We start from the raw sequence: 57,030 nt of genomic DNA, 5'->3' as shown, positions 1-57,030 counted from the left end.
GCGATCTCGGAGGGGTGGACTTCGTGGGCGAAGCGGACGCCGTTGTCGTCGAAGACGTCCAGGATGGGGTTCCAGCGGTCGGCGAAGTCCTGGTAGCCGGCGTCGATGACTTTTTCCGGGACGGGCGGGAACATGGCGACGTATTGCCAGATGGAGGAGCCGGTGAACCCGACGACGGTGTCGACGCCCAGTGCGCGGGCGAGCCGGGCGGTGTGCTTGAGTTCCTCGGCGGCGCGCTGGCGGACGCCTTCGGGGTCCCCGTCGCCCCAGACCTTCGAGCCGACGATGGCTTCGTGGCGGAAGTCGATGGGGTCATCGCAGACGGCCTGGCCCTTGAGGTGGTTGGAGATGGCCCAGACTTTGAGGTTGTATTTGTCCAGGAGTTCGAGCTTGGACTCGACGTAGCCGGGTTCGTCCACGCGCCAGGCGTCCAGATGGTCTCCGGAGACGGCGATTTCCAGGCCGTCGTAGCCCCAGCCTGAGGCAAGCCTGGCGACTTCCTCGAGGGGAAGGTCGGCCCACTGGCCGGTGAACAGGGTAAACGGGCGGGGCATGGTCAGGCTCCTTCAGAAACGAGGGACTTGTCTTCGACAGCGGTAATGGTGCTCTTGTTCCTGGCTGAGGCTTCCACAGCATCGAGGACACGTTGGACCTGCAGTCCGTCTTCAAACGACGGCGACGGCGACTCATCGGCCGCAATTGCGGTGAGGAAGTCTCGGATCTGGTGGGTGAAAGTGTGTTCCCAACCGATGATGTGACCCTGCGGCCACCACGCTCCGAGGTAGGGGTGTTCGGGTTCATTGACCAGGATCCGGCGGAAACCCTGCTCACGAACAGGCACGGTGGCGTCCAGGAAATTCAGCTCGTTCAGCGCTTCCAGGTCAAATGTCAGCGACCCTGAGGTGCCGTAGATTTCGAGCTTGAGGGAGTTTTTCTGGCCGGTCGCGACGCGGGATGCTTCGACGGAGGCGCCCATTTCGCCGGTGAGCCAAAACGTTGCCCAGGCGGCGTCGTCTACAGTGACGTCTTCTAAACCGCCCGGACCGGGACGCTGAGTCACGAACGTTTTCAGCACCCCCGATGCCTCGAGGATGGTCTGTCCGGTCAGGTACTGGATTTGGTCGATGGCGTGCGAGGCGATGTCGCCGAGCGCGCCGGAGCCGGCGGTTTCCTTGCGGAGCCGCCAGGTCATGGGCGATTGGTCGTCGGCGAGCCAGTCCTGGAGGTAGGCGGCGCGGACGTGGCGGATGGTGCCTAACCGTCCTTCGGCGATGAGTTCCTTGGCCAGGGCGAGGGCGGGAACGCGGCGGTAGTTGAAGCCGATCATCGATCGAACCCCGCGGGTACGCGCTTCAACGGCTGCGGCCACCATCAGTTCGGCCTCACACAGGGTGTTGGCCAGCGGCTTCTCCACCAACACGTGTTTGCCGGCGGCCAGTGCGGCGATGGCGATTTCGGCGTGCATCCAACCGGGCGCGCAGATATCAACGATGTGGATGTCGTCCCGCTCAATCACGGAACGCCAATCTGTGGCCGACTCGGCCCAACCGTACTTGGCTGCGGCCTCCGCTACCTGGGTGGCGTCCCGGCCCACGAGCACTTTCTGCTCGAAGGCCGGGACATCGAAGAAACTGGCCACGTTCCGCCACGCATTCGAATGGGACTTCCCCATGAAGGCGTAGCCGATGGCAGCAACCCCCAATGGGCTTGCGTGTTGATTTCCTGGAGGTTCTGTCTTCATGAATTTCCTTCCTTTGCAGCATTCGGCTGGCAACGTCGTTCCGTCCCGTACGACCAGCACCGCAGATGGCACCTTCGATCGGCTGCCGACCAACTGTGGCTGGATTCAGACGACAAGGAGGACCGGACAAATCGCGTTAAGAGGGGCCCTGCCGGGATGGCTCCAAGGCATTCCGGGGGTCTTTGCTGAGAGCTGGTTGTTAGCTCGTGGTTGTGAGGATGCGGACCCTCACGGCTGTGATGTGCTTGTCAGAAAGGATCTCAAGGCGTTCGTCCCCGTTGAGGAATCGCCCTTCCTGAAACCCGGCATTGGTCACCACCAGCTCCCTGACTGAATCCAGTTCAACGTCACAGCCGGGCTTGTGGAAGTCCACTTGTGCTCCTTGGCCCACCACGATGAACTCGGTGGGACTGATGGCCAGAACCATTCCAAAGGGACGGGCGTCTCCTGGGGTAGGGCCGTGGGTAGCGGCAACCGTTTCTTCCAGGAGTTCGGGCGCCGGGGGAACACGAACGCCTGCATCCAGAAGCATTCCTTCGAGGAGCTTCCTGGAATTTCGAACCGTTATTGAAGTACCCGCCAGTTCTGTGCTGATGGATTCCTCCTCCGGGTCAAGGGCGAAGCCAAAAATACGGCCGTAGCGCTGCGCATCCACTATCTCTGGAGTAAGGGAAGTGATGATGGAGCAGGCGGCGCTGAACTGGTTGCCTTCCCGGCCTTCTTCCACCCCGAAGACGTTGTAGCCCAGACCACCAAATCCCCCAATGGCCAAGAACGCATCTCCGGCCCGGAAACGTGCTTCGGGGATGAAAAGGGGATTGGAATCGGAGGCGTATTGACGCATGACCTCCTCTGCATTGGGCACGTAGATATCCGGTGCCAGGAAGTCGATGGCCGGCGCCGCGGCACGCCATACTGGGATCATCCGGGCCGTCGGTCCGCCGCTTGGGTACTGGCCGGGCAGGTCCTGTCCCCGTTGAGGGCCGATCCAGGCGTTTGCGTAAGTGGGCAGGGGCAGGACTTCCTTTCCGGCTGCCGCCAAACCTCCCACAAAGGATGCAAATCCCCAGGCCATAAAGGTCTCTTCGGCAAGGGGGTTGTCATCTCCGAAGTGGTCCGCCCAGCTTCTGCTGCTAGCCGGGCGCACGCCAAGGGCCTGCACAAACTCCTGGTCAAAGGATTCCGGAGCTTGAGAAACCGCAGCAATCAAATGCCCAGGGAGCGGTGCATTCCAGACGGCGTCGGCCAGTGCGCTGTGGTCTCTTCCTGCACCCAGCAGTCCAACCTCGTTTTCCACCTGAACCATGATGACTGTATGGTCCGGATCGATCATGGACAGATGCGCTAACAGGGCAGTGTAGGCGGTTCGGTCCGCTTCAAAGAGATTGTCAGAGAAGACGGACAAGCTTGGCCGCGGCATGGATCCGGGATACGAAAAGGGGGTCTTGAACGGTTTGACGCCCCTGTCCGCGCGCGGGAAACGTTCACGGTCAGCGCGAACCCAGCCGGGGGCATAGGTGGAGAAAGCGTTCTTGAACGCCCCGAACCAGATCAGTACCAGACGGACGCCGGTGGACCGTGCGTCTTCCACCAGCCCGTCGACGATCGAAAAATCGAGTTGTCCTTCAACCGGTTCTGTTTGTTCCCAGGACACAGGAGCGATCACCGTGTTGACCCCCGCCTTTGCCAGTTTCTCCCAGATGGGCGACATATAGCTCCTGTCAGATGCACTGGAATTATGCAGTTCGCCTCCGATGCAGAGAAACGGCTTCTCCTCAACAATCAGCCTGACGTGGCTGCCCGTCCGCTCGAGTCGGGGAAGGTTCTGGTGTGGCATGGGGATCGGTCCTTACTACTTGGTGGGCGGAATACTTGGTGGCTGGGCTACTTGGCTTACTGGTTTCAGGGGGAACTGGGAGTGACCCACAGGCTGAATTCCCGGGAGGTCAAGCCGCTGCCAATCCCCACCCGGAACTCGCCTGGCTCCACGATGTATCCGGCACGGTAATCGTTGGTCCAGAATCCCAGATCATCCCAGCCGATGGTCAGCGATACCCGCCGTTCCTCTCCGGCAGGTACGAATACTCGCCTGAAGCCCCGCAACTGCTTGACGGGCCGGGTCACTGTGGCCAGCAGATCGGAAATATACAACTGGACCACTTCGTCGCCATCCTTTGTTCCGGTATTGCGAACGATCGTGGTGAAAGAGATCCTGGATCCAGCTCTCAGCTCGTCCAAGGTGACCGAAAGTGCTTGGTCCGGCGATGATTCCAACTCAAAGAGCGTGTAGCTAAGCCCGTATCCGAAACCGAATTGCGGACCCAGCTCCAAGTCCAGGTACTTCGACTTGTAATAGTCATCAGTGTTGTTGGGTCCGGTCAGCCCAACGTCCGGCCTTTTGTCAGCAAGAGAGCCTCCTGTGCGGGCAGGCCTCCCCGTTGACTCATGGTTGTAGTAGATGGGGACTTGACCCACAGCGCGCGGGAAAGACATGGGAAGCTTGCCGCCCGGGTTGACCGTGCCGGTGAGGACATCCGAAATTGCTTTTCCTGCCTCGGTGCCGAGATGCCATGCCACCAGAAGGGCAGGACATTGATCAATCCAATCGCTGACCACCAGTGGGCGGCCGGTCATCAGGACCACGGCAAAGGGGGTGCCCGAGCCGGCAATGGCATGGATCAATTTCTCCTGGTCTCCGGGCAGGTCCAATGAACTCCGCGAGCTCGCCTCCCCGGAAAGGTCACTGGGTTCCCCGACGGCGACGATCACCAGGTCCGCCTCAGCGGCGGCAGCAGCTGCTTCAGCCTGAAGGCCGGGATCGGAGCCAAAGAAGGTGGCGCCGGGCAAGGTGGTCACTACGGACTCCGGCAGGGCTTCTGCCAGCGATTCGGCAATGGATGTGGTGGTGGGGGAGGCGAAGTACTGTACCCAGGCTCCAAGGTGGTCCTTGCTGTCAGCGTAAGGACCCACCACAAGGACTCGTTGCCGCCAGGGCTTCACCGGCAACACGCCGTCGTCGTTCTTCAGCAGGACCGCGCAGCGCGCGGCAGTATCCCTCGCCGCTGAGAGCGAGGCATCATCTGGGTCTGTTGCTGCTGTGGATTCGTCCACATACGGGTTCTCGAACAGGCCCAGCGCTTGCTTCAGCCGGAGTACCCGGAGTACGGCGTCGTCCAAGCGCTCAGAGTCCAGTAGCTCCTCGCGGACAATGGGCTCACCGTCGCTCAGCAAAGAGCCGCCCATTTCAACATCGAGACCTGCTGAAAGTGCCAGGCGCCCGGCGTCGGAAGTGTCGGCCGCGATGCCATGGTCCACAAGCTCGCCCACGCCATCGGCGTCTGCCACCACGATCCCGTCATGTCCCCACTCGTTCTTCAGGACATAGGTGAGCAGCTCCCGGTTGGCGTGCATGGGTACGCCTGAGACTGCGTTGAAGCTTGCCATGACACTGGCGACTCGTGCTGCGACCGCCGCCCTGAAGGGTTCCAGATACACATTGTGGAGCCGCTGGACCGAGATGTCCGTGGTGTTGTAGTCGCGTCCTCCTTCGGCGGCACTGTAGCCAACAAAGTGCTTTGCGCAGGCGGCAATGGATGCGTTGGAGGAAAGATTATCGCCCTGGTAGCCGCGGATCTTGGCCTCCCCGAAGACGGCGTTGAGGTAGGGGTCCTCGCCAAATCCTTCCACTACGCGCCCCCATCGGGGGTCCCGTGACACATCGATCATGGGCGAAAAGGTCCAGTTCACTCCATTGGACCGGGCTTCCTTGGCAGAGAGCCGGGCGTCGGCCCTTGCCACCTCCGGATCGAAGCTGGCCGCTTGTGCCAGAGGAGTGGGAAAGATCGTGAACTGGCCGTGGACCACGTCAAGGCCGATCAGGAGGGGGACGCCGTGCGGGCCTTCTTCGACGGCGATCCGCTGAAGCGCGTTGGTGGCCTGGGCCGAGGCGGGCCAGAACAATGCCCCCGCACCGTTTCGGGCAAGGCTTCCCGCTTCCGCAGAGTCCGGCCTCCAGACGATCTGAAGCTGTGCCAGTTTCTGCGCATAGGTCATGGAGGCCAGTATCTGCTCCGGCTGTACTTTAGCTTTCACGGTGAAGATCCTCCTGGGAAGGTTTGTGGACCTGGTGCCTTATGAGGTCCAGTTTGCGCATGATGGCCAGAGAGTCGCCCAAGGGCATCACGGAACTCTGCGGGCTACCGGATTCGAGCAGCGCGTGGAATTCGAGAATTTCGTACCTGAGTCCGCCGCCAACAATGGGCGCCTGAATGATGTGGGACTGCTGAAGTCCCGGCCCCGAGGGGTTGTAGCGTGAAACAGTCAGCTCGTTGGGGCAATGGTGCGGGGCCGGCAGTTCAATGAGGCCTTCGGTTCCCAGTATCCGTGCGTTGTTGGGAAGCACTGTGGACATTGATGAGCTGATGTATCCGGTTGCGCCGTCACCAAAGGAAAGAAGCGCCGTCGTGTCCAGGTCCACCCCGCTTGTGCTGCTGCGGCCGAATGCGGCGACGGCCGGTTCATCGCCCAGAAGCCAGTGCGACAGTTGTACAGGGTAAACGCCCATCTCCAGGAGGCTTCCGCCGCCCAAGGCGGGATCGTACAACTGCGGCCGCGCCCTCGGCCCAGCCTCCGGAATCGGGAAACCGAAGGACGCTTCAACCTTCCGCACCTCTCCAATTGCACCATCGTCCACCAGCCGCTTCAGCTCAACGTAGGCAGGCAGGAACCGGGACCACATGGCCTCCATCAGCACTGTCCCGGCTCGCTTGGCGGTTCGGGCCAGATCGAGGGCCTCGGCGTGGGTGGCGGTAAAGGGCTTTTCCACCAGGACGTGTTTACCCGCCTCCAGGAATTGCCTGGCATGCTCATGATGCAATCCGGCAGGGGTGGAAACGTAAACCGCGTCAATGGTGGGGTCATGGGCAAGATCCTGAAAGGACGAGTGCTGGGTTGGGATGCCGAAATCGGAACAGAACTTGCCTGAGGCCGCCACGGTCCGGGACGCTGCAGCAGCGAGGAAGGCAGAGGGGACTTCGGCAATGGTCTGCGCGAATTCACGGGCAATGGTTCCCGTACCGGCGAGCCCCCATCTCACAGTGGTTTTGCCGCGCACGTTAATCCTTTCCTTGCAGAGCCAGGTCGGCAGAGCCGTCCAGGGCGGCAGAGTCGGCAGAGTCATCTGCAGGGACCGCGGCATCATCGGAAAGGCGGCCATCGGGCAGCAGCAACGCTGCAATGAAACCCAGGGTGTAGACGCCGGCCAGGGCAAGAAAAACGGGAGAAAAGACGTCGTGGTAGATCGCTGCGATCTCGGCTTGCATCGCGGGGTCGGCGGCGTGGACCAAGGCAGGCGTCAGGGTTTGGGAATCGAGCCCGGTTGGCAAGAGCGATGCGACGCCGAACCCCACCACGCCGCCTACTACCGCTGATCCTACGGTGGATCCGATCTGCCCGCTGAGTCCCGCGGTTGCGGTTGCGGCGCCGAGTTCACTGCGTGGTGCAGCACCTTGCACGATCGCAATGGCGAGGCTCATGAACGCTCCCGTGCCGAGGCCCACGAACGCCATGATCAGCGCCGGGACCCACAGCGGCGCGCCCCGCGGGAGCAGGAACATGGCTCCGAGTCCGAGTGCTCCCATCACTGTTCCGACTATGGGAAACGCGCGGTAGCGGCCCGTTCGCGACGCAAGCCAGCCCGTCACGAGATTGCCTACCAACATTCCCAGCACAGTGGCGATGGGAACCAGTCCTGAGATGGTGGCGCTGACTCCATAGGCCATCTGGAAATACGTTGGCAGGTACGCCGTGGCTGAGATAAGCCCCGCACCCATGACTGCTGAGAGTCCCACGCCTGCACTGAAGGTGCGGTTGCGGAACAAGTGAACCGGGATGATGGGGTTCTGTTGACCGCGCTCGACGACGACGAGCCCGCCTAGCGCTGCTACGCCTGCTCCAAGGGCGATCCACGCTGCGGAGTTTCCGGAGCTGAACCACGCAACTGCCAGCACCACCGCCACAAGGACAGCGGTGAGCAGCACCGCTCCAACGACGTCGAACCGTTTCTTGCCCGCCGGTTCGATGTGTGGAACGGCCACGACCGCCAGGAGAAGTGCGGCAAGCCCCACCGGGACGTTGATCCAAAACACCCAGGGCCATCCCCAATGGTCCGTGATCAGGCCCCCGAGGAGCGGCCCGATCAGAATTGCCACCGGGAAGGCTGCGCCGATCAGTGAGAGGTACGCAGGACGTTGCCTTGGCGTGGTGACCTCGGCAACGATCGTCTGCGACATCAGCTGAAGACCCGCGGCGCTCATGCCCTGGAGGACCCGGGCGACGACGAGCTGGGTCATGTCATGCGCGAGGCCACACACGAAGGACGCTGCAGCAAAGCCGATCAGCGCATTGAGGAAGACCATCCGCGGACCGACCCGATCGCCCAGCCCTCCGAGTACCGGGAGCAGGACAGTACTGGCGAGCGTGTATCCCACTACCACCCAGCTCATGTGCTGGAGGGCTCCGAGTTCGCCGGCGACAGTGGCCAAGGACGTCGAAACGATGGTGTGATCGAGGGCTCCAAGAAATGACACCGCCAGGAGCGCTGCCATGAGGAGCCGGAGCCGGGTGGGAGAGATCCGGCCTGTGTTGCTGTTGCTGCGGCTGTGGTTGCGTACTTGGGTCACGGCGTCCCGGCGATCTCGGCCTCCAGGCTGTGCAGAAGCGCATGCTGCCGGCGGACCTGCTCAATGGATCGGTAAGGCAGCCGATCGCCTTCGTATTCACTGGACAGGTAACCGGACCATCCGTTCTCCTTCAGGGTCTGAAGGATCTCGCGCCAAGGAATCTGGCCGTCAACCAGGTCATCGTCGATGTCGAAGAATTTCGCCTGAATGAACGACACGTAGGGGAGAACATCCGCCAGGTCCGACATGGGAACGGCAAGGGGTTTACGCCATCCTTCTTCCTGGGCTTCTTCGCTGAGGCCGTCATGCTTGGCGGTGGTGATCGCCCTTTGGAAGATACCGGTGTCGATGAGCAGGCGGAAGTTCTTCGATCCGGTTCGCTCGATGAACGCGATGTACTCGTCCACCACCGGGTGCTTGATGGGAGTGGGCGCATGGATTTCCGGGCAAATAATGAGGTTCAGTTCGGCCGCGAGATCGAGGTTGCGCTCAATCACTTCCTCCCAGATCGGGTGGGGGCGCAGGTCCATGGACACTACACCGATCTTGGGGCGGATTGAGGTGAATCCAAGACGATGGGCCAGCCGAAGATCGCGGGCCAGCATTACAGCGCCCTCATCTGCGGTGAGGTCGCGGTCACGCCACATGCTCGAGTCGATCCACGACCCGTAATTGGTAGGCTCCAGCTGGTATTTTTCGAGCAGCCCGAACCATTGGTCAATCCACGCGGCGGACGGTTCCGGGTAGTTGGGCACGTGACCTTCGCCCAGGATCTCAATCCCGGTGGCGCCGATGTCAGCTATGTGTGCCATGGCGTCTTCGAGGGTGAGGACGGTGTTGATATCACCGGTGTAGCTGTAGAGGGAGACGCCGTACTTGAGGTTGCTCATGCGAGGACCGTGACCTTTCGCTGGGACGTGAAAATTGACGGTTGGAATTCAGCCGGAATGTAGGGTGCGTGCAGCGCAATATCAACGCGGACATCGTGGACACCTACCGCCAGGCCGCCTGGGAGCGGCACCATGACGGTGGCCACTTCATCGAGCTGCCAGCGGACATCGGTGGACTGGCGCAGTTCCTGGATGCTGAAAGTGCGTCCCTGGAGCGTCCAGCGCGGTACTTCCCGGCTCCATGCCTGACCATCTACGGTGACAGCGACCCCGTCGATGAGGCTTGCCCAGACACCTCGGTAGTTCGGCATGCGCAGGGCTATCTCGAAGCCGACAGTTTCGGTTCCCTCGTGGACGTTGCGAAAGCCCCGGCTTTGGATCAGTTCTCGTTCGAGGACCATGTTTTCCTCACTTCTCTGTGGACGTGGAGTTGATTGATTCGGCGATCTGGCGGGCCCCGGCGACGGCCAGGGCCACCCCGGTCAACGTGGGGTTGCAGGCTGTAGGGGTAGGGATGACACCGTTGCCGGCAACGAACAACCCCCTGACGTCCCACACCTGTCCGGCGGGATCACATACAGCGGTTCCGTCATTGGATGTCCCCATCCGAAGGGTGCCTTGGTAGTGGAGTGAGGCGCCGGCAGGGAAAGTGAGCGGTTGATCGCCCAGTGGCTCGCCCAAGGACCGGGCGGCGGCAACCACCGATTGGCGTGCTGCGGACAGTGTCTGCTCGTCGCGTTCGGTGAAGGTGTAGTGGATATTCATGGCTGGCAACCCGTAGGCGTCCGTGGTGTTTTCGGAGAAGACAACGCGGTCTGAGGCTTGGAGGTCCTTGGCGCAGAACCACCCCAGGCCCACGATCGAACCAGGGATGACATCCCCTGAGATGGGCACCGGTGATGCGTCCAGTTGCATGACCTGCCCATGAAAAGGCTGCTCATCGGTGAAGGGCACCCAGCTGACCCCGCTTTGGGCGGTGATGGTGGTGTCGCTTGATGAGGCAGCGGGAACATCATCCATGGCACCGGTCAACCGGACAGCGTGGACAATCTGAGGCTGGTCGTTTAGGTACCGGCCGAGTGCTTCGGGGCGGATACCGGATGCGAACAGCAGCTGCGGACCGCGGAGGGCATCGGCGGCAACTACGACGTACCTGGCCGCAATTTCATGCTCGTCTCCTGACTTGGCGTCGCGCACCCGCACACCGCTGACCTCGTCTCCGTCGGTCAGTACCCGCACAACCACGCTTTCGTCGAACAGGCGGGCCCGGGGGTTGTTCCGCGTCTCGTCACCGAACACCACGTCAGCTCCAGACCAGATGAAGCGACCGTCGTCAGTGCGGCGGACCGCCAGCGGCATGGGCTGAACACGCCGGTCATGTGCGCGTCCGTCGTCGAGCGCCGCCGACAAACGCGAGCGGACGAGGTCGGCCAGGGGAGCACCAGCCAAGGCCTCTGAGCTGACCGAGAGGAGGCGTTCGGCCTCGCTCAGAAGCTCGTCCATGTTCGGAAGGAACGCAATACGTTCGCTTCCGCCAGGACGCGGGCACGCGCCGGTCCAGTGCGCAGCCATACCGCCAACATTGCTGGAGAATGCAAGGCCCGGCAGTCCGGTCTCGCCGGGCTGCTGCCAACCGTCGTCGAGGAGGAAGGTCCCGGGCCGCACCGGGCGTGCGACGTCGCGTGCGTACTCTGCGAGGTTCCCGCCGCTTGGCACGGCGCTTACTTTTCCCTCGGAACGGCGCTGGGCAACTTCGCGGTCCTGCACGCTTGCGATGTTCTTCACGTGGGATCCGGGGGGATCACTGATGGTCGGTCCGGCCTCGAAGATGGCAATGCTGGCCTGGGGGCTGAGCTCTGAAAGTATCCGGGCATAGGTGGCTCCGGCAGGGCCGCTGCCGATGATTGCGACGTCAACGACAGCTGGATAAGGGCGCGCTGAAGGTACTGCTGTGGTGATCATGCTGTTCTCCGGGAGTCTGTAGAAGGAGGGCTTCACGCCCTGATGGTTTGCTCAGCGGGCAGCTGTGGACAGTGCGGCTTGAGCGTCAAGGAAAAGTCGTCGTTCCCGGCGCCGGTTGGCCTGCCGGGCCGGGTTGGCGATAGGTGAGGCCAGGAGGAGGGCCTTCGTGTATGCATGTTGCGGCTCGGCGATAACCCGCTCCGTGATGCCTGTCTCCACGATTTCTCCCCGCCGCATCACTGCGACGCGCTCGCTGATGTGCCGCACCACATCCAGATCGTGAGTGACAAAAAGGAGCGAAACCCCGGTCTGCTCTTGAATGTCGGAGAAAAGTTGAAGAACCCGTGCCTGGGTGGACAAGTCCAATGCACTGACGGGCTCATCACACACTATGAGCTTGGGATTCCGGCACAACGAACGGGCGATTGCGATGCGTTGCCGTTGGCCACCGGAGAACTCGCGAGGATAGCGGGTGCTGGCGTTGGAGGGCAGGTTCACAACATCCAGAAGCTCCCGGACCCGTCGTTGTGCATCAACCTTGGACGTCCCGGAAACCTGCATCGGCTCGGACAAAATGTCGCTGATGGTCATTGAAGGATTCAGGGAGGTGTAGGGATCTTGAAAAACCACCTGAACGTCGCTGCTGAGTGCCCGGCGTTCCTTCTTGCTGAGCCTGGTGATTGACCTGCCGTCGAAACGGATGTCGCCGCCGGTCACCGGGGCAAGACCCAGCACGGCTCGGCCAATGGTTGACTTACCGGAACCGGACTCACCCACAAGCCCCAGGGTTTCCCCGGGTTTGATATCCAGGCTCACGCCTTGCAACGCCCGGAATGTCCGTTTTCTGCCGAATCCGCCAATCCTGTAATCAACGGTCAGGTCGGTGATCCGCAGGAGGGGTTCTGCTTCCGGCAAGGCGGTCTGGTTGACGGAAGTCATCGTGCACCTTCTGTCTCGGTGGTCATGTCGGCCTCGACAGGGTGGTCGGCCGGCGTTTTCGAGGTCGAATCGAGGGCAGAGTCCAAGAGGAGCCGTGTGTACTCTTCCCGGGGGTTGGTGAACAACTCAGTGACCTCAGCTACTTCCACAATTTCTCCGTTGCGCATCACGGCCACTTGATCGCACAGATCCGCGACGACGCCGAAGTTGTGGGTCACCAGGACCACACCCATGCCGCGTTCCGCCTGAAGGCTGCGAATGAGATCCAGCACGTCGGCCTGAACCGTGACGTCCAGAGCGGTGGTGGGTTCGTCGGCAATGAGCAGTTCCGGATTGCAGGAAACGGCTCCGGCAATGAGTACGCGCTGCGCCATTCCGCCTGAGACCTGATGCGGGTAGGACTTGAAGACCCGCTCCGGATCAGGAATGCCTACGCGGGCGAGGAGTTTGAGGGCTTCCTCTTTTGCGGTCTTTGCCGAGATTCCCAAGTGGTGTCGCATTGGCTCCGTGAGTTGGGACCCGATGCGGAAGGCGGGATCGAGGTTACTCATGGGCTCCTGGGGGATATAACCGATCCGGGCGCCTCGTAGTCCATTTCGCTCTTTGGGAGTCATCCCGAGCAGATCCACTCCGGCGAAACTCAAGGTTCCCGCAGTCATGTGGGCTTGCCCGGGCAAGAGTCCCAGGACCGAGAAGGCGGTCTGTGACTTACCCGAGCCTGATTCTCCCACCAGGCCAACGATCTGGCCGCGCTCCACCCTCAAGGAAATGCCTTTGACGACGTCGGACTTCTCACCGTTGGGGCGGGGGTAGGAAACCCGGAGATCGTCGATGACCAGAAGTGCGTCTCCTGGATCCACAGGCGCCTTCTTCATAGGCCGTGCAGGTTCAGGAGTTGAACTGGCGTGCTCGGCAGCTTTTACTTTCCTGGCGGGGCCGGCAGATGATCCGTAGTTCGCCAGGGCGTCGCGGAAGCCGTTTCCCACCAAGGTGCAGGCCATGACCGTCAACACCAGTGCAGCGCTTGGCCAGATGAGCAGCCCGGGCGCGTTGAAGATGTTTTGCGATGCGTCATTGAGCATCAGGCCCCAGCTGGCTTTGTCGGAAGAACCAAGACCGAGGAAGGCGATGCCTGCCTCGATTCCAATGCCGGCACCTGCCAGCAGTGCGGCTTGAATGATGGTGGGCGTGATGACTACAGGAAGGATGTGGCGGACCATGATGCGGATATCGCTCAAGCCGGAGACCCGGGCTGCGTCCACGTACAACTCTTCCCGCACCGCCCGGACCGAGCCGCGGATGAGCAGGAACACCGAGGGGGCGATCAATATGCCGAAGACCACCAGTGCAAGTGAGGTGCTGCGTCCTACACGGGCCAAAACCACAAGGAGCACAACTATTGCCGGCAGTGACAGCAGGGCGCCGCTGATCCACATGCTGACGCCGTCGATCCAGCCCTGGCGGTAACCCGCCAGGAGCCCGGTCGGTACTCCAATCAGCAGGCTCACCGCAATGACAATCGCGGCACTGGAAAGGCTGGTTTGGGCGCCGTAGACGAGGTTCGCCAGCACGTCGCGGCCCACTCCATCTGCGCCCAGCGGATGTTCAGCCGTGAAAGGCGGTGCGAGGACATCGGCGAGGCGGGTGGCAGTGGGGTCGTAAGAGGAGATCAAGGGTGCGAGGACCCCCACCACAACGAGCAACGCGAGGAACACGAGCGAGATCACTGCCGCCGGTTCACGAAGGAACTTCTTGATCAGTTTGTCGCCTTGGGGTGCGGAGCTAACCACTTCAAGCGACTTGCGGGTGCCGGTGACAAGGTTATCGGTCATGAGACACGAACTTTCGGATTGATCCAGCCTTGCGCCAGATCGACGAGGAGATTCACGACGACGACGAGCACCACCGTGACAAGGACGATTCCGAGCACCACGGGCAGGTCGCCACGGCCGGCTGAGGTATTGGCCTGGGTGCCGATTCCGGGGATATTGAAGACTTTCTCAACGATCACTGAGCTGGAGATGGCCACGATGAACATCAGGGATACCGTTGTGAGGCTTGGTCCGGCGGCGCTGCGCAAGGCATGCTTCACCACGACGCTTCGCTCGGGGAGGCCACGGCTGCGCAGTGTTCGAACAAAGTCCTGCTGCATCACATCGATCATGGACCCCCGGACCTGCAAAGCGATGGAGGCCAGGGAGCCTAATGCCAACGCAATGACCGGGAGTGAGATGGATGCGAGCCACTTGCCGGGAGAAGCCGCGAAAGCAGTGAATCCGGTAGCCGGAAACATGCGCAGTTGGACTGCGAAAACCAAAGCCAGGACCAGGGCTACCAGGAAGCCGGGAATTGCCTGGACCAGGGTGGATACCACCTGCAGGCCGCGGTCGAGTCGTCCTCGCCGCAAGGCAGCTGTCACACCGATCAAGGTTCCAAAACAGGCAGCGAGGATCAGTGATCCGATCACCATGGAAAGGGTGGGCGGAAGGGTTTGGGAGAGTAGTTCTCCTACTGGCTGGTTGGTGAACCAGGACCGGCCCAAATCTCCACGAACGGCTGATCCGAGCCACTGGAAGTATTGGGTGATCAACGGTTCATCAAGGCCCAGTTGTTGGCGCTTGGTTTCCACCTGTTCGGCTGAGGCTACGGGACCCAGAACCTGACGGACGGGGTCTTGCCCCGTGAGGTTCAGGAGGAAGAACGTCGCAGTGGAGATAACGAACATGAGCACCAGTCCTGAGGCCAGGCGGCGAAGGATAAACATCAACATGGCAGCTCCTTGGGCTTCGGGAAGATGACGGATGCGTAGGGGAGGCCGGCCCTGGGATGGACCGGCCGCCCATCTACTTCTGCGCGGGAGCCAGGCCCCAGAGAGGCGGCAGAGTGGAGTAGCGCTGCGGAGTAACAGTGATGTCGGCGCTGCTGGCGAAGACGTTGTCAGACTGGATGTAGGGAGCGAACCAGGCTTGATCCACCAGATAGGTGTTCAGCTGACGGAACGTTTCGGTTTGGGCCTCACCGGTTTCGCCTTGGGCCTTGTTGATCAGGTCAACCACAGTGGGGTCGGAGACGTGGAACGGGTTCCAGAGTGATTCGGGAGTGAGCGCGATCTGGGCGAAATCCCAGGGGCGCGGGCTGTTGAGTCCGAAAATCGCTGCGGGATACTTTCCTGCCAACAGATCCGAGATGAAGGTCTGGCCGTTCACCGGCTGGTACTGCGGTGTAATGCCGATAGCCGTCAGGGCTTCAGTCACGGCCGCTTGCTGGTCCGGATAGATGGGTGATACATCCGGCATGGGCAGGATGAAGCCGTTTGCATAACCGGCGTCGGAGAGAAGCTTCTTCGCGCCGTCCACATCGAAGGGGTACTTCTTGTCCAACTCAGGGATGTAGGCGTCGCTGGTGGAACTGAAGACCTGGCTGGTGGCCTTACCCTTACCGCCGAAGACTTGCGCGTGGATGGCATCGCGATCCAATGCCATGTTGATTGCCTGGCGTACCTTGGGCTCGGCGAGCGCAGGAACCAGGGAACCCTTGCGGTCGAACAAGTAGAGGCCGCTGGTGGTGTAGGCGGGGTTGGACTGGATGTTCAGGCCTGCGGACTTGAGGCTGTTTGAATCCTTGTCGGTGACCACTGCGAAGTCTGTTTCACCGGCCCGCAATGCGTTGAGGATTGCGTTGTTGTCGTTGAAGACCGTGACTTCGACGGTGTCGAACGGGAAGTCTTTGGCGTTCCAGTAGTCCGGATTTCTGGTGTAGGCGTACTTGATGCCGGTCTGGGACTTTGCGGCATCAAGGATATAGGGGCCGGAACCTACGGGAGTGGTGTCCAGTTCCGGGGTTCCCAAGGCCTTCGGGCTGGCAAGGACGCCGGCGGTTCCCCCCAAGTTCGGCACAAGGGACGGGTCCGGAGCGGAGAGCGTTACCGTGAGATTGGTGGCGTCGGTGACAGCTACCTCTGTGATGAAGCGCAGTTGCCCGCCGGCTTCACCAGTACCCTTGCGGGCGGAATCAAGATTGGCTTTCACCGCGGCGGCATCCAGGGGCGTCCCATCGGTAAATTTGACGCCATCCCTGATCGTGAGCGAAAGCTTGGTCCGGGCGTCGTCGTAAGACCATTTGGTCACGATATTCTCGGCGGGTTCGCCCTCGTTGGTGTTCCGGAAGAGGGAATCGTAGACCGGCTGAAGGAACTGGGTGGTGGGGCCGGTACCGAAATTGCCGGGTGCGAAAGACTCAGGTGTTCCGATAGCTGCGATATCCAATTCCGTGGAGGCGGCGGAACCGCCAGGGGAGGATCCGTTGCAGGCGGTAAGCGCCATGACGGCTGTGACGGCGGCGATGCCGACTAATTTGCGCATGTTTCTCCTAGACAAGGCGTCGAATGCTCAGCTTCGAGTGATCCGACTGTTCTCCGGCGACAACGCTACGGAGATGGATAAGTACTGCGATGAATGGTGGCTTACATGCCTTTGAAAGGCGCCTGGCTTCACAGGAAATCCTTTGGATTCCTTGAATGCATTACTGGCGCAGGGCCGCGGGATGCAGGTGGTGTGCTCCATCTCGGTCTCCCTCGCCATTGAGGTTTATGGTGCTGGTTGAGCGTTTTGTGGCGCCTGTTACAACGATAATCCGGTGACCGGAAGAAGTCAACAACTTCTTCCGGTCTTCGGAATATCAGGCCGAAACACCTTCTTTGGTTTGACTCAGGGGTTGCATCAGCCGCTCCAGGAGCCCGGGCAGGTTGTCTTTGGAGAAGAGCTCGCCCAGAACAAGCTGGGCGGCACCGACGACGCCGCCTACCTGCTCGTCAAGGGCAGATAACTCCACGAGCAGGTCCGGTGCGCCCGTGGAGGGCAGCCGTTCAAGGACGGCTTGCTGTATGGGCTTGAGCACGATGTCTTTGGCACGGGCAATGCCACCGCCGACTACCAGCATGTGAGGAGCGAAGAAACTGACCAAGGTTGCCAGGCTGCTTCCAAGGAGTGCCGCTGTTCGGTGGAGCAGCTCCTTTGCGGCGGCGTCTTGGTGCTCAGCGGCCAGTGTCACGTCGTAGGCGCGAACACGTCCGGTCTCCTTGAGGACTTGTGCGAGGTAGGGGCTGCGTCCCGTTTCAGCCAACATCAAGCCGTCCCGCTCAATCGCCCATCCACTGGTGACCGCCTCAAGGCAGCCTGTGCGCCCGCACCTGCAGGCAACCACTCCGGCCTCCGGGACGGCCACATGGCCAATGGAACCCGCCAGGCCATGGGAGCCCCGGTAGAGCCTGCCATCGGCGATGAGGGCAGCTCCAACCCCGGCGCCGGCCCCGAAATAGAGCAAGTGCTTTGCCTTGGCAGCCCGCGGATTGCTCTCTATTTCAGCGAGCGCCAGAAGATTAACGCGATTGTCCACCCATGCCGGAACCGGCCAGCGAGCCGCGAACTCTTCCCGTACGGGGTAGTCCTCCCAACCCGGCATGACCGGTACGCCAACGGGAGTGCCGGTATCGAAATTGACCGGACCGGAGAGCCCCACGCCGATCCCCAGCAGGTTGTTGCCCCCTTGCTCCCTGATGACGTCATCGACGATCCCATTGACCTGGCCCAGGATCCGCTCGGGCCCTTCGCTGATCTCGCACAGCTCCCGGTGGCGGGTGCCCAGCAGGGAGCCGGCCAGATCGGAAGCACTGACCACCATTTCATTGGACGCAATGTCCACGCCTATGACGTAGCCGGCCTGGGCGTTGAGGGACAGCAGCTTGGCGGTCCGCCCGCCCGTAGAGGGAGCGCGGCCGGGGGAATGGATAAGCCCGATTTGTTCGAGTTCTGCAACCCGCTCGGCAACAACACTGCGCCCCAGCCCTACGTGATCGGTCAGGCTGGCCTGCGTAATGCCGTCCTGCCAACGGATTGTTTCCAGTACGGACGCGAGTCCGGTATACCGCTCTATGGCCATTGAATCTCTTCCTGGGTGCTCGCGCCCACTGCGTCAGCGCTGTGGTGATGGATCCTGTCCGTTTTGTGGAACCATCCGGGCACTCACAGGTGCCATCATGCTCCAACTCCACGTCACCAAACAAGAAAAGTCTAGCAACTTTTGCCGGTCATCGGATAAACTCTTCCAAATTCCCACCTAGCAAGGAGATTTTATGCGACGGCCCACGAGCACGAATGACGACGGCGTCCAGTACCGCGACCTGAACGGCAACGGAGTGATGGACCCCTACGAAGATCCGCGCCTGGACTCCGCGAGCCGCGCGAAGGATCTGCTCGAACGCTTGTCGATAGAAGAAAAAGTCGGGCTGCTATTCAACACGGTGATGGTTGTTGGCGAGCCGGGTGACCACGATACTGCGAGTCCGTTCGGGCCGGAGACTCCTCGCGACTTTGTAGTAGGCCAGTCTATTAACCACTTCAATATTGGCCGCTTCCCTTCGGCAGAGCACATGGCGCGTTGGCAGAACTGCATGCAGGAACTCGCCGAGCTTGCTCCCCACGGGATTCCCATCACCTTTGCCACCGATCCCCGCCATGGTTTCGCGCAGAACGATGGCATGGTCTTCGCAACCGGCTCGTTCTCACAGTGGCCCGAGCCCATGGGCCTCGCAGCCATCGGCGATCCTGCGTTAGTGAGTGAATTCGCCGAGACCGCAAGGAGCGAGTATGTCGCCGTCGGACTTCGTGCAGCTATTCACCCGCAGATCGACTTGGCCTCTGATCCGCGCTGGGCGCGTCAATTGCAGAGCTTCAGTTCAAACTCAGCGGTGACGTCAGAGTACGGGTCGCTGTTGATCGAAGGTCTACAGGGCCAGAAGCTGTCATCCACGAGCGTCGCCTGCACGGCAAAGCACTTCCCGGGAGGCGGGGCGCAAGAAGACGGGGAGGATCCCCACTTCCCACAAGGCAAAGCTCAGGTTTATCCAGGGGGCAACTTCGAAGAGCACCTGGCACCGTTCCGAGCAGCTATCGCCGCCGGAACCAGCGCGATCATGCCTTACTACTCACTGGCGAAAGACCTGCTCATTGACGGCGTAGCCGTGGAGGAAGTGGGCTTCGCCTACAACAAATACCTGATCTCGACACTCCTACGCGAAGATCTTGGGTTCACTGGGGTTGTACTTACTGACTGGCAGCTCGTCACAGACCTTGAAGTCTTTGGCTTGCCGTTCCCTGCCAAGGCGTGGGGTGTGGAGCACCTCAGCCGCATTGAGCGTGTTGAGAAGCTCTTCGACGCCGGCGCAGATCAATTCGGGGGCGAGTCCTGCACGGATTTGGTCCTTGAGTTGCTGGCCAGCGGACGGCTCTCCCAGAAGCGCGTGGACGCGTCAGCGCTGAAAGTCTTGCAGGTCAAGTTCGAACTCGGCCTGTTCGACAATCCGTACGTCGACGAGAACGCGGTTGCAACCATTGTGGGTTCCGAGTCTTTCCGGGCTGCTGGGCACCGCGCCCAAGCGGAGGCCGTCACCGTTCTGAAAAACACTGGTGTATTGCCGCTGCGAGCGGACACCCGGGTATACGTCGAAGGCGTCAACCCGGAAGTCGTCGATGATCGGGTCACCCTTGTGGATGACAAGAAGGACGCCGACGTAGCTCTTGTGCGCCTCACTGTCCCCTACGAGCCGCGCAACGAGTATTTCCTGGACGCTATGACGCATCAGGGTAGCCTCGACTTCCCGGACGAGGAGGTCGCACGGGTGCGAGCACTTGCAGCAGAACTCCCCGTGATCCTCGACGTCTACCTTGAACGAGCAGGGATCCTGACCCCGTTCGATGAGCTCGCAGAGGCCGTCACCGTGAACTTCGGCGCTTCTGACGCTGCCTTGCTCGACGCGTTAACAGGAACTATTCCTCCCCGAGGTCGCCTGCCGATCGAGCTGCCTCGCTCCATGGCCGCCGTCGAAGCATCACATCCTGACGTCCCCAACGACACCAAAGATCCGCTCTACCGCTACGGCGCCGGCCTCAGCCTGCCGTCAACTTCGCGGAGGGAATCCAGGATGCTGACGTGACCGGGATGGACAGGAAATCGAGCGAAGTTCTCTGGAGTGAGTTCGTTGATCCACCGGATTCGGCACGGCCGCGTGCGTGGTGGCACTGGATGGACGGCAACGTGCACCTCGAGGGCATTCGGGCGGATCTTCGTTGGCTCCACTCTGTGGGCGTCCGAGGAGTTCAGGCCTTCGACGGTGCGTTAGCTAATCCGCTTGTAGTGGAGGAAGCTGTGATTCCCGGCAGCGAGCAGTGGCGCGAAGCTATTGCCATTGCTGTCGCGACGGCCCGCGACCTCGGCTTGGACTTCACTGTTGCCACTTCTGCGGGGTGGAGCGCCTCGGGAGCACCGTGGGTTGAAAAGGCCGATGCCATGCGCAAGCTGGTGTGGTCGCAGACTGTGGTCGAAGGTGGCGAACTGACCCAGCTCAACAAGCTCCCTAACGTCGCAGGACCCTATCAAGACATCCCCACATGGGGTGTCGAGCCGCGGGAAGGCTCAGGCGATGTCAAAGACCTCGTCGCACTGGCCATCCCTTTCCACGGCACTCACGATGCTTTGGAGCCCGCGTTGGTCCGGTCCAGTTCACCGATGTAGCCGATATGGCGCGCGTCAAAATCAATGGCGGGGACGCTGGAGTTCTCTGGAAAGCTCCCTACCGGGTGTCCACCAGCGCACTGAGGTCAGGAACGAACCGGATCGAAGTAAGCGTCACCAGTCCGTGGCGCAATCGACTGATTGCTGAGGCCCGCAGCAGCACCGGGACGCTCTACTCGCCAATGACGGGTGTCTTCACCGACGATGCCGAAATCCTGCCTGCAGGTCTACTTGGGCCAATGAGCCTGGTCTACAACCACCGTCCCTGATCTCCGCTAACGAAAGACATGATGCATGAGAAATCAGATAACGCCTCCGGCTGTGAGCCTGGAAGGCCAACGCCGTGCCGACCTCGGCAATGGAACCTACCTGAACCCGGTGTTCGCCGGGGACCACCCGGACCCGGCAATCCTCCGCGACGGGGATGACTACTACCTGACCTTTTCGTCCTTTGAGTCCACGCCCGGCCTCATTATCTGGCACTCGCGTGACCTGTTGAATTGGCAACCGCTGGGGCCCGCCCTTTCCACACCCATCGGCTGCGTGTTTGCCGTCGACATGTGCAAAGTGGACGACCGGTACTTTATCTACATACCGATCATTCCCACCGCCATCTCGCCGGACCCAACGGCGCCTGTGCTGACCTATGTCATCCACGCCGAGAGCATGGCGGGACCCTGGAGTGAGCCCATCAACCTGGGCATCGAAGGGCATATCGATCCCGGGCACGTGGTGGGAGAGGACGGCAGCCGCTACCTGTTTCTCAGCGGAGTCAGCCGTGTTCGGCTCACCGACGACGGACTGGCTACGAACGGTCCAGTGGAGCACGTCTACGACGGCTGGCGCTATCCCGAGGACTGGGTGGTTGAAGCCTACGCACTGGAAGGGCCCAAGCTGACACGCCGTGGTGAGTGGTTCTACCTCACGACGGCGGTTGGCGGCACGTCTGGTCCGCCCACCGGTCACATGGTCACGGTCGCCCGCTCCCGCTCCGTCAATGGCCCGTGGGAGGACTGTCCCCGCAATCCCATCATCAGGACATGGAGTGCCGACGAGCCTTGGTGGAGCAAGGGCCATGCCACTTTGTTCGAGGGCCCCAACGGCCAGTGGTGGAGCATCTACCACGGCTACGAAAACGGGTTCGCCACCCTTGGCCGGCAAACGCTTTTGGAACCGATCGAGTGGGACGAGGACGGATGGCCCCGGGCAGTCGGGGGGACCCTTTCTGCGGCACTGCCCGCGCCACTGCCAACTGTGTCTGCAACCGGCGAACAACCCCACGGATCGCCGTTGTCCGATAATTTCTCCACCGAACGCTTTGGGACACAATGGTCATTTCATGCCCCGTCAAATGACGAGTATCTTCGGGCATTCTTTGACGGCGGCCTGGTTCTGCAAGCCCAGGGATCAGGCCCGTCAGACAGCTCGGCGCTGACGTGTATCGTCGGCGACCGGCGATACGAGATCACGGTGGAGATGGAAATCGGCGACGGCGCCCAAGGCGGGTTGCTGCTGTACTACAGCGACCGCCTGTTCTGCGGCATGGGCCACGACGGCGGCAGCATGACCAGCTACCGCGCGGGCAGGGCGATTCCGTACTGGCGTGAACCTGCGCCAGCGGCCCGGACCATGCACCTTCGAATAGTCAACGACAACCACATCGTCACGCAGTACTACAGCCTGAACGGAACGGACTGGACCAGGCATGGATTGCGTTTCAACGTGGAGGGTTACAACACAAATACGGCCGACGAACTCCTCAGCCTGCGCCCGGCATTGTTCGCAGTCGGGACAGGGGAAGTGCGGTTCACGAACTTCACTTACCGTGCCTTCTAGGCTGGGCTACAACAAGGCCAGTAGCGCTGGTGGCTCTCCGAACTTCAGGCGAGCGTCCGAACAGCAGGCCGACTGGCAGCGGTGCCGGGCCGGAAGTTCTCCACCACGATGTCAGCGGTGGCGGCGAGCCTATTGACCGCTTCCAGTCCTTGCGCGGTTTTCAGGTCAACGGCGAAGGATCCTGCTGGGATCCGGCACCACGAGTTCTTTAAGGGGCCCTTCTGCCGCTGCCGTGGACGGGTCGGAGCCGGGTTCCGCTGTTGGTGGATGGGGTTGGGTGAGAGTCATGCCTGCGTCGCCATTTCTTTGCTGCCCCTTGAGGCTTCCGTCGCGGAGTTGCGCACGAGGGTGTCAATGTGGAACTTTTTCGGTTTGCTGTTGCTGAGGAACACCCCGCAGTGGTGATTGAGTTCGAGGATGACGACCGGGCTCTGGATGCAGTCGTAGAACGGTTCGTCCTCGCTGTATCCACCGATCCATGAGAACCAGGTGTCCTGGTAGTGGGCGCTGATCTCCCCGCGACGCGCCGCTGCCGGTCCGGCGGGGAGGTATTCGATGAAATCGGCGATGATGACCAGGACGGTGTTGGCGCCATAGGAGCCAACCTCCCGAAGCGGCACGGCCAAGGGGTAGCGTGTGCCCTAGCCGACGAAGGAGTCACGATGAGCTACAAATATCGAACTGTTCGGGTTCGCGGTACCGAGCTAGTTGGAACAATTGCCAGGAAGCACGGGAGTGCGGCTGAAATTTACGAAACCTCCAAAGACCTGAGCACATCAGTCATTCCGGTGTTCTTCGAAGCAACGGGCGAGATCCGTTTCTTCGACAGGTCAGTGCTGGAGGACGTTGTGGCACCCACCACTTAATCCGCCGAGGCATGCCATATGCCAGGGCGACCACGGCGGCCGGCGTGTGGGACCTATTCCACGGCAAATGAGGGTGTGGACACTGTCCGCACTTTCGCCTTCGAAGCGGATCGCATATCGGTTGGACCGGCTCGTATTCCGCATGCTCCCGAGAGTTCCCAGCGTTGGCAAGGCCCGGAAGACAGTTCTAGTCCCACCTCGGGCACAGTTTTTCCCCTGTTCAGGGGCCTGTTGGCCTCCGAGTGTGCACAAACTGTTCACTTATGGGCCCCTTCGGGGCCTATTTTGTTGGTGGTCGTCGCCTCCTCCTGGGTTTGGGCAGCGGTGTCGCTGGTTATCTGTTCATGGCGGGGAGGGTCTTGAACTGCATGACCTTATGCTGGCTGGGCGAACGGAGTCGCCTTGGCTCGCTTGCACTGATTCCGGTCACGACTGTTAAAGGCAAGATTTCCCGATAAGTACATGACTGTCTTCGTCGTAGCGGGTTCCGTTGAGAGTTGGCAGATGCGCATCGAACGGTTTCTTGCCTGTTGGTGTCAAATATTTCTGGCCCTGCCCGGGAAGCTGAAACTGGCTCCACGCTGTGACAATGGTGAGCGACGAAAACCGTGCCACGGCGTCCGGACCGCACACCCATCTTCAGCCGTATGATCCGAATTGACCCAGCTGTGGCGGCCATTGGTGACGTTCCGCCTGCCCACAACCACGTTGTTCAGCAGTCTCCTAGCGGCGGCGGTCCAGGTGAAGCCGGTTCCCCAATTCGGGACCAGCGACGTCGATGCCTCCCTAGACTGGGGCATCATCCCCAGCCGTCGCAGGTTCCATCTTTCTGAAGCCAACTCAATGTAATGGCTCCGCCCCGGCGCTCAGCCGCAGCTCAGCCGGTGCTATCGAGGATCAGGCGCGCCGCTTCGGTTGGTTGGTCCCAGTGCGGGAAGTGACCGCAGTTTTCGAACCAGTGGAGCGTTGCATCCGGGAACAGTTCCGTGGCCCGCGCCGCCTCACTGGGAGCGGTGACCTTGTCCTTCCGCCCCCATCCAATGACCATTTTGCCCTTGAGTGAACCGGCCGGTGCGCCTTCCTGGCGGGGTCCGTGAATCAGCGCGTTGAGGGCCGGGTCCAGACTGGTCGATGTCTTGAACCCGCGAAGCTCATGCAGCACCAGATCCTGCGGCAGCTTCCATGGGTGGGCGGAGAACTGAGCCAACAGGGCCGTGCGGCCCACCGGGTTGCCCGTGAGGAAGGGGAGCGCCGGTTGGATGCGTCGCACCAGTGCGACGGATGCCTTGATGCTTGCACCAAAGATCGCTGCCTGGCGGTCATTCCAGAATCCACCAGGGTCCAGTGCGATCGTGGTGCCAGTGTGCCCTCGCCGTGCCATTTCCATTGCCATCCGGGCGCCCATGGAGTTGCCTACCACATCAATGTCACCCAGTTCCCGGTCGCGGATAAAGGCTTCGACAGCATCGGTCAGTGTGGCAATGGTGGTTTCGCCGGTCAGGGGCGCGGATTCGCCGCAACCGGGGAGGTCGACGGCGATGACATCGCGTTCAGCGGCCAGCGCCGGGATTACCGGGTTCCAGTTACCAATACTGGAACCGAGCCCATGGATCAGGAGGAGTGGCTTACCGGAGCCTTGCCGGGTTGAGTGCAGCATGACTTCACTGTAAGGGGCGGTGCAACATATCTGGCCAGAGTCATCTGGCGAAAGGCTCGACGGCACAGCGATACGCGGTTAGGCAGCGCATCCAACACGCCTCAGGTCGAACACATCTCAGGCAGGGGCGAGGAGTTCATGCGCCACGTTGTCGGGGCCCTGAATTCCAGGATGTAACCGGCGCCGATGCCTTTGACTTCCCCATGCGCAATGCCAAGCTCGTTAGGGTTGACCGATCAGGGATGCACCCGACATGCTCGCGCACGTCATCCAGCAGTTGCGGGATCGCCGCGACCGCGCGGTCGCCCTCGCGGCGCTGACCGCCGTGCTAGAAACAGCAGGGACCACCGTGGTTGAGAGCACCGGATCCGACGGCGACAGTGAGAACGTCCGGGTTTCCTCGGGCCGAACCCGCGTAGGTCGTTTTCTGTCCAGTCCGCGCCGGAGCGGATTTCCAGAATGTGGGCCGCCCCGTAGTGCTGTGCTTGTTCGAAGCCGGTCCGGTTCCGGAGGCCTACTCTTCAAATCGGAGCGAAATCGCGTTCAAGCCACAACTGCACCCGCGGACTGCCGCTTTGGCAGCCTGGTTGCGCCAAAGTGGTCACCAGTGAGGGTGTGCACAATGTGCACACCCTGGACTTCGGAACGGGTCGTACCGGTGCCGGTCTGGGCCGGATTGCGGAGGTTTGCGGGGGAGTGGCGGATATTCAATTGCTGGAACCCGGTTCGAGTCCCACCTCGGGCACAGCATATTCCCTCGTCAGAGGGTTTTTTGCTTTAACGTGTGGACAAAGCTTGTGCTGAAGCGCTTCTGACGCTGTGGGTGCGGGCTTTGGCCTGGCTGCCGCGGAACCTATGGAGGTGTGTGGGGTGGCAGGGTCAGTGCCCTGGCTGGTGGGCACTCCGCTTGCTGAGCTGGGGTGATGTGCTTCCTCGTTCCGGTTCCGTCAGATGGGCCTTTGATGGCCTACACCTCTTCATGTGCCGGGGGAGCGGGGACTACATGACTAACCCGTTTTCGGTGATCGGCTATCTGCGTGAGCAGATTGAGGGCGACCCGGGAGCGCCGAGCCGGCGATTGTCCTGCCAAAGAGGGTGCGGACATTGTCCACACTTACGTCTGCTTTTATCGGGCGCCAGCAGCGGGCATTCGAGCGTCAGGTTGGGATTTGCCGCACGTGGGGACCGGCCTGCGGTTGCGATCACCGCAGGCCGGTGCCAGCGGGACTGACATCCCTTCCCCTCTGCTCACGGAATCAGTGTGCACGGCGCCTCAAGTGTGCAGGTCAGTGGTCCGCAACGGAGGGGCCGGCGAGCATCACCGCCATGCCTGGACGCGGAACAGCACCTGGGCAGCTCGGCGTGCGATGGCGTCCACGCCGGCCCGGTCATGTGTTCCGTGCCACATTGGCACCCATCCGGGGCTGGTGACCGCTGCGAAGTACCTCCTGTCATTTGCTTGGAAACAACCCATCACTTGCATGAGGAGATTTTTCCGATGAATAAGGCACTTCGCTTCCTCGCAGTTCCCACGCTCGCTCTCGGGGCTTTGGCCCTCTCCGGGGTCCCGGCCATGGCCCACGACGGTTCCGACCATTACCAGTCGACCCTGGGTCAGCTGAACGGCAGTAGCGCCTCCGGCTCTGTCACGGTTGACGTCACCGGCAACCAGGCCCACGCCGTGCTGAAGGTCTCGGGCCTGCCCGCGACGTTCATGGATGCCCCGTATCCGCACGTGCAGCACATCCACGGCGGCGCCCAGGGCGTGTGCCCGGCGCCGTCGGCGGACAAGGACGGTGACCAGGTTGTTTCCACCACAGAGGGTGCCCCGTCCTACGGGGCGATTGTCACCACCCTCTCGACCAGCGGGGATACCAGCCCTGCTGCGGGTCTTGACCTGAAGGTCGCCGGACAGGGCGCGGCCTACACTGTGGACAGGACCTTCGAACTGAACGCCGAGACCAAGGCCGCCCTCGAGGCCGGCACGGCCGTCGTCGTCGTTCACGGCCTGGACCCAGCCACCTTGAGCGCCGCCGGTCAGGCGGCCAAGAGCGATCTGGTGCCAAGCCTGCCACTGGCCGCGACATCACCTGCGCTGTGCGGAACGTTGAAGGCCGGGCAGATGCAGATGCCCACCGGCGGCGCTGACACCGGCATCACCCAGGACACCGGCACCGACGCCACCGCCCTGGCCATCGGCGGCGGCCTGACTCTCGTAGCCCTCGCCGGCGGCGCCTACGCAATCCGCCGCCGCACCGCGGCCTAAGAGTCAGGCACTCCGATCCTGACGCACAGCAGGTATTCCGGTCACCGTGGAGGTCTTGGGGCCCCCACGGCGGCCGGGCTCCTGCTCGCCCTAACCCTCACCGGCTGCGGACCTAGCCCCAGCCCCGACACGGGCGCAGCCGTCCCGTCACCGTCAGCCACATCCGACACCGCATCGCCGGCGGTCCCGCAGTCCGGGGCGGCTACGGCTACCGCGCCGGCCGGGCCGCCCGCTGCACCCGCGGCGGCGCTTCCCCAGGTCATGGGCTCCTCGGATCCTGTGACGCTGAGCATTCCCTCGATCGGGGTGCGGACAGACCTGCTGCACCTTGGCTTGCGAACCAACGGCGCCCTGGAAGTCCCCCAGGACACCGGGCACGGCGCACCCGCCAGCTGGTACAACGGCTCACCAACCCCGGGAGCGCGCGGCCCGGCCGTGATCCTGGGTCACGTCAACGCCCTCGGCGGCGCCACCGGGGTCTTCGCCGGCCTGCGCGACCTCGAGCCAGGCAGCGAGATCAGCATCAGCCGCGCTGACGGCAGCACCGCAGAGTTCACCGTTGACCGCGGCGCCCTGTATTCCAAGAACGACTTCCCGACCCTGGAGGTCTACGGCAACACCGACGCCGCCGAACTCAGGCTCATCACCTGCGACGGATACGACCCCGCCACGGGCCTGTTTGACGATAACTACGTCATCTACGCCACCCTCACACCCTGACAACGCACCGCCACGCACCGCGGCGGTAGAGACGGAGACGAGCCATGAAACACCACGCCACACCGTCGCTCACCCTCCTGACCCTGACCGCCCTGCTGCTTTCCGGCTGCGCCGCCACCAGCGCAGCAGCACCGGCCCCCGCGCCCTCGTCGTCGCAGACGCAGTCCGGGCCGGCCACGGGTCACCACGGCGGCGGGACGGCCTCGGCACACAAGTCGGTCAAGGACGGGCCCAGCGCCGCAGCCCTCATGGTCTGCGGTGACCAGCCCAAGAACGCCCTCACATCGATCCTCGACCTTGACCCGGCACCCGACACCGACAACACCTGGGCGAACAACACCTTCACCTGCACCTACCATCTGAACGACGGAGACCTCGTCGTCTCCGTCCAGGAAGCAGATGACCAGGCGGCCGCCCTGACCTACTTCAACGCCATGCAGGCCCTCGCCGAGAAGGCCACGCCTATCACCGGGCTCGCCAGCCTCGGGTTCCCCGCCTACGAGACGGCCGACGGGTCGGCAGTCTTCCAGAAGGACAACTTCATCCTCCACGTCAACGCCAGCGCCCTGACGGCCACGCTCGGGCCGGACAACATCACCCGCAACGCCCTGGCCTACCAACTCTCCACCACCATCCTCGAATGCTGGATCAAACACCCGTAGGCCGTGGCCCGGGGCCAGAGCGACTCGGGCTGGGGAAGGGAAGCAGCCCAGAGAGTTGTGCCCTTCGCTTGTCGGATCAACCACCGTGCAGGTCCGCCGTCTGGGTGCCGCGACAACTGAACAATCATGCTGACCAGCGGGTTAAGGTGGGTCGGCGGCAGCTGGGGTAGGTCCCGGTCTCCACCCGGCACCCACGCCGCCGACCCGGACATCACGCTACGGTCCCGGGCACGTGTCCGGCGCGAGTAGCCGTTACCTGTTTCCCCACACCCTTGCCGCGCCGCAAGGACCGTGAACACGGCCGACTACCGAACACCGACCAGAATCCAGCCGGACACCTCTCCCAGGCACATGAAGCACTCTGCTGTGCCGGGAAGCGCACCCCAGGCCCCTCTGACGCTGTGGGTGCGGGCTTTGGCCTGGCTGCCGCGTGGGCCTATGCAGGTGTGTGGGGTGGCGGGGTCAGTGTCCTGGCTGGTGGGCACTCTGATTGCTGAGCTGGGGTGATGTGGTTCCTCGTTCCGGTTTTGTCGGGTTGGCCGTTGTTGTCCAACACCTATTCATGCGCCGGTCGAGCGGGAACAACATGATGATCCCGGTTTTAGTATCGCGTTGGTTTTTGGAAGGCCATCATGACTGCGATCAGGGCGCTGACAAACCAGCCGTGGTGGGGCAGCCAGCGGAGAAGGGTTGCGCCGGCAACAGCATGGACAGCGTGGTGCGGGCCCCATGCGAGTTGCCTGCGTTCAGGCCAGCGGCGCCATATCTCGGGGCAGGTTTGGGTAACGGCACGGCGCCAGACGGTGCCGACGAGGACGAAAGTGACCATTGCGGCCGCGACGAGGGCCCCACCGCTGGCGAGGATGCGCGTGATCCAGGCTAGCGGCAGCGGGGCCCTCTTTCGCATGGCGCGTTCGACGTTCAACCATCGGAAGATCGAGCCGCACCTAGGACGAGGGCGAGCATAAGGAGGAGAACCGCGATGGTTCTGCGTAACTCCCGGGCGAGGGGGTCAGCCATCAAGACTTCGACGGGCTACACCTGCCGCGCGCAGTGCCAAGGAGGTGCGGATCCAGGCAAGGAAAGTGCGTTCGTTGGCCAGCGTGAACCGCGGATCCGGTTCTGTTCCGCAGCCCAGAATCTGGTTTGATAGGCGGTTTCGTCCGCCATCTTGTGAGCCCGTAGCTTTCACATAGGAGTCCCTTGTTGCCGATGGCTGTTCAAACCAGCGCGATGGTCCGAAAGCCCAGGTTGCCGGAGGACGATTCGGGTGTGTTGGAAGTGCGTGCGGCAACGCGGTAGCGGTTGCAGTATGACTCGTGGCAAAGGTAGGAGCCGCCCCGCATCACACGCCCGGCTCCGATCGTGGGTCCTTGAGGATTCTCCGCAGGGGATGCGCGGTAGTACTTGGGTAAGAACCAGTCTGCACACCATTCCCAGACGTTGCCTGCCATGTCGTAAAGTCCGTAGCCGTTGGCCGGGTAACTGGCCACCGGGGCTGTGCCGATATAGCCGTCGTCGGCGGTGTTCTGTGTTGGAAAGGTGCCTTGCCAGATGTTGCAGTGGTGGTGTGTGGCGGGAACGAGCTCGTTGCCCCACGAGTACCTTTTCCCTTCGAGGCCGCCGCGAGCGGCGTATTCCCATTCGGCTTCGGAAGGGAGCCGCCGTCCCGCCCAATCGCAGTATGCTCGGGCATCGTTGTGGGAAACCTGGACAACGGGGTGGTCTGGGTACTCGCTCCAGTGCGATTTTGGGCCTGCAGGGTGGGCCCAATCGGCTCCTCGAACGTTGAGCCACCAAGGTGAGCCCGTGGCAGCACCGAGAATGTCCGGGCCGGCGGCTTTGACCAGGAGGTGGAAGACGGCTGATGTGCCATATTTTTCCGCTTCAGTGCGATAGGCAGTGGCATTCACAAAGCCTGCAAACTGTCTGTTGGTCACGGCTGTGACGTCGATGGTAAAGGAAGGCAACGTAACGGTGTGGACGGGTTCTTCCCCGTCGGATGCGTATCCCTCTCCGAAATGATCGCCCATCTGAAAGTTTCCGCCCGGGAGCCTCACTTCATCGTGTGGCCGCAGCTGGCGCTCGGAGGAAACCGGTAAGTTGGTTTTGCTTCGTACGGTGGTCATTGTTCTTGACGGCGTGCAGCAGGTCTTCGCGGTCGGATGCTTGACGTGGGCCGAATCTCCGGAGTTCATGCCCGGCACTCTGAAGTGGGGATGGGTGAACTGCCGAATGCTTTGTCGCCGATGGCCGTGTACTCGCCACCGTTGATATTGGTTGAAGGCTGGTACGTCACGGCGGGTGGTGGGCCGGCGCTATCGATGCCACCTCTTACATTTTGCTCTGTCAACAGGGCCATCGAATGTCTCCTGTGGTCACGGGAGTCCCGCTGTCTATGCTCCGGTTAGCGGCTTCGATGAGGGCCACGATGCTGAGGACTTCGTCTGCTGGCAGGTTTGGTTTGTCAGCGCGGATGGACTCGACGATGTTGGTTAGGAGGCCTGTCAGCATCTCAGGGCAGGCCTCGATAGAAAAGCTTTTCGTCCTTTCATTTGTCTTGATAGTCCCGCTTGTTAGGGGGCTCCAGGCTGACTCGCCCCGGAACGTCGCCTCGCGTCCGTCCTCCCAACTGATCGTTACGTCCGTTGTGCCGGCAGGGTTGGCGGTTTTGTGGGAGTGGACGGTGACTGTACCTGACGGTCCGGCCGCGGGTCCGAGGGAAGCAACTGCCAGGTCAATGAGGTGGACACCGTACCAGGCCAGGCCTGGGTGTCCGGGTTGAGTCGGCATGGGACCGGTGAGCGATATTTGTCGGGCGGGGCCGCGGGACTGTACGGCCCGGAACTCTGGTGTGAAGCGTTTGGGGGATCCTGTCAGAACGAGGCTGCCGGAGGCGCCGGCCAGTTCAAGCATGCGCTTGGCGTCGGCAAGTGACAACGCAAAACGGGTGTCCACATATATGGGCTTGCCGAACTCCACCACCCGTCTGAAGTACTCCGGGTGGGTGCGGGTGTCGGCGGCAACGATCAGCAGGGCATCGCAGGCTTCGGCCACAGCCTCCGGCGAATCGCACAGCGTAACCCCAAGCGCGGCCACTTGGGCGGCAAAGTCGTCATTGCGGTCGCGGCTCAACGGAAAGTCCGACGCCGGCACCCCCTTCCAGGCGTGTGTCACCGTTCCGCCGGGGACCACGCCGTCGAACCCGTTCCCGAAGAGGCGCGTGAACGACGGCGCATGTGGCGAATCCACGCCGATCAGGCCGAACCGGATCGGTGCAGCAGAATCAGTGCTCATCCCTTGACTCCGCTGTGGGTGATGCTCGCGACGATGTGCTTTTGCAGGAGGGCAAAAATCACCAGGCAGGGGATGAAGCTGACCAAGGTGGCGGCCATGACGTTGGACGTGGACGCGGTTTCGGTGTTGAGGGTGGCCAGGCCCACGGTCAAGGTGCGGGCGGTGTCCGATTGGCCCACGACGAGTGGCCACAGGAGGTCATTCCAATGCCAGAGAAACACGAAGATTGCGAGGGTTGCCAGAACCGGCCGGATCAAGGGCAGCACTATCTGGGCGAAGGTCCGCCATTCCCCGGCTCCGTCGATGCGGGCGGCGTCGAAGAGTTCCTCGGGCATGTCTTTCACGAATTGCCGGATCAGGAAGATGGCTTGTGCGTTGGCCAGCGTGGGCAGGATGAGGCCCCAGAGCGTGTTAACTCCGCCCATCTTGGAGATGAGGATGAACGTGGGAATAAGTGTGGCCTGCACCGGAACCATCAGGGTGGCGATGATCGCCCACAGCAGGGCGTTGCGTCCCGGGAATCGTTTACGGGCCAGGGCGTAGGCGGCCATGGAAGCGGTGAGCAGGACAACCACTACGGACACTGCGGAGTACGCGAAGGAGTTCCAGAACCAGAGCGGGAATTCGCCCACGTTGAAGATCCGGACGATGTTGTCGAAGGTCAACGACGACGGCACAGCGTACGGAATGGTTGGGGCATCGGCGGGGGAGAGCGCCAGGACGACGACGGCGAGCAAGGGCGCCACGGTGAAGAGGGAGATCACCGCGAGGACCCAGGTGAGGGTCCTTTGCCGGCGCTTCTCGGTGCTGCGCCGTTTGGAGCCCGGAGGGGCGGGTGGGGAGATGACGGCTGTCACTTGGAGTCCTTTCCTTCGAAGAAGCGTTGCTGGACCAGGGACAGCACCAGCACAATCAGGAACAGCACCACACCCACGGCCGAGGCATAGCCGAAGTCGAAGAATTTGAAGCCTTCGTCGAACAGGAAGTAGATGAGGCTGTGGCTGGCCCGGGCGGGTCCGCCGCCGGTCATGACGTAGATAGTGTCGAAGCCCTGAAAGCCGACGATCGTCTCAATGATCAGGACGAAGAACACCACGGGTTTCAGGAGCGGCAACGTCACGTACCAGAACGACTTCCAGGCTCCTGCGCCGTCGATCCGGGCGGCCTCGTGGACTTCGGCTGGCTGCGCCTTAAGCCCGGCGAGGAAGATCAGCATGGAGTAGCCGAAGCCTTTCCACACCGACACCACTGCCAGGGACAGCAGCACCAGGAGTTGCGGGCCGGACGTGAACGGCACCGGACCCAGGCCCATCCCACCGAGTGCCGCGTTCAGGGGACCGTCGGTGGAGAATATCCAGGTCCAGATGATGCCTGCCATGACGAACGAGCTCAGGTAGGGGATGAACAGGAGTGCCCGGAACGTACCGGTGAAACGGACCAGTTTGTCCAGCAGGACGGCCCCGGCCAGGGAGACGGCGATGATGAACGGAACGAAGATCGCCACGTAGATGAACGTGACGCGCAGGCTTTGCCAGAAATTCGGGTCGGCCGCGAGGCGCGTGTAGTTGTCGGCGCCCAGAAACTCGAAATCACCGTTCAGGCTGTACTGGGTCAGGCTCATGGCCCCCGCCCCGAAGATGGGCAGGAATTTGAAGAGCCCGAAGATCATCAGCGTGGGTAGGACGAAGAGGATGCCGGCCAGGGCCTCCCGGTTGCGGACCTTCTTCAGCGGAGCAGGTGGCGGTGCGGCCGCGCTGGCGGTGGAGCGGGGCTGGGTTTGGATGGACATGGGAAACCTATCTGCTGGATCGGATCAGCGGGCCGCGCGCTGCAGGATGCCGCGGGCTTCCGTGGCGGCCTTGGCCAGGGCTTCCTTGGGTGTGAGGTCGCCGCGGAGGGCGGCCTGGATGTTCGGTGCGAGGGCACCCATCACCTGGCGGGCTACCGGTGAGGATTCGCCGGGGTTCGCGGCCTTGAGTGCGGCTGCCATGGCTTTGGAATCCGCATCGTCACCGAGGACGGCAGCGTCCTCGCGGGTAGGCAGGTTGCCTGCGGCGGCGTTGAGGGCTTTCTGCGAGGCGGCCGAGCTCAGGTAGTCCATCACCGTGTAAGCGGCTTGCCGGTTTTCCTTCTTGTTGATGGAGGTCAGCGCCAGGAGGCCGGGGTTCCCATACGTTGCCTGGTCCTTGCCCGTCAGGGGTTCTCCGAGGGCAACGTTCTCTGCTCCCAGGGCGGCCCGCATCTGCTTGAGCTCAGGCAGGGAGGTAGTGGCCCGCATGGCAGCCTTGCCGGTGGCGATCGGAGCGCCCTCCACCTTGGGGCCATCCGTGGCGGCGTCGATGGGCAGGCCTCCGGCCTTCTTGAGGTCCACCAGGAGTTGCAGAGCGGATTCGCCCTCTGCCGAATCGAAAGCAATGTCCTTGGCGTCATCGCTGAAGACCTTGCCACCGGCCTGCCACAGCAACGGATAGAAGGACAGGTTCAGGGTCTGTTCAGGGCTGCCCGCGTAGTCCATGACGGCGACGCCCTGTTTGGCCAGCACAGGTGCGGCCGCCCGGAGGTCGTCCCAGGTCTTCGGCAGTTCCAGACCGGCGTCCTTGAAGATCTTGGTGTTGTAGGCGGTGGTGTTGATGTTCTGGAACAGGGGCACGCCGAACAGTTGCTCGTCGAAGGCCGCGGCGTCCAGGGTGTTCGGGTAGAAGGAGTTTTTGTCTTTGGACACGGCGTCGTCCACCGGCAGCAGCCCGCGGACGTTCCGGTAGGTGGCTGCCTGGTCGGGCGTAATGAGCACGACGTCGGGTCCTGAGCCGGCGGCCAACGCCGCCGAAATCTGGGCATCGCGCTTGTCGAACGTTTGCAGTTCGATGGTCAGGTCGATTCCCGGGTTGGCTTTTTCGAAGGCGGCCTCGGTGTCCTGCCAGAACTTCTTGCTGGCCGTCTCGTCCTTGATGACGGGGTACATCCAGAGAGTGACTTTGCCGTTTGCCGGCCCGGCGTCGCTCGACGATGAGGAAGGGCCGCCGCAGGCGGTCAGGGCCAGGGCTGTTGCGGTAACGACGGCGGCAGCCAAGGCTGCGGGCCGGTGCAGTTTTCGTGTGAACATGATCGGTTTACTTTCTGCTGGGGGTGAGGCTGGCGTCGTGGAGGTGTTTGAGCGCAATGCTGTGGCGCGCGGCGTGGGTGGGTGCGGGTTCCAGGAGGGGATCGTCCGTCTCCCGCATCCAGGCGAAGAGCGCGGCGGACAGTTGCCGGAGGATTTCCGCTTGGGCCGGATTGCCGGCCTCGTTGTCCAGTTCCGCCGGGTCCGCGCCGAGGTCATAGAGTTCCAAGGCCGGGCTGGTGCCGATGGTGGGGCCGCCCAGGTCCACGGGCAGGCTGCGGTGGACCCAGGATTGGGTGGGATCCATGGCGCGGGGTGCGTTGGAGAAGTTGACGATCAGCTTGTGCGTGGAGGTCCGCACTGACCGTTTGGGGTCGTAGTAGGTGTGGAAGGTCAACTGGCTGAAGCAGTGTTGGCGGACGGGTTCGCCGCTTTCCACCGCCGCCCGGAGGCTGGTCCCCGGCAGGTCCGCTGGCACTGTGTGGCCGGAAATATCCAGCAACGTCGGCAGCACGTCCACATGGCTGACGATGTCCGCTATCCGTCTCCCTGACCAAGCCGTGTTTCCTGGAACGCGCAGCATCAGCGCAACTTCCAGTCCGGCGTCGTACAGGGTGCATTTGGCGCGTGGCAGCGCGAGTCCGTGATCCGTGGTGAACAGCACCACGGTGTTCTCGCGGAGGCCCAGTGCGTCGAGTTCTGCGAGGATGCGTCCCACGCCTTCGTCCATGTGCTTCACGGCGCCTTGGAGCTCGGCGATCTCCTCGCGGGAACCTGAATCGTCCAGCAGGTACGGCGGGATGTTGTGTCCACGCGATGCGTCCGGCGCGACGCCGTCGGCCAGGAAGCCCATGACGCCGGGACGGTCGTGCTGTGAGGGGACGCGGTGGGGTTCGGTGAAGCCGACCTGGAGGTAGAACGGACTGCCGCCGGCGGCCATTCTGTGGAGGGCATCAGTCGCGCGGCTGACGACGACGTCGCGCGCACCGCCGGTCCTGGCGCGGTCAAACCCGAGCCTGGTGGCGACTTCGTCATCGGGCAGTACGCGTGATTCGTGGTGCACGCCCACCAGTTCAGTCCGGTAGCCCACGGACTTGAGGCGGTTCGCGATGTGGAGGCGGGGTTCGTTGAGGTCCCAGGCGAAAGGATCGTGGGTGAGGCCGAGGACTCCATTGCTTTGGGGGTAGGTGCCCGTGAACAGCGAGGCACGGGCCGGGCTGCAGTGCGGTGCAGTGGCGAAGGCCTGCTCAAACAACGCCGATTCGCCGGCCAGGGCATCGAGGTGGGGAGTGGAGACGCTGCCCACCCCGTAGCTTCCCAGGAAGCGGCCCAGGTCGTGGCAGTGCAGCAGGAGGATGTTGCGCATGGGACTAGCCCATCCTTTCCAGATCGGTGCGGGTCAGGGCGTGTTCCAGTGGCTGACCGGCAAGGAAGCGGCGGAGTTCGTCCACCACGATGAGGCCGGCCCTGCGCCGGGAATCCTCCGTGGCGCCGGCGATGTGCGGGGTGAGGAGGGCGTTGGGGAGGCCGCGCCAGGGATCGTCTGCCGGCAGCGGCTCGTCATCGAACACATCCAGTGCGGCGTCGATCCGGCCTGAGGACACTTCGGCGAAAAGGGCAGCCATGTCCACGATCGTGGAGCGGGCGGTATTGACGAAGGCGGCGCCATCTTTGAGGAGTGCCAGCTGCTGTTTGCCGATGAGCCCCCGGGTTTCCGGGGTGTCCGGTGCGTGGATGGCTACCACATCACTCCCGGCCAGCAAGGAGTCCAGCGTGGTTGAGCGTGCGGCCAGCACATCGTCTGCCGTGAGGTACGGATCGTAGATGCTGACGTCGGCGCCGAGAGCGAGGCAGGCCTCGACATAGCGGCGGCCCGTGCGCGACGCCCCCACGACGCCGATGCGTGCGCCGGAAATCTCCCGCGCACGCCTGACGTTGCGGGCTTCGTCCCACGTGGCGCCTGAGCGGAGCCTGACGTCCATGAGTTCGAGGCGGCGCAGCAGGGCCAGCGTGAAAACAAGGGAGAGTTCGGCAACCGCAGGTGCCATTGCCGCCCCGGACTGCGAGATGGGAATGCCCGCGTCCCAGAAGTCGTCACTGACCAGGAAGTGTACGGACGAGGCTGCGTGGAGGACGCAGCGGAGTTTTGGGGCCATGGCCAGGCGTTCGGCGTCGAGGCGCGGGAAGCCCCACGCCGTGATGGCTACTTCTGCCTCGCCTGCGGCGGCTTCGAAAGCCCCGGGGGACTGCAAAGCCGCTGGTTCGGCGATGGTGATCTGGCCCAGCCCGCTGAGGGCGCCCAAGGTGTCTGCGGGGAAGAAGGCGTCGAATTCGGCCTCGGGGATGCCCAGGAGAATCCGGAGTGGGGAAGCGTTGGGTGAGCGTACAACGCCGTCGTTGAGGTTCATGGCGACGACGCTACTGACCTGTAGTTAGTTTTGTCAATGACTAAAATAAGTACAATGGACGGAGACAAGCAGCCATCCGGCGGCCGATGCCAGAATGGGGGAGTTCCCATGCGGCGTAACCCTAGGAGACCCGTGCCATGAAGCCACGCGCAGGAAGCAAGGCCCTGATCAGGGAGATCAACGAGGCCTTGGTGCTCGACGTTGTGCGCACCCAGTCGCCGGTTTCGCGGGCAACCATCGCGGGCCACACAGGGCTCAGCCCCGCCAGCATTACGGGCATCACCAACAAGCTGCTCCAGCAGCAACTCCTGGTGGAAACGGAGATCGAACGCGGGACCGGCGGCCGGCCCGCGCGCTTGCTGGAGCTCGGCCGGGACGGTGTCTTCGCCGCCGGGGTGCGGCTGTCCGCCACGGAGGCGCTCGCCGTTGTCGTTGATTTGCGCGGCAGCGTGGTGGCCACCCATACCGAGCCGCTGAATTCCACGCAGCCCGATGACGCCGCCGCGGCCGCGGCCAAAGCCGTCGCAGACGCGGCCGGGGAAAACGCCACCAAACTGATTGGCGTGGGCATTGCAGTGTCCGGCGTGGTGGACCAGGCCGGTGGCCTGGTCCGGCACAGCGGGGCCATGGACTGGGCAGACGTACCGTTCCAGGGGATCATCGAGCAAGCATCCGGCCAGCCGGCCATCCTTGACAGCTACGTCAACGCCTACGCCCGCGGACTCCTGTTCGACGGTTCTTTCACCGGCCGGGACATGCTCGTCTTTAGCGTCGGCATCAGCCTGGGGGCCGCCGTCGTGGTTGAGGGGCGCATCCAGCGCGGCTTCAACGGCGCCGCCGGTGGCTTCGCCCACACCCGGGCCATGAACAACGGCGGCCCGGCCCGGCCCTGCCACTGCGGGGCGGAGGACTGCCTGGAAACCTACGGGAGCCTGTGGGGAATGGAACAGGAACTGTTGCGCGCGGGCCAGCACCGGGAGGTGACGCCCGACGTCGATACCCACCTCATTGCCGACGCATCCGCTCAGCTGGGGACCGGAATGGCGAACGTCGCCAAGGTTCTGGCGCCGGAACGCGTGGTGGTGGGGTTCGCGCCCGAGGCTCAGGTGGGGAGCTTTGCGGAACAGGCGACAACGGCGTTCCTTGGGCAGTTCCGGCATTCGAATACTCCTCCTCCCGGGATTGAAGCGGTTGCGGCCGACCATGCCGCTGTAGCCAGGGGAGCGGCGTGCTTGGTCTTGGAAGGATTGTTTTCGGCGCGGGACACACAGCCCGAAGGGTGGCAGCCGGTCCGGACGGCCTGACCGCGACCCTTCACGGCTATCTGCGCGTCAGTTGGCTTTCCGCAGCGTCTGCATCGCTTGCCGGTCGTCGATCCGCACCAGGTTGGGTCCCTGCAGCGTGTATAGGAGGCCGTCCTCGTCGGCGGTGATGTGTGGACCGCTGTACCAGCCGCCGTTGATGCCGGACGCCACAACGGAAACTGCGAACGTCATGGGATCGATGCGGAAAACGGTGGTGTCGGAAACGCCGTACACAATGCCGCGGCTGACCTGCAGGGCGCCGAAGTCGGTGCATACGCTGCTGAGGTCGCCGCGATGGACCACCTGGCGGGTTTCCAGGTCGATGACGAACAGTCCCGCGGCGCGCCGGGACATGCCATAGAGGTACTTGCCCTGGACGGCCATGGCAGCGATTCCCGCGGTCTGGCCCGGATCGAGGCGCCACAGCTCCTGGTTTGCCACCGGATCCCAAGCCACCACCGTGCTGCGTGGGCCATCGGCGTAGATGTTGTCGCCACCGAGGTAGGCGGTTCCCCAGCGGGTGGCCACCGCACGGACCATTTGGAGGGCATCGATCGGGTTCACTTTGGTGATCACCTGGGTGCTGGCGGGGTTGTAGGCCGCGAAACATCCGCCGCCGCCGGTGTCATTCTGCGCGCCGGCGATCACCAGGCCGTTGACTGCGTCCCAGCAGACATCCAAGGGGCGGTTCTGGCCTGCGGGAAGAGCGGCCACCTGGAAGGGGAGTTGGCCGGTGGTGGGATCGTAGGTCAGGATGCCGCGGGAGTTGTACTGTCCCGTGAACAGCACTCCGCCCACCACCACGGCGTCCTTGGCTTCACCGGTGGCGCGCAGGTAGGTGACAGTGGACGAAGCCAACTGATGCCGGGCGATCACACCTGTTCCGCCCACGTAGACATCCCCGGCACCCGCAGCCAGGCCCATGCCCAGCTGCGGCCCACCCGGAGCCCCGGCCTCGGTAAGGTTGCGCTTTACCGCGGACTTGGCCACGGGGTCGATCTCGATCACATCGTAGGAAGAGACCGTCAGGGCCTTATCAAGATAGACGTCCAGGCCCCACATGGCGCCGACGTCCTCGGTGAGGATCTGCGTGATCTTCTTGGTGGCCATGTTGTAGGACCACACGCCGGGTTCCTTGACGAAGAACACCTGGTTCCCCAGCTGCCGGAACATGACACCGGTCTTGGCAATGATGGTGTACTTCGAATGATCGGCCAGGCTGATCAGCGCCGACTTCCCCGGTGCCTTCACGCCGACGCCGAGCTGCCCGTCCAGCAGGCTGAGCGACGTCACGGAGACCCCGGCTGCGAGCTCCGCCGGGATAATGTTGGTGAAAGTCTTCGTGGTCCGGTCGAAGGCGAACAACCGGCCCGGGCTGGATCCGTTGCCACCGCCGAGTGTGCTGCCGGTGCCGAAATACACGTAGTTCGCCGTCGCTGCGACGGCCTGGGCGATGGTTGCTCCAGGGTCAGGGACTCCCCAACTGGTGGTGGCATTCGTGGCGGGATCGTATTCCCAGAGGGACGGCGCATTCGTGGTGAGGCCGCCGCCGGCCGCGTACACCTTGCCATCGGGAGCCACGGCCAACGCCCGGATATCCCGGTCGCCGGTCTCGCCCACACCCACCGCCGGAGAGGAAGGCGTGCTCAGGTCCCAGCGGTAGATGTTCGGCTTGCCGTCGACGCCGTCCCGCAGCACACCGGCGTACAAATACCGCCCCGAGGAATCGGCGGCCAGGGCCTGGATGCTGTAACCCGAGCCGAGATCGGTCCTGGACGTCACCCGCCCGGTGGGCAGGTGAAATCCGATGATCCGCACGGGATTCAGGTTCCGTGAGCCGATGTATACGGTATCGCCCACCAAGAGCGAACTCATCAGCGAAAACTGTACGACGGCGGGTCCCAAGTCAATGATCTGCGGCCCGGACGCAGATAAAGGCTTCGCGGCATTGGCAGGTCCGGAAGCCATCGAAGCAAAGGCGCCGGCCAATCCGGCAACTCCGCCGGTCTGCAGCAGTTGACGGCGATTCATGGAAAAAGACATGTGAGATCTCCTCATTGAGTAGCCCAACAGGGCCGGTCCTGGCTGCACCGCTGATTCTTACGGCCGCTGGTTTAGTGCGTCATTAACCTAAAAGCCAGCGGTTGGCGCGGCTTTTAGCAGATCGGGAGTTTGCTTGGCCCGTTTTTGTCTATACGGCTTTCCGTTCCAGGGAAGCGATTCTCGCACCTTGCCGAAACACCGCACTGAGATTCAAGTCGTGGTCAACGACAACGATGTCGGCCGACATGCCTGGGCGCAGGTCGCCGATGTTGGCGGACCGCCCCAAGACTTCCGCCGGTACTGCGGTCGCTGACATCACGGCGTGCTGCAGCGGGACACCTGCTGCTACCGCAGTGCGTACAACGTCCAGCAAAGTTGCGGTGCCCCCGGCTATGGCGCCGTTGCTGTCCAGCCGGGCTATTCCTTGCTGCACCGTGACGGCGAGGCTCCCGAGCTGGTAATGGCCGTCCTGCAGGCCGGTGGCAGCCATGGAATCTGTGACCAGGGCGATGTTGTCTGCTCCGACTGAATCGAAAACCAGCTTCACCGTTTCGGGGGCGAGGTGGACCCCGTCCGCGATGAGTTCCAGGACCGCCTTTCCGGCCTGTGCGGCGCTTAGGCTGGCGGCGACCGGGCCCGGGGATCGGTGGTGGAGGCCGGGCATTGCGTTGAAGAGGTGCGTGACGGTGGGTCGGCGGCCAGCCGAGGACGTTGACAGTCCTAGGCCGGTGGCAGCGTGGGCGAGAAATTCGGTGGCGACGGCGTGGGCGGCCGCGGTGTGGCCCAGGGATGGGGTGGCGCCTTGCTGAGTGAGCATGTTCACCAGGTCTGCGGCGCCGGGGAGTTCGGCGGCAAGGGTCATGGTCGACAGTGAGGGGCCGGCCGCCGTGAGCAGGGATGCCATCAGCGCCGGGTCCGGCTCCAGCAGCAGGGCCGGGTCGTGCGCGCCGCAGTGGCCGGCTGCGAGAAACGGCCCTTCCAGATGCGAGCCGGCGACGATGCCTTCATGGGTTAGCGTTTGAAGCGTTTGGAGGTTGCGGATCAGGTCTTCCCGTGGGGCTGTTACGAGGCTGGCGAGCAGCGTGGTGGTCCCTTTGCTGTGCAGGTATCGGGCAGCGGCCCGGGAACCCTCGAGGGTCCCTTCCGAGAAGTCGGAACCGAACGCTCCATGGCAATGCAGATCCACCAGCCCCGGCATCAGCAAGTGTCCAGCTGTTTCAGCCCTGCCGGGGTTGCCGGGGAATTCTGTGGCTGGGCCCGCGTAGGAGATTCGGTCGCCACTGACGGCGATAAGACCGTCGTCAATATCCATGCTCCCGGTGACCACGTGGCCACGAAGTATCAAATCCCGTCTCATCCAAAGGCCTCCCACTCTCGGTGCTGGTACTCTTCGTCTTGCTGTTCCGCCAGTGCGCGCCTTGACGCCCTTCATCCGCGGCGGCTGTGGAAGCGTGCACGGTGGTGGGGCCCAGGAACACAGCGGGGAAGGTCAGAGACCCTGCCAGGCGGGTTTGCGCCCGTAGGTGTCTGAGTAATACTCACGGTGCGCCAGCTGTGAGGCCGCCGCCTCATCGACGAGAACGGAGACATGCGGGTGCAGCTGCAACGCCGATGCTGGGCAACTGGCCGCCACCGGGCCTTCTACGGCAGCTGCGACGGCTTCCGCCTTAGCCCTTCCAGTGGCCAGCAGCAGCAGATGCCGGGCTTCGCGGATGGTGCCCAGGCCCTGTGTCAGAACGTGGTTCGGTACGTCATCGACGTGTGTGAAGAAGCGTGCGTTGTCTTGCCGGGTCTGACGGGTGAGGGTCTTGATCCTGGTCCGTGAAGACATTGATGACATGGGCTCGTTGAAGCCCAGGTGCCCGTCCGCGCCAATCCCCAGGAGCTGCACGTCCACGCCTCCAGCGGCTGCGATGCGGCCTTCATACTCGGCGGTTTCCGCTTCTGCGTCACCTGCCATCCCGTTAAGTCCGTGCACGCTGCCGGGGCGGAAGTCGACGCTGCCGGTAAAGTCGGCGCGGATGACAGAGTGGTAGGACTGCGGATGCGCGGTGGGAAGGCCCACGTATTCATCGAGTAGGAAAGCCTGTGTTTGGTTAAAGCTCACGCGGTGCTTCCGGTGACGTTCAATGAGCTCCCGATACGTGCCCAGCGGAGTCGAGCCGGTGGCCAGGCCGAGCACAGCGGGTCCGAGCCGGACCTGCTGTTCAATCACATCGGCGGCCGTGCGGGCAACGTCTGCGGGGGTGGCGAGGATGATGATTTCCAATGGTTTGTGTCTTTCGGTTCCGTGGTTCGCAGGGTGGGGCGGGTAGTTGAAGCTTGATGGGCCGGGCTTGGTCAGGCGGTAGCCGAGATTGCGGCCCCGACTGCCCCGATGGGCAAACCGGGCGGCACGAGCCGGACGCGTTCCCCCAGGGCAAGTCCGGCAAGGAACGGTGACTGCATTTCGGCGCGCACGAGTTCCTGGCGGAGGCCGCTGAGCAGCGGTTGTCCGAGGGCGTTCAGACCTCCACCGATGTAGACGGCGGCGGGATCATAGGTGAGCCCGAGAATCCGGATCGCAGCGGCGGCGGCCTGGAAGAATCGGTTCTGGATCACCCTTGCCTGTGGATCGCCGGTAAGTGCCTTGTCGAACAGCGACACTGCCGGCCAAGGGCCGTCGCTCTCCCATTGACGGTCGATACCGGACCCCGAGGCAAGCATTTCCAGGCAGCCCGTTTGACCGCACGGGCATCGATCCGTGTGCAGGCCTGTAGGGAGGTGACCAATTTCGCCGGCCGCTCCCGAGGCGCCTCGGACCAGTGATCCGTTGCTGATAAACCCTGCAGCCAGGCCCGTGCCCAAATTCAGGTAGGCGCTGGAAAGCCCCTTGGAGTCCGGGGCGGGGGAGAGGAGATGGTGGGCGCCGAGAGCGGCGGCGTTGACGTCGTTTTCGATATGGACGTTGAGTCCGAGCTCACGGTGTGCGAGCGGGCCTAGCTGCAAATGGCTGACGCGGACGTTCACCGCATTTGAGACGGCCCCTGCGGTGGCGTCAACGGTGCCGGGAATACCGATGCCCAGGTTGGCTACGGAGTAGCCTGACAGACCGCTGGCGCTTCGGAGGTCTTCGATGACCTCGAACAGAGTGCGAAGCAGTTCCCGGTTTCCGTGGCCGGTGGGGATGCGCCGGGTGTGCAGAACGTTGTTGTTCCGGTCGATGGCAACGGCTTCGGTTTTGGTCCCGCCAATGTCCACACCGATTGTCATTGTTGGCAGGTCTGATGGTTCCGGAGCGCTTGGATGTGACATCAGGACTTCCTACTTCCTCGGGTGGTCATCAATCCGGACGAGGTTGCGGCCACGCATGGTGTAGAGGTAGCCGTCTTCGTCATTGGTGATGTGGGACCCGCTGTACCAGCCGCCGTTGGTGTCCGCGAGCACAGTTGTCACCCCGAACGTCTTGGGGTCGAAGCGGAACACGTTGGTGTCCGAAACGCCATAGATGGCGCTGCGGTTGGCTACCAAAGCACCGAATCCGTAGGACAGGGGGCTGATGTCTGCCCGGTGAACTATTCTGCGCGTGGGAATATCGAGCACGAAGATGCCGCCCTTGCGGGTCAGCCCGTAGAGGTGTCGTCCCTGGATGGCCAAGGCGGCGATGCCGGCTCCCATCCCCGGTTCGATCCTCCAGAGCTCTTTGCCGGCGATGGGGTCGAAGGCGACGATGGTGCCCGGGCCGTCCAGGGTGGGGAGCCCGGCGCCGAGATAGGAAACGCCCTCTCGGGTGGCCACAGCGCGCAGGAGCTGTCGGTTGTCGACCGGGTTGATGAAGCACTGCTTGGCGCCGGTAGCGGGGTCGTAGGTCCAGAACGATCCGCCGCCTTCGGTGTCGGACTGGGCGGCGACCAGCATGAGACTGCTGACGTCGTCCCAGCAGACGTCCAGCGGCCGGTTTTGCGCGGCGGGGAAGTCAGCAGCCTGGTGGATCGGCTGGCCGCTGAGCGGGCTGTACTTCCAGATGCCCTGGGAGTTGTACTGTCCGGTGTAGAGGACCCCATCCACGATCACGGCGTCCTTTGCTTCGCCCTGGGACTGCAGATTGACCACTTCTCCGGAGCTCAGTGAGTGGCGGGCGATCACCCCGTTGCCGCCAACGTATGCGAATCCTGCCCCGACGGCGATGCCCATGACCGTCTGGGCACTCGCGGAAGCGCCGGCTTCGCCAAGGTCCGTCACTGCCATGCTTGAGGTGCGGGGATTGATCTCGGCCACGAAGCCGTATCCGGAGGTTGCAAGGAGTGTGTTGTTCAGTGCGTCCACGCCCCAGATCTCGCCCAGGGACGGGCCGTTGAGGGTCAGTTGGGAGACGGAGTTCGTGGCACGGGAGTAGGCGCACAGTCCCGTTTCGTTGGCGAAGTAGACCTGGTCACCGATGCTGGTGAAGTTTTTGGCTGTCTTGCCGATGGAAGTCGCCACGGTGTACGAGGTGGGATTGCCCAGGTCCAGTAAGGCAATTTTCGACTGCTGGGTGGAGGCAGCGGAGCTGACCAGGAGCTTATCGCCAAGGACCGCCAGTTCACGGATGCTGGGATCGGCGAGCATCTCCGGCGGGGTAACCTGCGTGTAGGTCTTCGTGGCCCGGTCGTAAGCCCAGAGGCAGGCCCGGCCCGCGCTTCCGCCGCCGCCGAGTGTGCTGCCGGCACCAAAGAACACTGTTCTGTTGGTGGCGGCGACGGCCCGTGCAAGCGTCGCTCCGGTATCGGGGATCCCGAGGCTGAGGACCTGTCCCGTCGCGGGGTCGTACTCCCACAGGGCTGGTTTGGTGGAGCTTCCACCTCCCACGGCGTACAGGTGGCCATCGGGCGCCACGCTGAGGTCGCGCACGTCACGGTCGCCGATGCGGCCGATCGCCGTCGCCTTCGTGGATGGCGTGGCCAGGTCCCAGCGGTAAAGGTTTGCCTGGGTGCCGCCGGCGTTCTGCAGAACACCGGCGTAGAGGTAGCGGCCGGTGATGTCGGCTGCCAGGGCCTGGATGCTGTATCCGGTCGCCAATTCGGTTTCGGCGACGATCTTGCCGGTGGGGACGTGGAAGGCGATGATCCGAACCGGATCGAGGTTGCGGGACCCGATGTAGACGGTTTCTCCCACCAGTAAGGAACTCATAAGGGAGAACTGCACGACTGCCGGACCCAGATCCACGATGTCGGCGGTGCCGGCCGCCGTCGCCTTATCCGTGGCCGCTGCCGGTCCGGACGTGGCCAGGCCCAGCGCGGCAGCCAGGCCGGCTGCGCCGCCAGCCTGAAGGACGGACCGCCTGGTGATGTGGGAATTCTGCATTGAACTTCCTTTGCTTCGAAGGGGGATGAGCGCGAGGGCAAGGTGCCGCCGTCGTGCCTTTTTTACGCACGAAAGTATCGGCGGCACGTGGGGGTACCACGTACGACGGCGGCGCGCTTGTTACGCGGTGAAGGCCAGGTCCGCGGCCTGGACGGGGAAGCGGAGGGGTTCGCCCTGGGACACGCGCTGCGCTTCGGCTACAGCAGTGGCCGCCAGCCGTTTCAACTCGGTGCCGAGGGACCCGGCGAGGTGCGGGGTCAGCAGGACGTTGGGGTTGGTGTAGTAGCCGGAATCCGCGGGCAGGACCCACGGCGTGGTGACGTCCAGGACTGCGAACAGTTCGCCCCGCTCCAGCCTTGCCAGCAGCGCGTCCTGGTCCACCAGTTCGCCGCGGGCGGTGTTGATGAAGGTCGATCCGTTACGCAGGCGGGCAATGAGTCCGGCGTTGACCAGGTTCAGGGTGGAGGGGAGGGAGGGCGCATGCAGCGAGACGACGTCGCTGGTTTCCATCAGTTCCTCCAATTCAATAGAGGCAACACCAAGGGCCTGGGCGTCCGCCTCCGTCAGGAAAGGGTCTGCCACCACCACTTCGAGTTCAAAGGGTTTGAGCAGGCGGATGACGTGCCTGCCGATTTTTGATGCACCGATGATGCCGACCCGCTTGCCGTAGTTGCCCATGTCCGGGAACAGTCCGTCCGGTTCAACTGCTGCCTGCGTGCGGTGCAGCGTCCGGGCTACTTGGAGGACCCTTTTGTTGGCGAGCAGGATCATGGCCAGGGTGTATTCTGCCACCGGGATAGCGTTGGCGTCCGCCGCGGTGCTGACCTGTATGCCGCGGGTCCAGCAGGCGCTGTCCACATGGTTTTTGACAGTGCCTCCGGCGTGGAGGATATGCCGCAGGCGGGGGGCGCTGTCCAGCACGGCAGTGTTCACCGTGGCACAGTTCCAGCCGGTTATGAGGATATCGGTTTCGGCCAGGAGTCCCAACGAGCGGGGGGACGCGAACTCTTCCATGGGTTCGCTGTCCAGGAGCCGGAGGCCCGGGGGCAGGGATTCAAGGTGCCGGGCGGAGAAGATCCTGGACGCGACGCCGGGGCCCATGGCCAGGGCGACGTTCAGGGTCTGCGGGTTCACTTGACGGCTCCTGCGGTGAGACCGGACTTCCAAAAGCGTTGCAGCATGATGAAGGCGAGCAGCAGCGGAATGATGGACAGCAATGAACCGGTGATGACCAAGGGGACGAACTCGGGCTGCGGGACCGCGTAGCCCTGCCAGATGGAGATACCGACGCTGACTGGCAGCAGTTGTTGGTCCTGCAACATGACCAGGGGGAGCATGAAGTTGTTCCACACGCCGACGAACTGGAAGAGGGCGATGGTGATGTATCCGGGCATCATCATGGGCAGGCCGAGGGAGAAGAAGGAGCGGATGGGCCCCGCGCCATCCATGCGCGCTGCTTCGAGTGTCTCCACGGGGACGTAGGAGGTGGCGTAGACGCGGGCGAGGTAAACCCCGAACGGGTTGCAAAGGACGGGGATCAGGATGGCCCAGATGGTGTTGGTCATTCCCACGAGCGATGCCAGCAGGTACATGGGCAGCACCGTTGCCGTGTTGGGGATCAGGACGCCAACCAGTACGAATCCGAAGAGCGAGTCCTTACCGCGGAAGCGGAACTTGTCGAAGGCGTAGCCGGCCATGACGGAGATGAGGCTCCCCACAACAGCGCCAAAGCCGGCGTAGAGGACAGAGTTCGCCATCCACCGGAAGAACAGGCCGCCGTCCTGGGCGGCCACTGCCGCGATGTTTTCGAAGAGGGCAAAGTTGCCCAGGGAGTAGGCGCTGGTGCCGTACAGGTCCGCGGCGTTCTTCGTGGAGGCAAAGAGAAGCCAGAGGACCGGGACCACCATGTAGAGGGAGCCAAGGACCAGCAGTCCGTTGACTGTGAGCTTGCTGCCAAAACCGCCTTGGCGTGCCGTGGATGTCCGGTGCAGGGTACGTTTCGTTGCCGTGGCCTGCGGCGTCTGGGGTGGGGTCACTGGAAGGGTATTGGTGCTCATGAGTTGTTGATCCTGGAACTGAGTCGGGTGACCACCAGGGACAGGATTGCTGCCAGCCCGGCGATGATGATGGAGGCGGCGGCGGCTTGGTTGAGGTTGTGCCGGATGAACGCCGCGTCGTAGGCCCAAAGGTTGGGTACCCAGGTACTGGTAATGGACGGGGTGGCTTTGGCGATGATGGACGGCTCGGTGAAGAGCTGCAGCGTGCCAATGATGGTGAAAAGCATGATCACGCTCAGCGCCGGAAGGATGAGGGGGAACTTGATGGACAGGGCGGTCCTCACCTCGCCTGCACCGTCCACCCGTGCCGCTTCCAGTATTTCCCTGGGTACTGCCTGCAGTGCAGTGAACAGGATGATGACGTTGTAACCGGTCCATTCCCAGACGCCGATATTGACGATTGCCGGCAACACCATGTGTGCATCGAGGAAGTTGATCTGGATGCCGCCGCCCTGAAGCGCCTGTACCAGCGGGCTGATGCCGGGTGTATAGAGGTAGGCCCAGATCAGGGCTGCAATGACGCCCGGCACCGCGTGAGGGAGGAAGACGAGCAGCTGGAACATTTTGCGGGCACGAGCCACTGTCGCATCCAGGAGCAGCGCAAAGACCACCGCGCCGCCGACCATGGAGGGGATGTAGATCAGGCAGTACAAGCCAAGCCGTGCCAGGCCGCTGACGAACGATTCGGACTGCAGGACCTGAAGGTAGTTCTCGAGGCCCACAAAGCTGGTCCTCGCTTCACCGAACCCCAGGCCGGATTTCTGCTGGGCGTAGAAGCTCAGCACTATCGAGTAGACAACCGGTGCCACCATGGCGATGGCGAATACTGCGAAGAACGGGACCAGGAAGAGGGCCGCGGTTTTCCCACCGGTTCCGGAGGCTGCACTGCCCTTGCGGACCTTGGGGGTGGTGAAGGCCTGAGCGGCCATGATGATCTCCTAACTGCCTGGGCTGCCTCCACAGAGGCAGCCCAGGGGGTGTAACTAGTCTTTGACGGAAAGGCCGTTCTGCCTTAGCCCCGCAACAGTTGCTGTTTGTGCCGTGTCCACTGCCTTCGAGATGGTGCCGCCGGTGCCGAGATTGCCGAAGGCGTCCTTGAGAGCTGTATTGGTAAGATCCCAGCTCGGGCCCCACTGCCAGCCCGGGCTGACTGTGGTGTAGGCCTTGTCGAAGACGGCGTAAATGTCGTTGCCGAAGTAGCTGGCGTCATACGCCCCCTGTGCAACGGGGGTCAGGCCAGGGAAGGCGAGGAAGGCGGAGCCGGTGTTTCCACGGGCTTTGATGGCCTCCTGGTTCGTGGTGAGGTACTCAATGAACTTTGCGGCGGCTGCGGGGTTCTTGCTGCTCTTGGTGACGTTGAAGCTCGATCCGCCGTAGAAGGCACCGGCCGGGGTTCCCCAGTTCGGCAATTCCGCGGCGACCCACTGTCCCTTCTGTCCGCTGGCTTCCGTCCGCTTCTGAATCCCCGTGGCGCTCCAGTTTGCGCCCACCACGCCAACGACGGTCCCGGTGGCCAGGTCCAGGCTCCACTCATCGCTGTAGGCCTGGGATACCTTAACGAGCTTGTTGTCAATGAGCTTCTGCCAGTAGCTGGCTACCTTCCTGGTAGCCCCGTCATTAACGCCAACCTTCCAGCTGTCGTCCGAGGTGCCGAACCATTTGGCCCCTGCCTGCCAAGCCAACCCAGCCATGGCCGGTACCTGGTTGGGATTGAAGCTCGCAAGGTAGGAGTCCGGGGAAACTGCCTTTAGCTTCAGGGCCGCCTCCTCGAATTCCTGCCAGGTCTTGGGAACTCCCACGCCGGCCTTGGCCAGCATGTCCTGGCGGTAGTACATGACCATGGGGGCCGCGTCATAGGGCAGGCCGTACGTCTTGTCGCCGAACTGGACCATGCTCTTGATTTCGTCGGCCAGCTTGTCCACGGTGGAAGATTTATTGATGAGTCCGTCGAGCGGCTGGACCTGGCCGTTGCTGACGAACTGCGGCAGCTGCGGATACTCGATCGTTGAGACGTCAGGGCCGTTACCGGCGGTAATCGCAGTTGAAAGCTTGGCGTAGCCGCCATTGTCGGCATTGGGGACAGTCTCGAAATTGACGGTGATTTTGCTTTGGCTGGCGTTGAAGGCTGCGGCCACTTTGTCCATGCCGGCCAGTGCCGACCAGAAGGTGATCGTGCCCGCCGGATCCTCGACGGCCGATGGCGCCGCGGAAGGTGTGGGACCCGTTCCGCAGGCGGCGAGCAGCAAAGCGCTGCTGGCCAGGCTGGCCGCCCCGATGAGCAATTTGCGACGCTTCATTGTTCTCCCTTGAATTCCACGATGCGAAGGTGGGATGTGGCCGGTGCCACAGTGTGTAAAACAATGAAACCCGCAAAGATGAACAAAGCCAACGAAATGAACAGTAATGAACACGACCGAGTGGTTCGCCGGCCGTTGAGTCGGTATTGCCGATGCTCAACTGGCGGTTGAGTCTCTGACCACCAGGGTGGGGGACAGGATGACCCGCTGGAGGGCCAGGCTCGAAGCCCGTCGGGGGCCCAGCCGGTTAAGGCACATCTGGACGGCGTGGTATCCCACATCAAATTTCGGCGGGGCTACGGCGCTCATGGGCACCGCTCCGAAAGAGGCAATTTCGTCGTCGTATGCCACCAGCGCCAAGTCCCCCGGAACGTGCAGGCCCTGGGCTTCACACAGGTCGGCGAACATAAGGGCATCCTCGTCATTGTGGACGATTGCGGCAGTGGCGCCGGCGGCAATGAAGCTGGCAACGATGCCGTCCAGTTCCTGGCGGAGCGTTTCGGGATCGGTTGCCGAAAGTGTGATGACCCGGGTCAGTTCAGGATCATGCAGCAATCCCTCGGCCTGGAGTGCCTTGCGGTAGCCCTCGCTGACGGGTGAGGAAGTTGGGCTGCTCTCGCGCACACAGAGTGCGATGTTGCGGTGGCCCAGGGCTACCAGGTGGTTGACGGCGAGTTCCGCCCCGCGTACGTGGTCGCTTCGGACCGACTCAAGCCGGCCCTCGTCCAGGACTCCGTCGATGGAACGCTCGATCACGACCACGGGCACGTCCGCCGAGGCCAGGAGATCCAGAGTCGGTGTATCTACCAGGGATTCACCACTTGGCGTCACCAACAGGCCATCGACGCCGCTCTTCAACAGCCGCTGAATTTGGCGTTGCTCTTCGGCGGCGGAGTAGTTCGAGACGCCCAGAACCAGCCTGACACCCAGCTCCTGGGCCGCAGACTCGGCGCCCCTGATGACGCCGGGAAAATAGTATCTGGCCGTGGGGACGATCATGCCAAGGGTGGCCAGTGGCCGCTGTCGCCCACCTGGCCCGGCGTTCCTTCCGGCGAGGGGAGAGGCCCCGGAATCTCTGGCTGCGGCAGGGGTGTGTCCATGGACCTGGCTCAATGGGTTACGGCCGGGAGCCGTCGTGGCCACAGCCCCGCCGTGGACACGCTGCAGCAGGCCCTGTCCTTCGAGAAAGGCGAGGTCGCGCCGCACCGTCATCCCGGAGGTCCCCAGCCGTTTGGCAAATTCTGCTGCATTCAAGGATCCCCGGAGTGCCAGCTCGCGGAGAATCTGGTTTTGCCTGTCGTCGGTTAGCACGGTTCCCCTTCATCTCATGTTTACTTCTGTGCGACTTGTTCAAAGTGAACTACAACCAACATACGATGGGCGTCAAGCTGCAATTACCAGAAGAGAGGTTCCCGACATGACGCTGAGCCCCGGAATGTGTTCGGTGACCCTTCGCGCCCTGGACGTTGACGCCGTCGTTCGCGCCGCTGCTGCGTCAGGGCTCACCGGGATCGAGTGGGGGTCTGATGTGCACGTAGATGACATCGACGCCGCGGCCAAGGCCCGCAAAGCCACGCGGGCCGCCGGGCTACACGTCATGTCCCTCGGTTCCTATTACCGCGCCGGGTCCTTTGCCAACTTTGAGGACGTGCTTTCCCTCGCCGGAGGACTGGGTGCGCCCAGAATCCGGATCTGGGCCGGTGATATGGGTTCGGCCGGCGCGACCGCAGCCCAGTGGGACGCCGTCGTCGACGACACGCGACGTATAGCCGGGCTAGCGGAGACCCGCGGACAGACGCTGGCCTTCGAGTACCACGGCTCCACGTTGGCGGATACCCCGGGCAGCACCCTCGAGCTTCTCCGCCGCGTGGACCGGCCCAATGTCGGCACGTACTGGCAACCCGCCGTGGGCCTCACCGACGAACAGGCCCTTGAATCCTTGCACCAAGTGATCGGGCACCTCGTGGGCGTCCACGCCTTCTCCTGGTGGCCGAGTACAGAACGGCTGCCGCTGGCCGCGCGAAAGGGCCTATGGGAGGCCGTTACAGACGTTCTGAACGCTAACGGAAAAAACGTGGACATTATGCTCGAGTTTGTAGCCGACGATGCTCCTGAGAACGTTCTCACCGACTCCTTGTGCCTGAAAGAAACGATGCGGACTTCAGGGCGCGTCAGCAGGCTGTCTGAGAATGCACCCACTTTGGATGCGCGTCCTTAGGCCTGAGGCCGACTGACTGCTGCGACCTGCTGGAGGCCTTTCGGATTCGGAGGCCGGGCCTTGTATTCTCGGGTCGGACGAATTGGCGGTAGCCGAGGAATTCGTGGTCATTGTTGTATCCGCCCAACCCGCCGCGGATGGGGCCTGCGTTGTGCATCATCCGCTCCTGCAGAAGCCGAAAGACGCTTCTTCCTGCCTCGCACGCGATTGACCCGGTTGTGCGGGTCGTCAGGGCTGGGTCTGCAAAGCTGCGCGGGATGCAGGCGCCTCAACCCGCCCGCGGATAAAGAACAGGGACAGCAGCCCAACGAAGATCACCACGATGTTGCCCAGGCCGGCAATGATGGCCAGGGGTCCCGCCGTGGGGTACTCCGTCAGCAAGAAAATACTGGGATCGGTGCTGGCGTGCAGCAGGATCGGCACGATCAACCGCCCTGTCAGGCGGTATGCGAGATACATGCAGATACCGAACGCGAAGGTGTACAGCACCTGGAAAGCGGTGGCGAAGAGTGACTGCCCGGAGAGCAGATTGCCGGCGTGCAGTCCCGCGAACACGGCTGCTGAAATGACCGCGACATCGATTTCCCGGTAGCGTGCCCTGCGCAGAAGGTTGATGACGAAGCCACGGGTCAGAGTCTCCTCGGCGAAGCCGACGAACAAGCCAGCCAGCAGCCAGGTGGCCACGATATCCAGACCGGCAGAGTTGTAGTCGATAGTGGCGAATCGGAGGGCGTTGAACGCGAGAACAGCGATAACGGCAATCCACATCCAGCCGCGGCCACGGATCGGCTGACGGGCAAATATCCCACGCAGCCAACCAACCGACCATCCGAAAAAGGCCAGCATGATGCAGCCCACAAGAACCGGCAGGGCTACGGCGAAGAAGATGAAATCCGCGCCGTCCTTGTCAGCGACACCCGCGAGCAGCGGCCCGAAGGCCAGCGAGCACAGATTGTAGAGAACAAAGTAGACGGCTGCCAAAAGCACTGCCCGCCACCAGCCGCCTTTCTCCCAGAACGACTTCCAGCTAGACATGCTTGACTGCCCCATGATTTTGCCCCCCAAATTGTCGGTCCCGCTCTGCTGGAAACCGCTCCTTTGAAAAAAACTACCAGTGCCTGTACCACGTTTGGTCGACAATTGTGGAACGCAGTTCGATGCTGCGCGTTGTACGGTTTCAAAGCGTCACCCACTGTGGCGGGACTCATCCAGAAACACACCGATCTTTTGTTCCGACCATCGAGCGGAACCACAAACACGTTTCAGACCAAGCCCGATCTCCATATTCAACCCGGTTATTGGTCGCGTGCCTGTGGAAGAGCTTGACTATTGCGTCATGGCGCAATAGGTAAAGTCGATGTTGGCCAAGGGCAAGGCGCCCTAGTCCATCCATAACATTCGTGGCTTCATTTCACCGCCACGAACACTGAGAAGGGCTAGGACGAGGCTGTGCTCCTCACGCTCGAGGAGTACAGGCTGATCTTGAAGAGCATGTGGGAGCGGTATAGAGCTTTCACAGACTACCCACCAGCGGGATCAGTAAGTCCACCAGCGCAGGGTTTAGGCCGCCGGTCTTCGTACCGGCACCGGTTTCTGTGACGCCAACAGTTCGCAATAGGTGCTGGCGAGACAATGACCTATCTGATATGTTTTTAGCAGTATTACAGATATATCAGTGCTTGGTTGGGTCCATACGCGGCTCGACCACCAGCTCAATGAGGAGTGGATTGGCATGAAAGAACACGCGCGTCGGCTTAATCGTGTGGGCTCAGAGCCCGCCATCAGCGTCGCCCAAGCGGCGGCCGTGTGGAGGGCCACACATCGTCGAAGCGACGGACCAGGCCATAGCGGACAGCTATAGAGAGTACTGCCCTGGCCCTGGCATTCCGCAGTGGCGCAAGGCCCCCGCAGAAGCTATCGACGGCAGCCGGCGTATCAGCTACTCCCGGGACGCGTCGCGGTGATGACGGGAAGCAAGACCGTTATTAAGGAATTCCTGAAGGCGGTCATGAACTCGGGCCAGGAAGTGCTCTACCCGAACCCCGGCTTCCCGATCTACGAATCGCAGACGGAGTGCAAACAATACTGCCAGCGCTCAGCCACGGACCGCCGCCCGCATCAACTAACTAGAGGCGACTGGCGTTCGCGGACGACGAACCCGGCCTGGTAGTAGCCCCACCCCCCAGGGGACGGCGCGCAGCTACTCAGCCTCCCGGCGTCGTCCGTCTCGGCGGCGGCTGGCCTTCGATAGCAGGACAGTTTCCTACTGCCTCCCGGCAACAGTATTCACCGGGGCATCACACGTTAAAGAGAGAGATCATAGTGACACGTATTGGCATTGTCGCCGAGTTAGGCAGCGAGAGCCGGGTGGCGGCGACGCCCACCACGGTGAAGCGGTTGTTGGAGTTGGGCTACGAGATTGTGGTCGAGAAGGGTGCGGGGGAGTCCTCAGCGTTCCGTGACGAGGACTACGAATCTGCAGGTGCCTCGGTGGTGGGTGCTGATGAAGCGTGGGGCAGCGAGGTGGTGCTGCGGATCAATCCACCCTCGGAGGACGAGATTGGCCGTTTGGCTGACGGTGCGACGCTGATTGGAATGTTGGCCCCAAGTTTGCGGCCGGAACTGGTGGAGGCGCTTGCGGTGCGTCCGATTACGGCGCTGGCGTTGGATGCTGTCCCGCGGATTTCGCGTGCGCAGTCGATGGATGTGCTCAGTTCGATGGCGAATATCGCCGGGTATCGTGCCGTGATTGAGGCGGCCCACGAGTTTGGCAGGTTCTTTACGGGCCAGGTGACCGCTGCGGGCAAAGTCCCGCCGGCAAAGGTCCTGGTGGCGGGTGCAGGTGTTGCCGGGCTGGCGGCGATCGGTGCGGCCTCGAGCTTGGGCGCTATTGTGCGCGCGACGGATCCGCGGCCCGAGGTCGCTGATCAGGTGAAGTCCATTGGCGGGTCCTACCTCAAGGTAGAGGTTGAGGAGGAGATGAAATCCTCGGATGGGTACGCCAAAGCAACGTCGGAGGCGTACAACCGGCGTGCAGCGGAGATCTACTCCGAACAGGCAGCGGATGTGGACATCATCATCACCACGGCCCTGATTCCGGGCCGGCCGGCGCCGAAGCTGCTCACGGCCGATGACGTGGCTGGGATGAAGCCGGGCAGCGTGATTGTTGATATGGCTGCCGGCCAGGGCGGGAATGTGGAAGGCTCGGTGGCCGGGGAGCGGACCGTCACCGAAAACGGTGTAGTCATCCTCGGCTACACGGACCTGCCGGCCCGGTTGCCGGCTCAGGCTTCACAGCTGTATGGAACTAACCTGTTGAACCTCCTGAAGCTCCTCACCCCGGAGAAGGACGGTCAGCTGAGAATCGACTTCGACGACGTCGTCCAGCGTTCAGTGACTGTGGTTCGGGAGGGTGAGAAGACCTGGCCGCCGCCCCCGGTGCAGGTCTCCGCTGCCCCCGCCGCCCAGGCCCCGGCCACGGCAGAAGTAACCAATGCGCCGAAGAAGAAGGAAGGCCTCAGTCCTGCGGGCAAGGCGGTTTTGTTCGCCTCGGGGATCGCTGCCCTCTTTGGCATCAACGCGGTGGCCCCGGCGCCGCTGCCGCAGCACTTCACGGTGCTGATGCTTTCGGTCGTGGTGGGCTTTTACGTCATCGGGAAAGTCCATCACGCGCTGCACACCCCGCTGATGTCTGTCACTAATGCAATCTCGGGGATCATCGTGGTCGGTGCCCTGCTGCAGGTCACCTCGGAGAACCCGGTGGTGCAGGTCCTCGCGGCCGTCGCAGTCTTGCTGGCCAGCATCAACATCTTTGGCGGTTTCGCAGTGACCCGGCGCATGCTCGCCATGTTCTCGGCCGGGAAGGCACGTTCATGAGCCCCGCCACCGAAGCAACTGAAATCATCTCGAGGAGCCTTACTTTGCCTGACGCTGTCTCTGGTCCGCTGACCGCGGAATCCATCGCCGGGGCGGCCTACGTCGTCGCGGCCCTGCTGTTCATCCTCAGCCTGGCCGGGCTGAGCAAGCACGAAAGAGCCAAGGCCGGTGTCATCTACGGCATCACCGGCATGGTGATCGCGTTGGCTGCCACGGTCTGGCTGACCCTGCAAGGTGCCTGGGGAACAAACCATGGCCTGACCGGCCTTGTCCTGCTCGTCGCCGCGGTCCTGGTGGGCGGTGCGATCGGGCTCTGGCGCG

The 57,030-nt window shown here is 62.8% G+C and carries 47 protein-coding genes and 1 pseudogene (1 of these 48 only partly in view); 12 read left to right on the top strand and 36 right to left on the bottom strand.

Annotated features, from left to right (window positions below; all coding sequences use genetic code 11):
* The 14 genes from AC1DBN_RS02840 to AC1DBN_RS02775 form a co-directional block, all read right to left on the bottom strand.
* Positions 1-554 (bottom strand): sugar phosphate isomerase/epimerase family protein (locus AC1DBN_RS02840; protein ID WP_477722528.1); only part of this gene is annotated, 554 nt, incomplete at its 3' end.
* 2 nt (positions 555-556) lie between these two features.
* A complete protein-coding gene (locus tag AC1DBN_RS02835) occupies positions 557-1,741 on the bottom strand; it encodes a Gfo/Idh/MocA family protein (RefSeq protein ID WP_314213342.1) in 1,185 nt (394 codons plus the stop codon).
* 199 nt (positions 1,742-1,940) lie between these two features.
* Positions 1,941-3,578, bottom strand: coding sequence for a DUF5597 domain-containing protein (locus tag AC1DBN_RS02830; protein WP_314213341.1), 1,638 nt, complete (start codon positions 3,576-3,578; stop codon positions 1,941-1,943).
* 65 nt (positions 3,579-3,643) lie between these two features.
* Positions 3,644-5,833, bottom strand: coding sequence for a glycoside hydrolase family 3 N-terminal domain-containing protein (locus AC1DBN_RS02825; RefSeq protein WP_477722527.1), 2,190 nt, complete (start codon positions 5,831-5,833; stop codon positions 3,644-3,646).
* Positions 5,823-6,854 carry a Gfo/Idh/MocA family protein gene (locus tag AC1DBN_RS02820; protein ID WP_314213339.1) on the bottom strand — a complete coding sequence of 344 codons (1,032 nt, stop codon included), beginning with the start codon at positions 6,852-6,854 and terminating at the stop codon, positions 5,823-5,825. Before AC1DBN_RS02820 ends, AC1DBN_RS02825 begins: the two co-directional genes overlap by 11 nt.
* Position 6,855: 1 nt before the next feature.
* Entirely contained in the window at positions 6,856-8,421 is a 1,566-nt protein-coding gene (locus tag AC1DBN_RS02815; protein WP_477722526.1) for an MFS transporter, read from the bottom strand.
* Complete coding sequence (locus AC1DBN_RS02810) at positions 8,418-9,311, bottom strand: sugar phosphate isomerase/epimerase family protein (protein WP_231994244.1); 894 nt, start codon at positions 9,309-9,311, stop codon at positions 8,418-8,420. Before AC1DBN_RS02810 ends, AC1DBN_RS02815 begins: the two co-directional genes overlap by 4 nt.
* Positions 9,308-9,712, bottom strand: a complete 405-nt coding sequence (locus AC1DBN_RS02805) for a C-glycoside deglycosidase beta subunit domain-containing protein (protein ID WP_056078670.1) — start codon at positions 9,710-9,712, stop codon at positions 9,308-9,310. The genes AC1DBN_RS02810 and AC1DBN_RS02805 overlap by 4 nt, the downstream gene beginning before the upstream one ends.
* A gap of 7 nt (positions 9,713-9,719) precedes the next feature.
* On the bottom strand, positions 9,720-11,273 hold the full coding sequence (locus AC1DBN_RS02800) for a GMC oxidoreductase (RefSeq protein WP_091719696.1): 1,554 nt from the start codon (positions 11,271-11,273) through the stop codon (positions 9,720-9,722).
* Positions 11,274-11,324: 51 nt separating this feature from the next.
* Entirely contained in the window at positions 11,325-12,212 is an 888-nt protein-coding gene (locus tag AC1DBN_RS02795; RefSeq protein WP_091719698.1) for an ATP-binding cassette domain-containing protein, read from the bottom strand.
* Positions 12,209-14,044, bottom strand: coding sequence for a dipeptide/oligopeptide/nickel ABC transporter permease/ATP-binding protein (locus AC1DBN_RS02790; protein ID WP_477722525.1), 1,836 nt, complete (start codon positions 14,042-14,044; stop codon positions 12,209-12,211). Before AC1DBN_RS02790 ends, AC1DBN_RS02795 begins: the two co-directional genes overlap by 4 nt.
* Complete coding sequence (locus AC1DBN_RS02785) at positions 14,041-14,982, bottom strand: ABC transporter permease (RefSeq protein ID WP_056078680.1); 942 nt, start codon at positions 14,980-14,982, stop codon at positions 14,041-14,043. Before AC1DBN_RS02785 ends, AC1DBN_RS02790 begins: the two co-directional genes overlap by 4 nt.
* Positions 14,983-15,055: 73 nt before the next feature.
* On the bottom strand, positions 15,056-16,573 hold the full coding sequence (locus AC1DBN_RS02780; RefSeq protein WP_091719700.1) for an ABC transporter substrate-binding protein: 1,518 nt from the start codon (positions 16,571-16,573) through the stop codon (positions 15,056-15,058).
* A 316-nt stretch (positions 16,574-16,889) separates the two neighbouring features.
* Complete coding sequence (locus AC1DBN_RS02775; RefSeq protein ID WP_056078686.1) at positions 16,890-18,149, bottom strand: ROK family transcriptional regulator; 1,260 nt, start codon at positions 18,147-18,149, stop codon at positions 16,890-16,892.
* 193 nt (positions 18,150-18,342) lie between these two features.
* Between AC1DBN_RS02775 and AC1DBN_RS02770 the strand changes: the two genes are divergently transcribed.
* From AC1DBN_RS02770 to AC1DBN_RS02755, 4 genes are read left to right on the top strand one after another with little or no spacing between them, the layout of a single operon-like run.
* Positions 18,343-20,202 (top strand): glycoside hydrolase family 3 protein, encoded by a 1,860-nt coding sequence (locus AC1DBN_RS02770; protein ID WP_091719702.1) that lies wholly within the window; start codon positions 18,343-18,345, stop codon positions 20,200-20,202.
* A 5-nt stretch (positions 20,203-20,207) separates the two neighbouring features.
* Positions 20,208-20,780: a glycosyl hydrolase gene (locus AC1DBN_RS02765; RefSeq protein WP_091723955.1), complete on the top strand. Its 573-nt coding sequence runs from the start codon at positions 20,208-20,210 to the stop codon at positions 20,778-20,780.
* Positions 20,781-20,785: 5 nt separating this feature from the next.
* A complete protein-coding gene (locus AC1DBN_RS02760) occupies positions 20,786-21,049 on the top strand; it encodes a glycosylhydrolase-like jelly roll fold domain-containing protein (RefSeq protein WP_477722524.1) in 264 nt (87 codons plus the stop codon).
* A gap of 25 nt (positions 21,050-21,074) precedes the next feature.
* A complete protein-coding gene (locus AC1DBN_RS02755) occupies positions 21,075-22,616 on the top strand; it encodes a family 43 glycosylhydrolase (protein ID WP_477722523.1) in 1,542 nt (513 codons plus the stop codon).
* Positions 22,617-22,660: 44 nt separating this feature from the next.
* Here the strand turns inward: AC1DBN_RS02755 and AC1DBN_RS02750 are convergent, their stop codons facing one another.
* Both AC1DBN_RS02750 and AC1DBN_RS02745 read right to left on the bottom strand, forming a co-directional pair.
* On the bottom strand, positions 22,661-22,807 hold the full coding sequence (locus AC1DBN_RS02750) for a CoA transferase (RefSeq protein ID WP_269457160.1): 147 nt from the start codon (positions 22,805-22,807) through the stop codon (positions 22,661-22,663).
* 93 nt (positions 22,808-22,900) lie between these two features.
* Positions 22,901-23,236 (bottom strand): DUF3500 domain-containing protein, encoded by a 336-nt coding sequence (locus AC1DBN_RS02745; protein ID WP_231994246.1) that lies wholly within the window; start codon positions 23,234-23,236, stop codon positions 22,901-22,903.
* A gap of 42 nt (positions 23,237-23,278) precedes the next feature.
* On the opposite strand from AC1DBN_RS02745, the gene AC1DBN_RS02740 reads away from it, so the two are divergent.
* Positions 23,279-23,482, top strand: coding sequence for a hypothetical protein (locus tag AC1DBN_RS02740; protein ID WP_056078700.1), 204 nt, complete (start codon positions 23,279-23,281; stop codon positions 23,480-23,482).
* An 877-nt stretch (positions 23,483-24,359) separates the two neighbouring features.
* Here AC1DBN_RS02740 and AC1DBN_RS02735 read toward each other — a convergent pair.
* The gene (locus AC1DBN_RS02735; protein ID WP_314213337.1) at positions 24,360-25,139 is read right to left on the bottom strand and encodes an alpha/beta fold hydrolase; all 780 of its coding nucleotides are present in this window, start codon (positions 25,137-25,139) and stop codon (positions 24,360-24,362) included.
* A gap of 1,498 nt (positions 25,140-26,637) precedes the next feature.
* On the opposite strand from AC1DBN_RS02735, the gene AC1DBN_RS02730 reads away from it, so the two are divergent.
* The 3 genes from AC1DBN_RS02730 to AC1DBN_RS02720 all read left to right on the top strand — a co-directional run bounded on the left by AC1DBN_RS02730 (position 26,638) and on the right by AC1DBN_RS02720 (position 28,787).
* Positions 26,638-27,405: a CHRD domain-containing protein gene (locus AC1DBN_RS02730; RefSeq protein ID WP_091719712.1), complete on the top strand. Its 768-nt coding sequence runs from the start codon at positions 26,638-26,640 to the stop codon at positions 27,403-27,405.
* 279 nt (positions 27,406-27,684) lie between these two features.
* A complete protein-coding gene (locus tag AC1DBN_RS02725) occupies positions 27,685-28,125 on the top strand; it encodes a sortase domain-containing protein (RefSeq protein ID WP_231994249.1) in 441 nt (146 codons plus the stop codon).
* A gap of 44 nt (positions 28,126-28,169) precedes the next feature.
* On the top strand, positions 28,170-28,787 hold the full coding sequence (locus tag AC1DBN_RS02720) for a hypothetical protein (RefSeq protein ID WP_091719718.1): 618 nt from the start codon (positions 28,170-28,172) through the stop codon (positions 28,785-28,787).
* A gap of 808 nt (positions 28,788-29,595) precedes the next feature.
* Here the strand turns inward: AC1DBN_RS02720 and AC1DBN_RS02715 are convergent.
* From AC1DBN_RS02715 to AC1DBN_RS02680, 8 genes and pseudogenes are all read right to left on the bottom strand, one after another.
* Positions 29,596-29,979, bottom strand: a pseudogene (locus AC1DBN_RS02715) (YidH family protein); the annotation flags it as partial.
* A 28-nt stretch (positions 29,980-30,007) separates the two neighbouring features.
* Complete coding sequence (locus AC1DBN_RS02710; protein WP_314213334.1) at positions 30,008-30,985, bottom strand: formylglycine-generating enzyme family protein; 978 nt, start codon at positions 30,983-30,985, stop codon at positions 30,008-30,010.
* Positions 30,986-31,136: 151 nt separating this feature from the next.
* Entirely contained in the window at positions 31,137-32,084 is a 948-nt protein-coding gene (locus AC1DBN_RS02705; RefSeq protein ID WP_091719720.1) for a Gfo/Idh/MocA family protein, read from the bottom strand.
* Positions 32,081-32,941: a carbohydrate ABC transporter permease gene (locus AC1DBN_RS02700; RefSeq protein WP_231994251.1), complete on the bottom strand. Its 861-nt coding sequence runs from the start codon at positions 32,939-32,941 to the stop codon at positions 32,081-32,083. The genes AC1DBN_RS02705 and AC1DBN_RS02700 overlap by 4 nt, the downstream gene beginning before the upstream one ends.
* Positions 32,938-33,873, bottom strand: a complete 936-nt coding sequence (locus AC1DBN_RS02695) for a carbohydrate ABC transporter permease (protein ID WP_091719723.1) — start codon at positions 33,871-33,873, stop codon at positions 32,938-32,940. The genes AC1DBN_RS02700 and AC1DBN_RS02695 overlap by 4 nt, the downstream gene beginning before the upstream one ends.
* Before the next feature lie 24 nt (positions 33,874-33,897).
* Complete coding sequence (locus tag AC1DBN_RS02690; protein WP_091719725.1) at positions 33,898-35,187, bottom strand: extracellular solute-binding protein; 1,290 nt, start codon at positions 35,185-35,187, stop codon at positions 33,898-33,900.
* Between the two features lie 7 nt (positions 35,188-35,194).
* Complete coding sequence (locus AC1DBN_RS02685) at positions 35,195-36,550, bottom strand: sulfatase family protein (RefSeq protein ID WP_091719727.1); 1,356 nt, start codon at positions 36,548-36,550, stop codon at positions 35,195-35,197.
* 4 nt (positions 36,551-36,554) lie between these two features.
* Entirely contained in the window at positions 36,555-37,592 is a 1,038-nt protein-coding gene (locus AC1DBN_RS02680) for a hydroxyacid dehydrogenase (protein ID WP_091719729.1), read from the bottom strand.
* Positions 37,593-37,729: 137 nt separating this feature from the next.
* Here AC1DBN_RS02680 and AC1DBN_RS02675 point away from each other — a divergent pair, with 137 nt between their 5' ends.
* Entirely contained in the window at positions 37,730-38,896 is a 1,167-nt protein-coding gene (locus AC1DBN_RS02675; protein WP_314213329.1) for an ROK family protein, read from the top strand.
* A gap of 27 nt (positions 38,897-38,923) precedes the next feature.
* Here AC1DBN_RS02675 and AC1DBN_RS02670 read toward each other — a convergent pair whose 3' ends face one another.
* The 10 genes from AC1DBN_RS02670 to AC1DBN_RS02625 form a co-directional block, all read right to left on the bottom strand.
* Positions 38,924-40,927: a twin-arginine translocation signal domain-containing protein gene (locus AC1DBN_RS02670; protein WP_477722538.1), complete on the bottom strand. Its 2,004-nt coding sequence runs from the start codon at positions 40,925-40,927 to the stop codon at positions 38,924-38,926.
* Positions 40,928-41,087: 160 nt separating this feature from the next.
* Positions 41,088-42,296, bottom strand: coding sequence for an N-acetylglucosamine-6-phosphate deacetylase (locus AC1DBN_RS02665; protein ID WP_314213328.1), 1,209 nt, complete (start codon positions 42,294-42,296; stop codon positions 41,088-41,090).
* A 132-nt stretch (positions 42,297-42,428) separates the two neighbouring features.
* The gene (gene nagB / locus AC1DBN_RS02660; protein WP_477722522.1) at positions 42,429-43,208 is read right to left on the bottom strand and encodes a glucosamine-6-phosphate deaminase; all 780 of its coding nucleotides are present in this window, start codon (positions 43,206-43,208) and stop codon (positions 42,429-42,431) included.
* Positions 43,209-43,279: 71 nt separating this feature from the next.
* Positions 43,280-44,233 carry an ROK family protein gene (locus tag AC1DBN_RS02655; protein WP_477722521.1) on the bottom strand — a complete coding sequence of 318 codons (954 nt, stop codon included), beginning with the start codon at positions 44,231-44,233 and terminating at the stop codon, positions 43,280-43,282.
* A gap of 9 nt (positions 44,234-44,242) precedes the next feature.
* Entirely contained in the window at positions 44,243-46,261 is a 2,019-nt protein-coding gene (locus tag AC1DBN_RS02650; protein WP_477722520.1) for a hypothetical protein, read from the bottom strand.
* A 120-nt stretch (positions 46,262-46,381) separates the two neighbouring features.
* Entirely contained in the window at positions 46,382-47,395 is a 1,014-nt protein-coding gene (locus tag AC1DBN_RS02645) for a hydroxyacid dehydrogenase (protein ID WP_231994252.1), read from the bottom strand.
* A complete protein-coding gene (locus tag AC1DBN_RS02640) occupies positions 47,392-48,318 on the bottom strand; it encodes a carbohydrate ABC transporter permease (RefSeq protein ID WP_314213323.1) in 927 nt (308 codons plus the stop codon). Before AC1DBN_RS02640 ends, AC1DBN_RS02645 begins: the two co-directional genes overlap by 4 nt.
* Positions 48,315-49,247, bottom strand: coding sequence for a carbohydrate ABC transporter permease (locus AC1DBN_RS02635; RefSeq protein ID WP_091719740.1), 933 nt, complete (start codon positions 49,245-49,247; stop codon positions 48,315-48,317). Before AC1DBN_RS02635 ends, AC1DBN_RS02640 begins: the two co-directional genes overlap by 4 nt.
* A gap of 54 nt (positions 49,248-49,301) precedes the next feature.
* Positions 49,302-50,615 (bottom strand): ABC transporter substrate-binding protein, encoded by a 1,314-nt coding sequence (locus AC1DBN_RS02630; protein ID WP_091719743.1) that lies wholly within the window; start codon positions 50,613-50,615, stop codon positions 49,302-49,304.
* A gap of 156 nt (positions 50,616-50,771) precedes the next feature.
* Positions 50,772-51,869, bottom strand: coding sequence for a substrate-binding domain-containing protein (locus AC1DBN_RS02625; protein WP_231994253.1), 1,098 nt, complete (start codon positions 51,867-51,869; stop codon positions 50,772-50,774).
* A gap of 163 nt (positions 51,870-52,032) precedes the next feature.
* Here AC1DBN_RS02625 and AC1DBN_RS02620 point away from each other — a divergent pair, with 163 nt between their 5' ends.
* Complete coding sequence (locus AC1DBN_RS02620; protein ID WP_477722519.1) at positions 52,033-52,833, top strand: sugar phosphate isomerase/epimerase family protein; 801 nt, start codon at positions 52,033-52,035, stop codon at positions 52,831-52,833.
* A 228-nt stretch (positions 52,834-53,061) separates the two neighbouring features.
* Here the strand turns inward: AC1DBN_RS02620 and AC1DBN_RS02615 are convergent, their stop codons facing one another.
* Positions 53,062-53,868, bottom strand: coding sequence for a lysostaphin resistance A-like protein (locus AC1DBN_RS02615; protein ID WP_477722518.1), 807 nt, complete (start codon positions 53,866-53,868; stop codon positions 53,062-53,064).
* 1,287 nt (positions 53,869-55,155) lie between these two features.
* Between AC1DBN_RS02615 and AC1DBN_RS02610 the strand changes: the two genes are divergently transcribed.
* Positions 55,156-56,709 (top strand): Re/Si-specific NAD(P)(+) transhydrogenase subunit alpha, encoded by a 1,554-nt coding sequence (locus AC1DBN_RS02610; RefSeq protein WP_091719752.1) that lies wholly within the window; start codon positions 55,156-55,158, stop codon positions 56,707-56,709.
* Positions 56,706-57,030, top strand: the 5' portion of a protein-coding gene (pntB, locus tag AC1DBN_RS02605) for a Re/Si-specific NAD(P)(+) transhydrogenase subunit beta (protein WP_477722517.1). Its footprint extends 1,151 nt past the window's final position; only the first 325 of its 1,476 coding nucleotides appear in the window; its start codon is at positions 56,706-56,708; its stop codon lies beyond the right edge, outside the window. The genes AC1DBN_RS02610 and pntB overlap by 4 nt, the downstream gene beginning before the upstream one ends.

Source organism: Pseudarthrobacter sp. 10T415 (genome assembly GCF_056394175.1).
Note: the sequence above shows the minus strand (reverse complement) of the source record. Positions and strands in the feature narration are given on the sequence as shown.

Bases quoted from the DNA above. Each gene is read 5' to 3' on its own strand.
- AC1DBN_RS02800 (WP_091719696.1), bottom strand. From the start codon at position 11,273: ATGATCACCACAGCAGTACCTTCAGCGCGCCCTTATCCAGCTGTCGTT.
- AC1DBN_RS02640 (WP_314213323.1), bottom strand. From the start codon at position 48,318: ATGAGCACCAATACCCTTCCAGTGACCCCACCCCAGACGCCGCAGGCC.
- AC1DBN_RS02835 (WP_314213342.1), bottom strand. From the start codon at position 1,741: ATGAAGACAGAACCTCCAGGAAATCAACACGCAAGCCCATTGGGGGTT.
- AC1DBN_RS02695 (WP_091719723.1), bottom strand. From the start codon at position 33,873: ATGTCCATCCAAACCCAGCCCCGCTCCACCGCCAGCGCGGCCGCACCG.
- AC1DBN_RS02830 (WP_314213341.1), bottom strand. From the start codon at position 3,578: ATGCCACACCAGAACCTTCCCCGACTCGAGCGGACGGGCAGCCACGTC.
- AC1DBN_RS02780 (WP_091719700.1), bottom strand. From the start codon at position 16,573: ATGCGCAAATTAGTCGGCATCGCCGCCGTCACAGCCGTCATGGCGCTT.
- AC1DBN_RS02620 (WP_477722519.1), top strand. From the start codon at position 52,033: ATGACGCTGAGCCCCGGAATGTGTTCGGTGACCCTTCGCGCCCTGGAC.
- AC1DBN_RS02655 (WP_477722521.1), bottom strand. From the start codon at position 44,233: ATGTCACATCCAAGCGCTCCGGAACCATCAGACCTGCCAACAATGACA.
- AC1DBN_RS02675 (WP_314213329.1), top strand. From the start codon at position 37,730: ATGAAGCCACGCGCAGGAAGCAAGGCCCTGATCAGGGAGATCAACGAG.
- AC1DBN_RS02810 (WP_231994244.1), bottom strand. From the start codon at position 9,311: ATGAGCAACCTCAAGTACGGCGTCTCCCTCTACAGCTACACCGGTGAT.
- AC1DBN_RS02765 (WP_091723955.1), top strand. From the start codon at position 20,208: ATGGACAGGAAATCGAGCGAAGTTCTCTGGAGTGAGTTCGTTGATCCA.
- AC1DBN_RS02710 (WP_314213334.1), bottom strand. From the start codon at position 30,985: ATGAACTCCGGAGATTCGGCCCACGTCAAGCATCCGACCGCGAAGACC.
- AC1DBN_RS02680 (WP_091719729.1), bottom strand. From the start codon at position 37,592: ATGAACCTCAACGACGGCGTTGTACGCTCACCCAACGCTTCCCCACTC.
- AC1DBN_RS02665 (WP_314213328.1), bottom strand. From the start codon at position 42,296: ATGAGACGGGATTTGATACTTCGTGGCCACGTGGTCACCGGGAGCATG.
- AC1DBN_RS02630 (WP_091719743.1), bottom strand. From the start codon at position 50,615: ATGAAGCGTCGCAAATTGCTCATCGGGGCGGCCAGCCTGGCCAGCAGC.
- AC1DBN_RS02755 (WP_477722523.1), top strand. From the start codon at position 21,075: ATGAGAAATCAGATAACGCCTCCGGCTGTGAGCCTGGAAGGCCAACGC.
- AC1DBN_RS02615 (WP_477722518.1), bottom strand. From the start codon at position 53,868: ATGTCTAGCTGGAAGTCGTTCTGGGAGAAAGGCGGCTGGTGGCGGGCA.
- AC1DBN_RS02740 (WP_056078700.1), top strand. From the start codon at position 23,279: ATGAGCTACAAATATCGAACTGTTCGGGTTCGCGGTACCGAGCTAGTT.
- AC1DBN_RS02775 (WP_056078686.1), bottom strand. From the start codon at position 18,149: ATGGCCATAGAGCGGTATACCGGACTCGCGTCCGTACTGGAAACAATC.
- AC1DBN_RS02690 (WP_091719725.1), bottom strand. From the start codon at position 35,187: ATGTTCACACGAAAACTGCACCGGCCCGCAGCCTTGGCTGCCGCCGTC.
- AC1DBN_RS02720 (WP_091719718.1), top strand. From the start codon at position 28,170: ATGAAACACCACGCCACACCGTCGCTCACCCTCCTGACCCTGACCGCC.
- AC1DBN_RS02670 (WP_477722538.1), bottom strand. From the start codon at position 40,927: ATGAATCGCCGTCAACTGCTGCAGACCGGCGGAGTTGCCGGATTGGCC.
- AC1DBN_RS02705 (WP_091719720.1), bottom strand. From the start codon at position 32,084: ATGAGCACTGATTCTGCTGCACCGATCCGGTTCGGCCTGATCGGCGTG.
- AC1DBN_RS02795 (WP_091719698.1), bottom strand. From the start codon at position 12,212: ATGACTTCCGTCAACCAGACCGCCTTGCCGGAAGCAGAACCCCTCCTG.
- AC1DBN_RS02650 (WP_477722520.1), bottom strand. From the start codon at position 46,261: ATGCAGAATTCCCACATCACCAGGCGGTCCGTCCTTCAGGCTGGCGGC.
- AC1DBN_RS02735 (WP_314213337.1), bottom strand. From the start codon at position 25,139: ATGCTGCACTCAACCCGGCAAGGCTCCGGTAAGCCACTCCTCCTGATC.
- AC1DBN_RS02730 (WP_091719712.1), top strand. From the start codon at position 26,638: ATGAATAAGGCACTTCGCTTCCTCGCAGTTCCCACGCTCGCTCTCGGG.
- AC1DBN_RS02790 (WP_477722525.1), bottom strand. From the start codon at position 14,044: ATGACCGATAACCTTGTCACCGGCACCCGCAAGTCGCTTGAAGTGGTT.
- AC1DBN_RS02760 (WP_477722524.1), top strand. From the start codon at position 20,786: ATGGCGCGCGTCAAAATCAATGGCGGGGACGCTGGAGTTCTCTGGAAA.
- AC1DBN_RS02805 (WP_056078670.1), bottom strand. From the start codon at position 9,712: ATGGTCCTCGAACGAGAACTGATCCAAAGCCGGGGCTTTCGCAACGTC.
- AC1DBN_RS02785 (WP_056078680.1), bottom strand. From the start codon at position 14,982: ATGTTGATGTTTATCCTTCGCCGCCTGGCCTCAGGACTGGTGCTCATG.
- AC1DBN_RS02685 (WP_091719727.1), bottom strand. From the start codon at position 36,550: ATGCGCAACATCCTCCTGCTGCACTGCCACGACCTGGGCCGCTTCCTG.
- AC1DBN_RS02635 (WP_091719740.1), bottom strand. From the start codon at position 49,247: ATGGCCGCTCAGGCCTTCACCACCCCCAAGGTCCGCAAGGGCAGTGCA.
- AC1DBN_RS02770 (WP_091719702.1), top strand. From the start codon at position 18,343: ATGCGACGGCCCACGAGCACGAATGACGACGGCGTCCAGTACCGCGAC.